This window comes from Photobacterium nomapromontoriensis, assembly GCF_050336815.1.
Classification (GTDB): domain Bacteria; phylum Pseudomonadota; class Gammaproteobacteria; order Enterobacterales; family Vibrionaceae; genus Photobacterium; species Photobacterium nomapromontoriensis.
On sequence record NZ_JAKJSL010000017.1, the window covers coordinates 115343 to 173013 of the forward strand.

Below are 57671 nucleotides of genomic sequence, written 5' to 3' on the forward strand. Positions count from 1 at the left end.
AAAACTATCCAATCAATCCAAAAATCACCTTCACCAATAATACCGGTCAAGCGTTACCTGGTGGCACGGAATTCCAGTTTGATATTCCAACATCAGCACCTGACAATGCGAAAGATCAATCAGGTGGTGGATTGAAAGTCATAGCTTCTGGACACTCAGCAGCGAACAACATTGGTGGTCTACAAGGCGTAATGCACCGCGTGGCATTTACTCTTCCAGCATGGAAAGAGCTACCCGCAGGCGGTACTTACGAGCTAGATATGGTTTACTATCTACCGATCTCTGGCCCTGCTAACTACAGCGTAACGATTAATGGTAAAGAGTATGCGTTTAAATTCGAGCAACCAGATCTACCAATAGGTACTCCAGGTGAAGGCGGCGGCGGTAACCCTGATCCAGGCACCTGTGATACGACAGGTCTGGTTACATACCCAGATATGCCACAAACCGATTGGGCAGGTAACCCAAGCCATGCAAACCAAGGCGATAAAGTCATTCACAACGGCGTGATCTATCAGGCTAACTGGTGGACAGCTTCCTCACCGGGTAGCGATGGTAGCTGGGCGAAAGTGTGTAATATTTAAACATCATTTCTCTTAGTCAAAGCGCAGGTTAACGCCTGCGTTTTTTTATTGCGGATTTTTACGCAGTCACTGGACAATAATTAATCAAAATCCACTATTCAGTTATTCGCACAAGCTTTGTTTCGGGTAACCGAGAGGATCTGGCGCAAAATAGTACAACTTAGCGGTCAAAAAATAACCATCAAGTAAAAACATGAATATTTCATTGTTTTCAAAATGTGTCACTTTTTTTGCTCATTATAAACAATAAATTAGTCAATTATAAGATAGATAATTTTTCAATTTAGCTTACTCAATTAAAATAACCATTAAGCCGTATATAAAAATATCATTAGTGTTTAATCTTCTGTATTAACACTATTTTTACTAGTAAAGTATCTATTAAACTCGCCTCTCCTATCTATTTGACTATTCACTATAAAAGAATAGTCTACTAATATTATGTGTTTTTTATGATAAAGTCCGCGCACTACTAATAAGCTACATAATTTGAATTTTTACACGGACAATGAAAAAAGTACTAATACTCCTTGTTTTGGCATTGATGTCGATGCCATTTCAAGCTTCTGCGAGTGGAATCAATAGCCAAGCGTATAGCAAAACACCTAATTCAGATATCCTGATAAAGGACATATATAATAAAGCAAAGCTACAAGGTATCGTTAGTTATCAGGTATTTAAAGAAGGCTACAAAGCTTATTACAATACCAAAGGGCGTAAAAAACAACTTCTGACTATTATTGATTACGGTAAACCATCCACCGAAAAAAGATTTTATGTCATTGATCTTAAAAACAATAAGCTAATGTACAATACATATGTTTCCCATGGTGTTAACAGTGGTGGAAAAACGGCAACTAGATTCTCCAATATTGTTAATTCACGGAAAACATCATTAGGTACATTTCTTACAGATACAACATACTACGGGGGTAATGGTTACTCGCTAAAATTAGACGGATTAACACGTGGTATCAATGACAATGCAAGACGCCGTTACATTGTTATTCATGGTGCAAAATATGCAACTGAATCATTTATCCGTCGTAATGGCTATCTAGGTAGAAGTTGGGGATGTCCAGCATTGCCAACAAACCTATCTAGAAAAATCATTGACGATATAAAGGGTGGCAGTGTTATCTACGCTCGTGCATAAACATAACTTTTTGTCAATTTTAAAAAAGCCGTAATATATACATTTATATTACGGCTTTATTTGATCTTTTTTAATATCAGAAAATATAACGAATATTAATATTCTAATATCATTTTTGATCACGGATACAACCTTTGACTAAGCAGAGATTATAACGAGTGAAACGAAAAATCTCTTATTCGCCAATCGCTTGCGCTGGCGAAACATAAGATAAATTCAGTGCTTCAGCGACCTCTTCACACGTTATCTGGCCACGGTAAACGTTTAACCCATGCATCAGGTGCTGATCGTCCTGCAATGCAACCTTATAGCCTTTATCAGCCAACTTGAGGATATAGGGTAATGTTGCATTATTCAGCGCAAAGGTTGATGTACGCGCAACCGCACCTGGCATGTTCGCCACACAATAATGCACCACATCATCGACAATATAGGTAGGATCGCTGTGTGTCGTCGCATGTGATGTTTCAACACATCCCCCCTGATCAATGGCGACATCGACAATCGCTGACCCTGGCTTCATTCGTTTGACCATCTCCGCCGTCACCAGTTTCGGTGCAGCAGCTCCTGCCACTAATACACCACCGATAACAAGATCTGCATCTAACACATGCTTCTCTATTGCATCTTTTGTTGAGTATAGACACTGGACGGCGCCTGCAAACTGAACATCGAGGTGACGCAGCACATCAGTATTACGATCAAGAATAACAACATTGGCACGCATGCCAACCGCCATTTGAGCCGCATTTGCACCGACGACTCCCCCCCCGATAATGACGACTTTTGCTGGCTCAACACCCGGTACACCCGCGAGTAACATTCCACTACCGCCTCTAGACTTTTCAAGTGCAAAGGCTCCAGCTTGAATGGACATTCTTCCCGCGACTTCCGACATAGGAGCCAGTAGAGGCAAGCGCCCTTTATCATCCGTCACCGTCTCATACGCAATACAGATGGCTTTACTCTTAATCAAATCATGAGTCTGCTCTGGGTCTGGCGCAAGATGCAGGTAAGTAAACAAGATCTGCCCTTCACGTAACATTGCACGCTCAACGGCCTGAGGCTCTTTAACCTTTACAATCATATCAGATTCTTCAAACACAGCGGCTGCTGTTGATAAAATCTGACCACCAGCATCAATGTAATCTTGATCAGTAAAACCAATACCGGCTCCTGCGTTGGTCTCGACATACACCTTATGGCCATGAGCTACGGCCTCACAGACCGAAGCAGGAACCATACCCACACGATATTCGTGAACTTTTATTTCCTTAGGTACGCCAATAATCATTTGCTGTATCCTTGCTGCATTGTTGGTAGTCATGTATAGAATAATGAAAGAAACACGGGATGTGCAACCGCATTTTAACCAAATCACAACAAATGAATCTAAATTATCGGACAAGACCAGCGTAATAACCCATAAGCGCCACATAAAAGTTAACATATGCTAGCATGATACGAATTAGCAGACTAAAAAACCATTACAGCATACTTAAGTCAGTCAATTACAACCTATAATACCACCATAACCAACAACAAAACCACAACAACTAGACAACAAAAAGACCGCGCTAAGCGGCCTTTTTTATCTCAGTAGAGATCGTTAATCCTCAAAGTCCCAAGGCATATCAGGCAATGCATTCAGATTTTCGGTGTAACGTTTCAAATCAAAATTTCCACCATTTTTGGCCACATCAAAGACCTCAATAGATAATGCGCATGCAATCATCTGCACTGCTTCATCTCTTGGTGTGCCTGTCATCATCAGACGCATCAACGTTTCTTTCACTTTGATCGGATCACCGTCGGTTAATTGATTTTCAACGGCTTCAACTAACATATCGCCAGTCATTAATTCTTCGTCTTGCATAATCATGCCTATTTCTTTTATTAATCAGTGATTGCTTTGTGATTCAATATAGTGGCTTCAAGCCACCAGCCAGCATGCTTGTTGTGCTTGCGCTTCTAATAATGTTTGGTACCGATATGGGGTTAAATCCAATCCGACCGGATGTATGTCATTAACCACGACAACCCGGAGACCTGCCGTACTGGCTGACTGTACACCCGTTTGACTATCTTCAACCGCGACAACCTCATTAACAGAGTATCCCAAAGTCTGACAAGCCAGTTGATAAATATCAGGAGCGGGCTTATTGGTTGCTACATCTTCACCACAGAATATATGCTCAAAATAGGCAAGCCAGCCTAAGTGCGCAAGAATACCTTCAACATATTCTCTCGGCGCCCCGGTTACAACCGCTAATGGTAAAGTACCATGCAGTTGCTGGAGCATCTCTGCGGCCCCTTCTTTAGCGGGTATACCCGATTCAAGTAGCGTTTTGTGCGTCAGCTGCTCCATCTGCATCACCGTCGTTAACGGGCAATGGGCAAAGTCAAACATCTGATGAAACGTATCCGCGACAGTACTCCATGGCACCCCTGCGTATTCTCGCAAAAAAGCGTCAGCAGATACCTCTACCCCGCAACTTGCCAGATACTGACTCCAGTTATTAGCATGAAACACTTCAGAATCGACCAGCGTCCCATCAAAATCGAAACAAACAGCCTGCATAAGTAAACTCCCACTACATGAAGGTCGCTATATTACGCGTGACACTCCGTTAAAACCAACCCTACACACTAAAATCATGCCTCAGTGACGTTTTTACTGTTCAGCTAACATTGCCATACACCGATCAAATGGCACTGCGGGGCTAAAATAAAATCCTTGCACAAACTGGCAATTGAGTTCACGTAAGATATCGAGCTGAATACGCGTCTCAACCCCTTCTGCAACAACTTGAATACCTAATTTATGGCTGAGATCAATGATAAGGGAGACCAAGGTCCGGCTATCCATGCTCTGCTCTATCTCTCGGATGAAACTGCGATCAATTTTAATGATATCAGGTCGTAATTCCACAACCGCACTCAGCGATGAATACCCGGTACCAAAATCATCCAGTGCAACTTTGATCTCTCGCTGCTTAAAACTATTAAGTAGCTCTTGGATATATTTACTCTCTTTTGAGGCCGTAGACTCAGTGATTTCAATAATAATCGACTGAACAGGAAGGCCATACTGTTCAATTTTCTCCCAGACCTTTGGCAAGTCATTATGATGGATAAATTCTTTCACTGAACGGTTTATGGCAAAAACGACATCGGGATAACCGGCATCATGAATCGCTTTCAGATCGTGGCAGGCCTGTTGAAGTACATACGCACCGAGTGATCGAATTAGACCATACTGCTCCGCGATAGGGATAAAATCTGCTGGTGAAACAAAGCCGTATTTGTCATCAAACCACCTTACCAGCGCTTCAAAACGCCTCACCTCACCACTGTGAGCATCCACAATAGGCTGGTAATAAACAGTCAGTACGTTATCAATAATTGCTTTCTTTAACCGATCACGCAATTTCAACTTTTCGATGTACTTTGATTGCAGCTCTCCATCATATTCACAGATCCCATTGCGGCCCCGCCCTTTCATGTTATACATCGCATAATCGGCATTTTTCAATAATTCAGTGTGTGTCACACCACAATCAGGGTAAGCAGAGATACCGATACTCACCGTACAGTTGACTTCAACATCCTCAATCATAAATGCCGTAGAAACCCGCTCTACAACTTGTCTAGCCCAATGTCGTGCTACTGTTGCCGTGGTGTTGGGCATTAAAATACAAAACTCATCACCGCCATAACGGCAAATGTCATCCTGAACGGGAAAAACATCACGCAGACAACTCGCAATATGAACCAATACTTTATCGCCAAAGTCATGGCCATACAGATCATTAATTGTTTTGAAATCATCCGTATCAATAAACAAAAGTGAAAATGCTTGTGCCCTGCGATCACTGATGGTTTCAATGTGTTTACTCACCCGATGAATAAAACTACGTCGATTCACCAACCCGGTTAGCGGATCATTATAAGCATAAAAAGTCAGTTGCTCTTCCGCTTGTTTCCAGTGACTAATATCTCTAAAAACAGCAACATAGTTAATCACAGCGTCGTTATCATCACGGATCACATTAATGGAAATCTCTTCCGGGAAGATTTCGCCATTTTTACGTCGGTTCCAAACTTCACCTTTCCAATGTTCATGCTGCTGGAGATGAGCCCAAAGAGACTGGTAATAAGTATGATCATGAATGCCTGACGAAAGCGTATTGGGGGACTTGCCTAACAATTCACTTTCACGATAACCGGTTGTTTCTTCAAAAGCGCGATTAACAGAGATAATTTTGTTGTTACGGTCAGTAATCAATATACATTCTGACGTATTATCAAACACAACCTGAGCACGATTAAGCTGTCGTCGGGCTTCAACGCTACTGGTAATATCTCGCTGAATACCGGCAATTCTAATTGGCTGCCCGTCATCGTCTTTAGCGACAATGCTGCCTTTTACTTTTAACCAACATTCTTTGCTGGTAGGGTTCACCTGTAAGTCTGGCTTAAGCCTAAATTCAAATTGGAAGACGGACGAAAATTTCTGCTTTAAAAAACGATTGAAGAAAGCCAAGCCATCCTTACGATCTTGATCAACAATGCAATCAAGCCATTGTTCGAAATCGTTACCCGAAACAGGTTGCGGCTTACCGAGAATATCCCAGAATTTGGGAGAGGTCGATAATTCCTGCTTTTGCAAGTCAAATTCCCAAACCCCTTCTTCAACAGCATTAACCGTCGTCTTTAGCTGACGTGACGTTTTGGTTAATTTCGCTGAGATTTGATAGACATCGGTAACATCATGGACAGTACCTCGCATCGAAACAGCATTACCATCCTCATCACGAATAACTTCAGCACGTTTACGGAGGTATTTTATGGACCCATCTAATAATAAGGTCCGATGCACAAGATTATAATTGCTTAAGTCCGATTCAACAGCGCTGTATAATGTTTTCAGCACCCATTCACGGTCTTCGGGATGGATCAAGCTCGATAGCATGCTAATGGTGGGCGATATCGAATCATCTTGGATTCCATAGATCCGGTACACTTCCCGGCTCCATTCGAATTGATTATTAGATAAATTCCAAAACCAACTTCCAACTTTCGCAACGCGTTGTCCTTCTTCCAACTCCCACAGCAATTTATCCTGCCGTTGTAGTAAAGTCGAATATTTCAGCTCAACCCCAAGATAATAACTAAGCTCCTGACAAAGGTGCAATAGCTGTTCGGATAATAAAAACGGCTGCCTAAACAAGCATACGATAATCCCTTCAGGTTGTGCATCTTGCGCAAAAACAGGAACCCCAATATAGGATTCAACCTGCTTGGCTTTCAATGCTTCATCATCAGGATAATGCTGCTGAACCTGATCGTGATAACAAATTTGCCCCGTTTGTCTCACGTTCTCACAAGGCGTATCAATGAGCGAATAGGTGAAATTATCACTTAAATTCCCCCGCAGGCGATACGATAACGTATGAACGGACTGATTATTTTCAGAAAAATAGCCAATAAAAACATGCTCAGCATTAAATACTTCGTAGAGCAATCGGGTGATTGCTTCAAATAACTTGCTTCCGCTTAACCGCTTCAGGTCAGCCAATCCTGTATTTTCCATTACAGAACTAGTCTTACTCCCTAAGCCAATAAGTTGAGACATCCTTATATACTCTAGCCATCTTCAAAACTCATCGACTTTACCCCATGAGGTATAGAGATAAAAGGCTCATGCACTATTCAACGCCCCCATTTCAATAAATATTGATAAACATCACTGTTACACAGGCTAATGATATGCTTCGAAAATTCTCTTTAAACCCTCAAGCCAAAGCAAAACACCAATCCCACAAATAAAAGTAGATATAAATTCCAAATATTGAATAATTATACAACTTAATGAACTGACAGCGTCGGTAATCGCAAAGAAATCAGCGTAGTGATTAATAAAAATACACACGATACCCATAAGCACGCAGCCAAACCAAGTTCTTGATATACCAAGCCAGACAGGATTGTCCCAATTAATCGCCCCATCGCATTGGCCATATAATAAAAGCCCACATCCAATGACACACCATCGCCTTTGGCATAACTGACGATTAAATAAGAATGCAATGAGGAGTTAACCGCAAACACGGCACCGAAAAGAAGCAGTCCGACAACAATGGTCAGCTCGGGCTGCCAACCTTGCTGGACAGCAAAGGCAATACCCGCCGTAATCAGCGACAACAAGCCAGCCCAACCCATTGCTGCTTTCCCATCTGGCACTCTCCCTTTTTTCTTTCCTGTAATACGAGGTGCCATACTCTGAACAATGCCATAACCCATCACCCAAAGTGCAAGAAATCCACCGACTAATGTATGATCCCAATTAAACACTTGGCTCAGGTACAACGGCAAAGCGACAACAAACCAGACATCACGAGCACCAAATAAGAACATTCGCGCCGCAGAAAGAATATTAATACTGTGGCTTTTTGAAAAAATCTGTGAAAATTTAACGGATTGCTTGGCTTTGCCCATGCCTTTTTCCAGCCACAACAAACTCATCATCAATACCACGACTAACACAGCAGCCATCGCAATCACTGCCCCCTTAAAGCCAATGGCCGTCAACAATAAGCCGCCAAGAAAGAATCCCGCCCCTTTTAGCGCATTTTTAGAACCGGTTAACAGGGCAATCCACTTATAGAGCGCACCCTGCTGATCATTGGGGACCAGTGTTTTGATCGCACTTTTTGCACTCATCTTATTTAAGTCTTTTGCAATACCAGACAGTGCCTGGGCAAACATCACCCAAAAGACCGTCAGCATTGGCGTCGGCACCGCTAACATCAGTAAAGCTACAATCTGCATCCCCAAACCGATGTTCATAGTCCGGTTCAAACCCAATTTTGCACCTAACCAGCCACCAATCAGATTCGTCACCACACCAAAGAATTCATAGAACAAAAAGAGTGAGGCGATTTGTAGCGACGAATAACCCAATTGATAGAAATAAAGGATCACTAACATCCGCAGTGCGCCGTCAGTAATGGTGAAATTCCAATAATTAAATGTCACCAGCATATACTGGCGCACGTCTTTAGACAGATTTGCAACTGCCGCAATCATGTTATGACTCACTTACTCTTTTATACAATGCACTATCAATATCAGGTTAGTCGTAGCACCAACCTGATATTCTGAGTATTTACCGTTTTTAGGCTAATCCAACTTTACGGATCAATTCCGCAGTACGGGTGGCATACCCCATCTCATTATCATACCAAGCATAAATTTTAACCATGCGGTCATTCACCACCATCGTTGACAATGCATCAACCACCGTCGAACGCTGATCACCTTTGTAGTCAATAGAAACCAGTGGACGATCTTCGAAACCAAGAATACCTTGCAACTCACCAACCGATGCCTCTTTTAGCAAAGCATTTACTTCCTCTGCAGTGGTATCACGACTGACATCAAAAATAATATCGGTCAATGACGCATTGGCTAAAGGAACTCGTACCGCATGGCCATTGATCTTACCCTCCAGTTCAGGGAAAATTTCCACAATAGCCGTTGCCGATCCCGTCGTCGTCGGAATTAAGCTCATACCACATGCTCGGGCGCGGCGTAAATCCTTATGCGGCGCATCTAAAATCGTCTGAGTATTGGTTAGGTCATGAATGGTCGTAAAGGATGATTGCTCGATACCCAGCTTTTCATGGATAACTTTAACAATCGGTGCAATACAGTTAGTGGTACAAGACGCTGCCGTCACAATACGGTGTTGGTCTGGATCAAACAGGTAGTCATTTACGCCAACCACCACGTTTAACACCCCTTGCTCTTTAACGGGTGCCGATACCACAACACGATTCACACCTTGCGCTAAATATTTGTTCAGAAATTCGGTTTTACGATGTACCCCCGTCGCTTCCAGCACAACATCACAACCAGCCCAATCCACGGCCTCAATATCACGCTCTTGCGTACACTGAATAACCATCTCATTAATGATCATGGTGTCATCTTTAGTTGTGACTTCATGCTTCCAGCGTCCTTGTACAGAATCAAACGCCAATAAATGCGCCAGTGTCTTCGTATCGCCAGCAACATCATTGATCTGCACAATCTCTACGTCTGCCCAATCAAATGCGGCACGCAACGCTAAACGACCAATACGACCAAAACCATTTATCCCAACCTTCACGGCCATTACTTGATCTCCTTAATTTACTGTATACGAAAAAACATATATATGAATTTTCACATATACTAGCCTGCCTTTACTCAGGTTGCCAGCCTTTTTACCCTTTGTTCCGATCTGGATAAGTAAGTCGTCAGATAGGTACGCTAATGATCAATGACTTATTTAGATGGGTATGATGGAATCCATGGCCGTATCTCTCTGTATCTGGTATAAAAAAACCCTGCTAAAGCAGGGTCTTATCTATTGTAGATATAGGGCATTAATGCACTAGGTACCATACACTAAGTATCAATGCGTCTGAAAACTACTTATATACCTGAATGTAATCAATATGTGGCTGACGGGTAAATGCACCTGGTCGCAATGCCTGAATTTTTTCAACGGTTTCGTCCAGCTCACTACCACGAGCAAGCAATATACGTGCGGCAATCAAACCCGTCCGTCCAGATCCGCCCATACAGTGAATTACGAGGCCATTACCCCGATCAAGGATCGCTTGCGCCGCCTTATTGGCTTCAGCCCAATTTGCATCAAAGAGTGCACCTGGCGCACAGTCGTCTTCAATCGGTAAGTGGTACCATTTTAACCCCAGTTCTAAACACTTTGCTGACAGCGCTTCTAAACCACCATCAGGTAAGTCAGTGGGCTCCAAGGCTGTAAACACTGCAGTTGCTCCAGCGTCTTTCAACTGCAACAACGCATCATTTAAACTGACTTCTTTTGTACCTGGGCAAGGTGTAAGAAGTAATTTACCCCCATCTTCCACAGGAAGCGTCCAAAATGGATGTATATTTGACATCTACGTACCTATTCTCTATATAAAATTTCTACACGTTACACATTAATAAAAGAGGGCTTTTTTCTATCTCTCAGTAAACTGAGCCTAATCTTTTCCTGCTTAATCATTGCAGCATTACCATTTCGAACCGTGGCAAAGATATGGCGTACCCAGATAGGTAACTGCGCCGAAAAATGATAAAAAATCCATAGCCCTTCACGCTGGGTTTCCAGCACACCACCATCACGCAGCAGTGCTAAATGACGTGAAACCTTTGGCTGACTAACATCCAATACCTCAACCAGATCACTCACCGACAAGGCTTGTTCATCTTCAATCAGCATTAAGATTTTTAGTCGCAACGGATCACTCATAATTTTGAACAGCTCGACAGGGCCCATAACGTTGGCTTGACCGGCCCCATTTAACATCAGAAAAAGGGCAATACGCTGTTCCAGCCCATCAAGGGTGTCGCGAAATGGCTGCTTACCCGATTGCGATTTCGGATCTTTAAAATCCCAATGTAAAAGCGCATCAGAATCAGCAAATAATGCACATTCGTTACTGGCTTTATCACACAGCGTGATCACAACATCAAAATGCTGGTCTTGCAGCACTTGCGCCGATACGCTGTGAAGATGCTCGCTGTTGATCCCGCGCTCCGATAATACCTGATAAACGCGCGGATCCACCGCCTCTGGTTTCATCCCAGCACTCAACACTTCATATCTGCCGCCAGCCATATGGCGCATTAATGCCTCAGCCAGCTGTGAGCGAGCTGAGTTACCTGTACATAAAAAGAGAACACGCTTTACGTTCATCACGATAATCCATAAACAACTGACCATTACTATATATGGATTATGTTATATATAAAAGGCAGGAGGCAGAAACGCGATCAACCTATACCGTATGTTGTAAGACCCATTGCTTCACTTTCGCGCTGACTTGTGGATCAGACAATAAATCAAGGTGGTTAATACCTGCACCAATCCACTTATGGCTCTCTTTATAATTCAGCGCCATATAGCCCTTTTTACTTTCCCCCAATGCACTATTGACCGGGACAAGCCCATCACCTAAACGACGGTTATTCGCCTCTTGCAGGTTTTTCCCCAAGCAGGTTGCCACTGCATAGCACTCAGTTCCAATCGGCAACCGAGGACGTTGATGAAATTGGACGTCGTATGGTGCCGGCTCCTTGCCTGTCTCGGGGTGTAACTGACTATCATGCTGCTGCCAATCTTGATGCAGCACAAAGCCTAAACTGAGGTCCTTGGTGCCGCTACTTCGAATTTCGCCTATTTTTTGCAAAAATTTCAGTTGCGGTGTCACCAAAACTTGATCATCAAACCAACTCGCAAAACGAGCCAGTGGCGCACCATTATGAGGCGTTCCAAGGGTAATAAACGTGCGCAATGTACTGAGCCAGCTCAACTGATTAACATCGGCATAATGACAGGCACTTCGGGTTACTAATCCGCCCATGCTATGGCCAATAATGACCAGTTCCTTTATCTCACACGGCCAGGCCTGAAATAATTTTTCCAATCTGAAGGCAAATTCTTCCCCATTAAGCGAAATATGATTACCCGTGTTATAACGTAAATATATTGGGGTATAACCTGCACTGACTAGCTGTTGTCCGTGATCATTCCCTTTCCGGTGCCAACCTTTATCGGCCATACACCAACCGTGCACACACAATACAATACGCGGTGTTGCTTGAGGTAGCTGCTGTTTCAGTTTTTCTGTCTGATCACTCAGTGTCTGATGCTGATCGGTCAATACCATGGGTATAGCAAAGCGACTATTCTTCTTGAGTAGGTAGTCTCCCACCATGCCATTCAATGTGGCTAATAGAAGATCGCCTTGAGATGGAGGTAAACCGTGTTCTAAAAAATCGATCACTCGCCATTTTGCAAGCACCGAATTCTCATGCACCTTTGAAGAGAAATCGTCCTTAAGGCTTTTAATTTTTTGACTCAGATTATTCCTAGAAATCATTTTCAAGCCCACCGTCAATGCAATATGCTTTGATATTAATCATAATAGCGGTAATAAACAATGTTTTAAATGTCACTTAAACAATAGAGAATAATGAAGTCATATTTAAATTTATATGTATGCATTACAATGTTAGGTGATAATTTTAGAAAAAACACTCTAATTTTTATTTTAATATTATGACGGTATAAATTTCTCATACCGTCATATAAATTAAAGCAAGGTTAAGCAACACAACCATTAAAATGAATCACAGAGGATGGCTCCTCTTTCATATCATGCAAGATCATTTCTGCTGCTTTTTCTCCAATCATCATTGTTGGTGCATTCGTATTACCGCCAATCAATGTCGGCATAATTGACGCATCAACCACTCTTAACCCTGCTACACCATATACGCGAAGGCGCTCATCAACCACTGATAACTTGTCTGTACCCATTTTACAAGTACCGACCGGATGATAAATTGATTCTGCTTTACGGCGAATAAAATCAGCAAGCGCTTCATCCGTTTGAATCGCTTGCCCAGGGAACACCTCTTTACTGCGGTAATGATTAAACGCTGGTTGCTTCAGTATCTCGCGGGAGAGTTTAATCGCTTTGATCATCACCTCTATGTCTTCTGGATGATCCAAGTAGTTAGCGGTTATTTTAGGCGGGTGCTCCGGGTCATGACTCTGCAACGTCAACTGACCGCGACTTTTGGGCCGTAAATTACACGCATGCAACGAATACCCGTGGCGTACCGTTTGCCATAAATTCAAACCGTGATTATCTAAAAAACAGGGGGAAAAGTGGAACTGAACATCGGGCTTGTCCAGGGCCGGATCGGTTTTGGCGAACCCACCAGCCTCGGCAATATTCGTGGTAAAATTTCCCTTTCTAAACAATAAGTAATCAACGATACCTTTCATCGAACGTAGCAAGGCTACGGGTGAGAAACCCACAGAGTGAAACGTACGCTCACGAGTAACCGCCAATACATCTAGGTGATCCTGAAGATTTTTCCCGACACCCGGTAAGTGGCGCTTCACTTCAATACCCTGTTTTTCTAACTCAGTACGTGCCCCCACTCCCGATAGCATCAACAACTGCGGGCTGTTTATCGCCCCCCCACAGAGCAAGACTTCATGCTTGGCATACACGGCGTCAGCCTGGCCCCCCTGACGGTATTCGACCCCAATTGCTTTTCCATCTTTTATCAATACTTTAGTTGTCAACGCATCAGTGATAACAGTCAGATTTTGGCGTGACTCGGCGGGCCTCAAATAAGCGACTGCACTACTGCATCGCTGACCATTCCGCTGTGTAACTTGGTAATAACCCACCCCTTCTTGCTGATCGCCATTAAAGTCAGTCGTGATATGGTGTCCAGCTTGTTTTGCGGCTTCTAAAAATGCTTCAGATAAGGGATTTCGAATCCGCAGATCTGAGACGGATAAAGGACCATCAACGCCATGATAAGCATCCCCGCCGCGTTCTTGGGATTCCGACAACTTAAAATATGGCAACACATCCGTATAACTCCACCCCTTGTTTCCCAGCGCTTCCCACTCATCATAATCTGTAGCATGACCGCGTATATAACACATGGCATTTGATGATGAGCTTCCGCCCAAGGTTTTACCTCGTGGCCAAAATAACTTCCGTCCGCCCAACTCTCCCTCCTGCTCGGTATAGTATCGCCAGTTCATCTTCTTTGAGTGCATCATCCCAATGAGCCCTAATGGCACATGAATAACTGGGTTAGTATCTTTAGGCCCAGCTTCAAGTAAACAAACGCTAATGGCCGGATCTGCAGATAATCGATTGGCAAGAACACATCCTGCGGATCCTGCACCTACAATAATAAAGTCATACATAATATTCCCTCAAAAATATCTAACACATACCAGCCAAATAAACGTCCCAGTCACGCTATAAATTCAACATCACATAATAATCATAGCGTAAATCATTTATTTATTGGTAAACACAGCATCAATCATTTATTTATTCACCGATAGTAAAATAAATAGTGATCTGTATTAAACTTCTTTCAACAACGCTAGAATAAGAACTCAGACCAGTGTAGATTTGTATTTGCTAAAGGAATAGGCCAATCATCAAAAAACTATCAATTTTTTGATATAGCACTCCTAACAAATCACTCTCAGGTCATTGTCGTTATTTCACTTTGAGAGTCTTTCGCTAATAAGCCGCATATTTTAGTGCTGGCTAGATGACAGTAAAGGAACACATCATGGCAGATTTAAAATCACTCTTTGAACAAGCTCAGGTAGACGTAAAATCACTCACTAAACGTCCGACTAATGATGAGCTGCTGGCGCTATACTCACTTTTCAAGCAGGCAACCGAAGGTGATGTACACGGCAAGCGCCCTGGCATGTTTGATTTCAAAGGGGCGGCTAAATATGGTGCTTGGGAAGAACTGAAAGGCATGGACTCAGAAACAGCCATGCAACAGTATATTGATAAAGTCACAGCGTTAAGTGCTGCTTACGCATAAGTAAATCAGTATTACATACCGATACAGAAAAGGCCGCAAACAACATTGCGGCCTTTGTCATTTAAGATACTTAATCAATATCGCTTATAGTGAACCAATGTGATTTTTCTGTATGGCTGAGTTATCCTCAAAACCCAAATCATCTTGATTCTTAGCAGGCACCTCTGGATCAAGCTCAACGGTTGCTGACAGCATTTTTGTCAACCGAGCTAATTGCTTTTCTAACTCTTCAACTTTGCGCTGTTTCTTCTGATACAGGACTTCAAATGCGTCATCATCCGGTGTTAGTGAGTCTTGCGCAGCCTCAACTGCTAGTTCTACCGCTAAGGATCCATCATGTTGAAACTCAAGCCGTTCAGCAACGGCTGATGCTGCCATATCCATGACTTCTTGTTCAATTTCTGCAAATGCATCACACATGTATTCGGTGATCACTTCAAATCCAGGTAGCGATTGATTGCATGCCACTAACGAAAAGTACATCGAACCCGCATTGCTAAAAAAGGTGATATTGAGCGTTTGGCCTGGCATTAACAACGATACCGGATACTGCTCTAACACTCGCGCGCCCATAAAGAAGAGCTCTTCCTGAGTTCCCGGAACATTGGAAATTAACAAGTTGCTCACAGGTGGTATGTAGTTGTTCAATCCTAGCTTGCCACTGATCAAGGACACGCCATTAATGAGTAATGAATAATTAACATACGCATCAGGGGAGATATTCAATGCTTCTTTTTTAAGATCAACCGTTGCGTGCTGGATGGACTCCAAACGATCTAAAGCCGATAAATTTGGACGACCAAGTTCGACATGACCAATCGACATTTTGTTGCCTTTGGTTTCTACATCGCCCTTCGCTCTTAGGTTCATTGGCATCATTGCCACCAGCGGCTTACGCAGCGGAATAGCGCGATCATTCAAATAACGATTGAGGGCAATGTCACTGATAGTAAACAAAATGTCATTCATTGATGCGCCAGTAATACGGCTTACATGTTTTAACTGTGCAATGGAAAAATGCCCAAGGCTGACCGCACGACTACGCTTGGGACTCAAGTTGAACGGTGTTTTCGGCGCTGTAAAGGGAACTTTAAGATCACAATCGGCCAAATTCACCGCTTTTAATGCTAACTTGCTTCCCAATCGAAACATTGAGGGGATCAATGACAGCTGTTTCGTGGTCGCCATGACTGTTTTTAGTACCATATCAGTCAACTGTGTTTCTTCCTGCCTCTGCCGACTGCTTTTCCGTAAGTCTGTTTGCCAGATAGGGCGCATCGTAAACGACTCATCAAAGGAGTTTGAGCAGGCACGGGTAAACAACTGACTCACCTTCACGCCATCAGCTAAAGAATGATGAATCTTCATCACTAATGCTACTCGGTTATTTTCTAACCCACCAATCACCCAAACTTCCCACATTGGTCGGCTACGATCGAGCACTTGGCTATGCAAGCGGCCGACAACCTGCTGTAACTGCTGTTCACTTCCCGGAGAAGGAAGCATTGTGATCCGTAGGTGATCCTCTAGGTTAACATCACGCACCGTTGACCAACTTGGTTTGCCAAGCAGTGACCAATTCAATGTCCAATTAAATGGCGGTATGATGTCTGTCTGTTGAAGAAAGCTGGCATACAAATCCTGAGCATAAGTCGAGGCATGTTGTTCCTGTGGTTCTAAAATCACCAGCCCAGTGACATGCATGGGGGTTTTTGCCGTTTCAAAGGCAATAAAGCTAAAGTCAAGCAGAGACAAACTCGGCATAACATGTTCCTTTTATGTGTCTGGCTCAAACTCGCAACGGTCACCGACCCTAGCCTGCCCTATTGCCATTCCTGATAACGAGTGATAGAAAAGTGACGTGGTTACTTACGGCCTAATTTTTCGATGGCTGACTGTAAACGATCAACCTTCGATTCAATATTAGCTAGGCGATTACGGTCGATCCCACAGCTATTATTTATCAAGCGGTTAATCTGAGATTCACTCTGACCAAGCAGAGCCTGGCGCGTATCACGTAAACGTTCCACCATTTCCTCTTCAACTTCTTCACCCTCGGCAATCCATGCATTAACTCGCTTACTGACCAAGTGCTGAGCCATACCAACTTGCTCTGACCCCACACGACAGGCACCCAGTCCAGCTAATACGACCCTATGGACGGACTCTTCACCAATACGGGTTACGGTTTTAACATTACTTAACATTTTCATAGGGTTAATCATCACTTTATCCTCAATAAATCAAAGAGATGTAAATATTCAAATATAACTAATGTCACCCTAACAACAATAATTAGATCATTCTTTCTAATTCGTAAAGGGAATTGATAACAGGCTCACACATCTCAAAAGCCTGCAATTTACTAAAACAATTTAGCATTTGCATGCTGCTCAAAATCCCAGCCAAGCATAAAGCATTCTAGCTGTGACTAATGTCACCAAATGAAGATAAAGCCTCCACTCCATGCAATTAAACCCCAAAATAGAGTGAACGTTCTAAGTTACCTCGTAAAAATGACAAGACAAAAACTATAAGAACTCATTTGAATAATATCTAGAACAAGGAATGCGTTATGTCTGTATTAGAGTTAATTGATTCCAATTTATCGACGCCTCATCTTGTCACTGAAACTCAGCCCAAGCCGAGCGCCTATATTGTGGACAATGCAGAATCACTGGTTGATCAAGTCATTGCAACTGTTGGAAAAGAAGTCATCCTGGGGGCCCCTCTGGCCATTGGTAAACCCATTACTTTTATCAATGCGTTATATCAACGTGCCAAGCGCGATCCCTCTATCACTCTTAGAATTGAAACTGGGATCAGCTTAGAAAAACCTGTAGGCAAGAGCCAAATAGAAAAAAACTTTCTTGGTCCTTTTGTTGAGCGCGAATTTGAGAATGTGCCAGATCTGGATTACATCCTTGATTTGCGTGCCGGCACTGTACCAAGCAACATTGTGATCAGCGAATTTTTCTTCAAAGCTGGCAGCTTTATGAATTCACCGCAGCAACTCAATTACACCAGTACCAACTACACTCATGCCGTCCGGGATTTGCTGGACAAAGGCGTCAATGTTATTGGTCAAATCGTTGCGAAAAAAATCACAAACGGTATTACCACTTACAGTTTGTGCAGCAACTCTGATCTTGCTCTGGATATGATTCCTGAAATGGACATGCTCAAAGCATCGGGTAAGGGTATTGCTGTTGTAGGCGAAGTGAACAGCAACATGCCATTCATGGGCAACCATGCAGAAGTACCCGACAGTGAATTTGATTTCATTCTCGACAGCAACACCAAACCGGATCATAAAGATTACGCTCTCTTTGCGGCCCCCCATACGAGTATTTCCGCTGAGGACCATTTGATTGGTCTGTATTCTAGCTGTTTACTTAAAGATGGCGGAACACTCCAACTCGGCATCGGTTCTCTTAGCAGCGCATTAACCTATAGCACATTAGTTCGCCATAACAATAATCCAGCTTATCAAGAGATGCTGTCAGATCTTGATATCATTGATAAATTTCCACTTTGCAAAACTGTCGGCGATAGCCACATCTTCAACGAAGGATTATATGGCTGTAGCGAACTGATGGTTGACGGATTTGTTCATCTTTACAAAGCTGGCATCATAAAGCGCGCGGTATACGACGATGTAATCATTCAACGGCTGCTCAACAAAAAGCAAATTAGTCACGAAGTGAACATTTCAACGCTACTCTGCTTACTTGAGCAAGGTGCGATCCAAACCGTGTTAACACACGCTAATGTTAACTACCTAAAACGATACGGTATATTCAACGCTGACGTAGAGTGGGTAAATGGCCAGCTCATCGCTATCGGCAGTATGTCCAATGTAGATCTCAATGATGAAGAGACTCTCAAGTGGATAGAAAAATATGCTCTTGGAAAAGGCCTAAAAGGCGGGGTGGTCATGCACGGCGCCTTCTTTATCGGCCCTAAAGACTTCTATGAAGCATTGAACAATTTTACCGAGACTGATCACGAACTATTCTGCATGACCAGTGTGAACTACGTGAATGATCTCTATGACCATATGCTTGGCAGCCAACAATTAAAACAAGCCCAACGTAGCCATGCCCGGTTTGTTAACTCTGGCATGATGGTTACGCTTGATGGCTCTGTCATCTCCGATGCACTTGAGAACGGTCAAGTCGTCAGTGGTGTGGGTGGTCAGTACAATTTTGTTGCCCAATCACACCAAATGAAAGATTCTCGCTCGATCATCAAAGTCCGCAGCTGCTCATTCCGCAATGGTAAACTCAGATCCAATATTCTATTCAACTATGGCCATAACACCATACCTCGCCAGTTGCGTGATATTGTTGTGACTGAGTACGGTATTGCAGATCTTCGCGGTAAACCCGATCATGTTGTGTATACCGAATTAATCAAAATTGCAGACTCTCGCTTCCAGCAGCAGTTACTGAATGAAGCCAAAGCGGCAGGTAAAGTTGCCAAGGACTATCAGCTTCCACCCGCCTTTACCAACAATACACCTGAAACCATTCAGGCCTTCTACAAAAAATACACCGATCAGGGTCTATTTGGTCCCTTCCCATTCGGTTGCAGTTTTACGGAGCAAGAACTTAAGCTCGGTAAGGCATTAAAATCACTCAAGGCCAAAACCGCAACGCCGAAAGGCAAAATACAAACAATCATCAAAGCCATCTCTGGCCCTAAAGCCAACAATGATATCGATGAATTGCTGAAACGAATTGGGTTGAACCAGCCTAAAAACCTACAAGAAAAAATCACCCGAAAACTGTTAGTTGCTGAGCTAACACAAAAATAGTCACATACCGAAAACTGAATCCTTAGGGATTCAGTTTTCCTTACGACAACAACCACGAGGTGTTCAATGTCGAAGAAAAATAGAGAAATGGCGCTATGCCCTTATGCTGCTATCTGGGGCTGCCCTAAGTGCCCAGTAAAGCGGATCTGTCCGGGTAAAACGACAATTGGCGATCAACCCATTAAGACAAAACAACCACCACAACAGTAACAGACGCACCGTCATTCCGTGTGACAACACTCTACAGAAGGCTATCCCTTCAGGCCTTCTGTTCCCCCCAAATGCCCCTTTGTCTCACCTAAGCAACTATACACGTGTGGCACATCATTTCCTTTCCTGTCTATGCTTATACTCAAGCGATCTCAAGATGCGATACTGGTTTCACCATGAGTGTCGTGCCATTTGATCAAGACGCAACAGTGTTCATGGGGAGAATGGTAATGGAAGTCATGAAAGCTGTAGTATTCGGACTTATTTTATCGTTAACGGTAGGACCCGTTGCCATTTTAGTGCTCAATAATGGTATCCATCACGGCTATGCTTCTGCGATCAGAAGTGCAATTGGCGCCGCATTTGCAGACTATTGCTATGCCTTAATCTGTTTCAGTGCCGGTGCACTATTGATCGGTAAAATGATGAACTATCACTATCAGATCATCTTACTGTCTTCATGGGTACTTATTTTCATCGGCTTTTACATGATGTATAGCGCTCTCAAAAACACCCGATTACTGGCGAGAGCACATCAACCCTGTCAAAAGCTTAATTTTCGATCGGCCTTCACTCTCACTATAGCCAACCCTGTTGCCATCATTGCCCTTTCAGCTTTTATTGGTCACTCAGAAAAACCATTAAATATCCCTTTTGCCTTCCAGTTGGCAGGGGCTGTGTTTGTAGGCAGCTTAATCATTCAATGCATACTGGCGGTTACCGGTTCAGTGTTAAAAGATGACAACGACACCGTTACCTTTCCTTTTTATCTGCAACTTTGTGGGGGCTTGGCCATTTGCCTTTTCGGAGTCAATAATTTCGTAGAATTAGTCAGTTAACTCCCCGTTGAAACCTAGCATCGGTCACAAAATACACCCCGGTAGCATTTCATTTCAATTTCTGCCTCGAAATACCTCCAGAAATAAAACCATACCTAAGCAGTTAACTATCAAAATAAATTAATAAACACATAATCTACGCAGTTAATTAATCCATTCTAGACAAAGGAATGCCTGTGAAGATTGCCTATTTGTTACCGCTCTCGCTCGCTTTAACGTCCACTGCTTATGGACAAGAAGAGCAGCTAAGTGCGCAATATATCAATGCTGTTAATAAAGACCTTGCAGAGTTCAATCGTTCAAAAATCGCAAAATCCATGGATTTCAGCACGCTGAAACAAGTGGCCCTTAAAGAAATTGATAGCACTGCGTTCCCTGTAATTAGTGGCTTTTTTAGCGCCCGTGATGGCCGTGGTAATCATATTTCAGGACTCAATGAACGAGACGTCAAGCTCAGTATTAATCACCCTTCATTATCTAATACTCTGGATCCCGTTGATCTTCTTATTAATGAAATAGGCACAACCTCATCCAAAGCAGATATCGCTTTCGTCATTGATTCTACGGGCTCAATGTCCGGCGAGATCAGTACAGTCATCAATAACGTCATGACCTTTGTTGACGCACTAAAAGCTGCCGATATCGACTATCGACTCGCGGGTTTCTCATTTGGCGATGAAGTGCCTTATCGCGATAAAATTAATTTCACCGATGATGCTAACTCCTTTAAAAACTGGGTAAGTTCACTTTCCGCCGATGGCGGTCGTGACAAGCCAGAGAACCCACTTGATTCCCTTATTTCTGCAGGCACGGAGCTAAGCTGGCGAGCTGATTCTCAGCAAATTATTATGCTCATTACCGATGCACCAGCCCACGTTGCTAATGACGGCGGTAATAGTGACACAACGGCGACTTTCTCTCTCGCAGCACTCTCAACCCAAGATCAAACGGTCTTTTATTCTTCGCCTGAAACGCAATATGCCGCTCTTGGTGACAGTTTGAGCTGGCCCTTTGACCAAGATGTTTTATTATCACAGCTCAGTGAAGAAGTAAGCGATAACTATCAATTTAGCTATACCGATCCTGTTGGGCTTAGTGATGGGCTGACACGCCAGTTAACCATTCAGTCAGCAAGCGATATTACTGTCCGAGATCAAGCCCCCTACACACCCGATCTCAGCACGGCCCAGTTCACGCTGACCGTTAAAAATAACGACCCTGAACCAAGAAGTATCGCTGGTGCACAGATTACCACCACGGATGGTGAAGGCATCACAAAAACCTATATTACTGATACTAATGGCCATGCCGAACTTGAACTTGGCGCGAATAAAAGCTATAGCATTCAGGCCGTATTGACCGGGTTCTACGCCCCGCAGTATATCAATGTCACAACACTACAGGATGAAAGTGGCGAAATATCACTTAGTGGTGACCCCCTAACTTTCAACCTCTCTCTCATTACTGTGTCGGCATTAAAAGCCAGCGTTCAGAAAAAACTCAAGCAAATCAAAATATTTGATCCAGCAAGTATCAGTGATGCAGCTTTCGCCGATGAGGTCACACTGGCGCAAAATTGGATTGTCGAGATCCCTGACGAGGCAGCAGAAGACGGCAGCGGCCCTTCAGACGCACAGCAAGAAGGGCTCAAGCGTATGGATATCGCGACGGAAGCCCTGCACAAAACCAATCAGTATATTGAAAATGATATCAAAACTGTTGGTAGCAGCATTTCAAAAATTGTTGTGACATTCCTCGACCTCAATGGCACCTTCAGCAAGCTACAGGAACAACTGCGTACTATCGCCGCTAGACTTGACCCTGATGCTCCTGATTGGGCGGTGGTCCGCTGGACTTACAAGCAAACAAAAGCATTGCTAGAAAGTACGGCGACAGGACTTGGTGAACTCACCACTAACCTCAGTAATCTTCTGCTTGATGTGATAAAGATGAACCTCGAAGAGCAACACCATGGTTTACTTGTTCCGCTGAAGAATTTACTCGCGGTTGCTTCCGCCAATCCAAACTTGCCATTAATTGAAAATATGGCGCAGAAAATGGCCCTTGAAGTACTGCTGCCTATCTATACAGCCGACGTTGATACGACATTTGGCAAATCTGTTGCGGTGCATTCTGCTATCACTACGTCTCAAACAGCGGCGGTTCTAGCGACTCAGCTTAATGTGGCCAACAGCACCATGAATACTATGCTCCAACAGGCTGAAGTGGTTAAGTCAAGCTTAGCGAACAACAGTAAAATTGGTGATATTATCGGTGCGATTGGTGGTGTTGTCGGCTCAATCGATTCAACCCTTGATGTACTACCATCATCCATCAATAATACCATCCCCGCGTTAGCGGCAGTAAAACGTACGCTTGATGCCCTTGATAAAGGCCTTAAGGTGGGTGACATTGGTATTTCTGTCGCAAACTCGGCCATCGCATCATCACACTTCCTTGTACTTGATAGTCAAGTGGTCAATGTGATCCAAACCACCTCAGGTGGTGCAACGTCCCCTGTCAGTCCGTTTTCGCTATCAAGGTCAACACTGGATCAAGCCCAATACCATATCAACCGTCTAAATAGCGCTTCAAGACAATCATCTAACGATCTCAGTATTGTTTTTAATAGCGCCAATGGCTTACTTAAGGAAGGAAAAGTCAGCGAGTTCTTTGACTATTACCTAGCCACCTTACTGCCAACCATGGAAAGCTATACTCATGGGCTAGAACGGCAAGTAGCCATGATCACTGCTGCCGATCAAGAACGTACCTATAAACCTGTAAACTGGGATGCATTAAGAACCAATGCGCTGACCTCTGCCATTGAGTTCAAACTGCTTTCAGCCAGTACCCAAATCGGGATTAGCTCAGCACTGCTTGAGTTAAGCGTTGCATCCCCTGCACAAGAAACCAAAATTTCAGGAAAAATAACGCAATTATTGGCTAAGTGGGAAAACCAGAACATATTGCTCAGCGCTAACATTGCACAAGCCACACGCTCTGCAAACAGTTTTGTTTACTATACCGCCCTCGCAGGTATCCGTAATATCGTCGTACAGCCGATTGACGATGCTCGTGATACCTATTCTGTACAAGTGACCATTCAAAATATTGGCGAAGCCCCTATCGACTACCTCACGCCAGAGATAAACGTTGAAACGCTGACTGTCATTGATGAAATACCCGATAGCAGTGGCGGCGACTATGCGCCGGGTGAACAGTATACCCATACTTTCATTGTAGAAAGCACCACCGGGCACAATGATGACAAGCACACCATTGAAGTAACGCTAAACCAAGATGCAAATGGAGACACAATCACAGACAGTAACATTGCCTTTGCTTATATCAACGATAAAGATAGTGACAGTGATGGCATTCCCGATGCAGTCGAAATCAGTTTAAACCTCGACCCGAATGACGCTTCTGATGGTTATATTGACTCTGATAACGATGGCATCACTAACGCCACCGAATATAAACTCGGCTTAGATCCTCTCAATGCTGCGTCAACGGAATCGGGAAAAACTGACTTTGAAATTTATCAGAACCTCTTAATCCCAGGGTCTGGTTTACCAGGTGATGTCAATCAAGATGGTATTGTCAACAATCAAGATTACGACCTACTTATCACCCACTACGGCATTGAGATCCAACAGCAACCACAACTGAGTTACGGAGATTTCAACCGCAACAACAAAATTGACCTGTTCGATATTAATATATTGAAAAAATCACTGTAACCAAAGGAGTAAATCACAATGAAAAAGCAATGTATCTTATTCCTGGCGCTGGCTTTAACGGCTTGTGGTGGTGATAATTCAAGTGACGATAGTTCAGGCGGTAAACATAACGCATATACAAGCAAGCAGCTTGGGCCTGTTATGAACGACAACACAGCACGCGTTGCCATCATCGCCGATGCGGGAGCTGAAGACACAGCGGTTATCAGTGCTCGTCCTGAGGTTACTTTTAACCAATCAACCGGTGAACTCACTATCCGTAATGGTAATGGCATCCGTCATGCAGAAGCGACGTTCTTACTCAGTAACGGACAAGCCGTCACTGCAAAAAGCTGTGGTTTCCTTGAAACTAAAGAGCAAAACAGTACCGGATGTATGCTGGCAGTCAGTGGGGCGAATCTAAGCTCGATTTACCTCAGCGAAATTCAGCTGTTTGATCGAGATGGAAACCTAGTGAGCGCCTCCATTCTATAATGGAGCATGGATGAGAGGGGAAATCATGATTTCCCCTCCTTTTTTTACTCATGGACGCGCTACGCTATGAAACATCGCATTCTAATATTGGCTGTTACTGCTGTGAGTATCAGCCTGTATTTCGCCCTATCTCCCAAAACGATTCCCCTCGCATCATCATTACTGCCAGCCAGAATAGTTTTTTCAGCCCCAATGAAAGATCCATTAATTGTTGATAACGACATCATGGTGATACAAGATGGCCAAGATTATCTCACCCTGAATCAGCAGCAGGCAGATAACCTTCTGACACTCATCACTGAATTTGACCATTGGCTGACATCATGTAGTTCGACACCTCAACCGCCATCGAAGACATCACATACGGCACATTCTCTGAACATTGAAAATACACACCAAATTGTCAGTTATGATGTATCAACGGTCAGTGATGGCGTTGTGCACCTCACTACACGTAACCAAGTGAAAGCGACAACCCTAAGCAAGGTCACCAACAAATATTACACCTGTCCCGTCAATGGGGATCTGAACAAAACGCTTAGTGAGATAAAGTCACTCTTCGAGTTGGAGAGGGCTAGCTTGTAGATATGAAAAAAGCCTGACATTTCTGCCAGGCTTTCAAAGATGGAGGCGCGTCCCGGAGTCGAACCGAGGTACACGGATTTGCAATCCGCTGCATAGCCACTCTGCCAACGCGCCATTTAGCATTTTCTGCTAACACACCTGAGTATCAAGTATGGCTGTTTGATACTAACAACACTTCATTAAGAAATGGAGGCGCGTCCCGGAGTCGAACCGAGGTACACGGATTTGCAATCCGCTGCATAGCCACTCTGCCAACGCGCCATATCTTGGTGTGTATTTTGTTGCTTACCGTTTTCAGCAGGTCATCCCGCTGCGGTATGGGGTGTAATTTACCGATTTAAAAAAATCAGTCAACCATTAATCGTCACATTCAGTTTAACTGGTTACTTTGCAGCAAATCGTATCAAAAAGCCACCCAATACTGCTCAGTCAATCGCCAGATAAATATGCCGTCTTCAAGCAAAGGGCATAAAAAAGAGGAGCCAGTGCTCCCCTCTTACCATCATGGCTCTCTAATTTGTCGCTAAAAGACGAAACTTACGCGATTGACCAACGCGACAGAGAACGTTTAAAGTCTTCATAGCCAAATTCATTCAGCGTCTGGATCTCACCATTGATACGCTCACAATAAACAGATGGCATCTTCAGACCATTAAACCAGTTCAGCTTCACCATGGTGTAACCCGCACTGTCAAGAATGTGTAGACGCTGACCAATCTGTAACGGCTCATCAAACTGTGTCACGCAGAATTGATCACCCGCTAAGCATGAGCAGCTACCGATAATGTATTGGTGCGCCCCCGTTTCACTCGCTTCTGCGATTGCTGCGGGCTCATTGTAGATCAAAGTATCCAGACGGTGCGCTTCTGTAGCACTGTCAACGATAGCGGTCTTCATACCATTTTCAACAACATCCACCACGGTAACGACTAAATCTGCTGTTTTAGTAATGATCGCTTCGCCGGGTTCTAGGTAAAGCTGTACGCCGTGCTTCTCTGAAAACGCTTTCAAGGCCGCAGCCAGTTTTTCAATCTCGTAACCCGGCCAGGTAAAGAATACACCACCACCTAGGCTCACCCAGTCAAGCTTGTCTAAGTGTGTACCAAACTGCTCTGAAATTGCATTTAACAGGTTAATAAATGCATCTGCGTCTTTGTTCTCACAGTTCATGTGGAACATCGCACCATTGATAGAATCAAACACCTGCGGATCAATGTGATCAGCTTGCACACCTAGACGAGAAAACTGGCGCGCAGGGTTAGCCAGATCTTGGCCTGCGTAGCTCACACCGGGGTTAATACGAAGACCAATCGATGCTTTACCTTCAATTAGGTGACGATGAGCGGCTAGCTGAGATTGTGAGTTGAAGATCATCTTGTCGCAGATGTCAGCCACTTCCAGTACATCTTCTTCGCTGTAACCCACACTGTACGCATGCGTTTCACCACCAAAGGTTTCGTAACCCAGTTTTACTTCGAACGGACCACTACTGGTGGTGCCATCAAGGTATGGCTTGATGATGTCAAACACACCCCACGTTGAAAAGCATTTCAGCGCCAGTACCAGCTTCACACCAGACAGCTCTTTCAACTGCTTCGCTTTTTCCAAGTTCGCAATCAACTTATCTTCATTAATCATGAAGTAAGGGGTTTTCAATTGGTTTTTTTGCATTTCGTGCATCACTCTCAAATCGAACAAAGCCGACGCATCCGCATCGGCTAAAATACGTTTCTAATTTTGAATACCATTCGCAGGAATTTGAACCAAGAGCAAGAACAACGCGCGGAGTTTGCTGCTGCAAATGAGCACGATGGCCGCCGCTATTGGTTCAAATAGCCAGAATTATTTCAAAATTTTGATGTCTGGCTGCCCTACCGGTAGTTCCTGAACATGCCAATCCAAGCCAATTTCAGGCATCGTTTCAAGGAACGGATCGGGGTCTAGCTGTTCCATGTTAAACACACCGGCATCAGCCCATTTACCACGGAAATATTGTAGTGCGGCAGTAATTGCTGGCACACCCGTGGTATATGAGATAGCTTGGTGTTCGACATCTTCATACGCAACTTCATGGTCGGCATTGTTATAGATAAAGACACTTCGTTCTTTACCGTCTTTCTTACCTTGCACCCAAGTGCCGATACAGGTTTTACCTGTGTAGCCAGGCGCTAGCGAAGTAGGATCAGGAAGCAATGCTTTTAGTACGTGAAGAGGCTGAACAACGGTGCCATCGTGAAGGGTTAGCGGCTCTGGACTCAGCAGGCCAATATCACGCATGCAGTTAAAGTAGTTGAGGTAACGGTCACCGAACCCCATCCAGAATTCGATACGTTTTGCAGGAATGTATTCTTTCATTGAACGCACTTCATCGTGCGCCATTGAGTACACTTTGTGTGTACCGCATAGAGGGAAATCAAACTCAAGCATACGTGAATGACACGGTACTTGTTTCCACTCTTCATTTTCCCAGTAGAACGAGTCTCCCTGGATTTCCAGCATATTAGTTTCAGGGTCAAAGTTTGTCGCAAACTTTTTACCGTGATCGCCGGCGTTCACATCCATCACATCGATGGTATCAATTTCATCAAACAGGTGTTTTACAGCGTAAGCGGCAAATACGCTCACAACGCCTGGGTCAAAGCCCGCACCCAGAATACCGGTAATACCCGCATCCTTGAATTTTTCACGGTATCCCCACTGCCAGTCATAGGCTTGTGGTACCTGTTGGCCTTCAGAGCACAGATCTACTGCAACAGAAGTATCAAGGTATGACACTTTGGCTTGTAGACAGGCTTCCATGATAGGCATATTTACCCATGGAGGACCCGCATTAATAACCAGATCAGGTTGTACGTCTTTGATCAAGGCTACAAGTGCTTCAATATCGTCTGCATTGACGGCACGTGATTCTAGTTTCTTGGATGGATCCTTTAGGTTGTTCTTACCTTTGATAGAGTCGATGATTTTGTCACACTTATCAAGGGTACGCGATGCGATGGTAATATTTCCCAGTACATCGTTATTTTGAGCAGCTTTATGTGCTACTACCCAACCAACACCACCAGCACCAATCTGTAGAATTGCCATTTCGTCTGTATATTCCTTATATTTATGAGTAAATACCTATACCCAAATTCATCTAATGTTTCATTTGGGTGTAGAAACAGCCGAGCACGCCCGGCTGTTTCTGGTTTTCAATTAACCTTATGCACGCTCAATTTGAGCAGCCAGCTGGCTAATTTCTTGCAGTAGTGATTCAAAATCTGCCAATGTTAGACATGGGTTCAGAATAGTGAATTTCAGTGCAACGTTGCCATCAACCACGGTTTCGCCCATTACAGCGATACCTTTAACCAGCGCATCAAAACGCAGTTTCTTGTTGATTGCGTCCACTGCGGCTTCTTCGTTACTACCCACATAGCGGAATAGTACCGTTGAAAGCGCAGGGTCAGCCAATAGCTCAAAGTCTGAAGACTGGTTGATCATATCAGCAACTTGCTGAGTTTGGTTCAGCAGGTGGTCATACATCGCACCCAGAGCCTGAGGACCAACGCTCTGCATCGTCATCAGTACTTTCAACGCATCAAAACGCTTGGTTGTCGCGATAGACTTGTCAACTAGGTTTGGTAGCAGATCATCTTCACGGTTCAGGTAATCAGCATGATGTAGCAAGAACTTGAAGTTTGCCTTGTCTTTGATCAGCACTGCACCACAGCTAATTGTTTGGAAAAACAACTTGTGGAAATCAACACTGACAGAGTCCGCTTTCTCAATACCTTGCAGACGAGTCTTATGACGGCTAAGAATCAACGCACCGCCGTAGGCACCATCAACGTGGAACCATAGGTTATGCTGCTGAGCAACTTTAGCCAGGCCATTAAGATCATCAATCGCACCATGGTCAGTTGTACCTGCAGTACCCACTAGGGCAAACGGTAGCAAACCTTCCGCTTTCAGCGCGTCAACGGTTTCAATCAGTGAAGCCAGCTTGATAGTACCGTTCGGGTTCGTATCAACGGTCACCACTGCACTTTCACCCAGACCCATCAGCGATGCTGACTTCTGTACGGTGAAGTGTGATTTCTTAGAGCAAAGAATACGCATTTTACCTGCGTACTCAGGCAGACCTTGTTTCTGGATGTTATGGCCAGAAATAGACTCAGCCGCTTTATCACGAGCCAATAGCAAACCCATTAGGTTTGACTGCGTACCACCGCTGGTGAACACACCGTCCGCTTGCTCACCAAGCTGGTACTGCTCACAGACCCAATCAACCACTTTTTGCTCAACAAACGTTGCTGCACTTGACTGATCCCATGAGTCCATAGACTGGTTCAGTGCCGCAATGAATGCTTCTGCTGCAACAGAAGATAGCAATGGTGGTGTATGCAGGTGCGCAATACAACGTGGGTGCTGCACCATGATAGAGTTCTTGGCAATCAACTCACCAGTTTGCTCAATCACACGATCCAATGGCATTTGCTGGTTATCAAGATCAAGGTTATTGATCAATGTTTTCAGCACCTGTGGATCCAACGCTGAGTATGGCGAATCTGTGTTTTCAAACACCGCTTTCATCACACGTGTAGTGTGGTTCAGCGCTGCTTCAAACGTGTCTGCGCCACCTTTGCCAGTGTGAATAAAGTGCTCACGCCATACATCAGACGTGTCACTCGCTGACGACTTTTTTACAGTTGCAGCTCCCGCAGTGACAAGCATCGCTTTCTCTAGGGTTGCTAGCGCAAAGTCAAGTTGCTCAAAGCTAATAATCAACGGTGGAAGGAAGCGCAGAACAGAGCCCTGACGACCGCCTTTTTCAATGATCAGACCACGCTCAAGCGCTGCACGCTGAATAGCCATAGTCAGTGCTGGATCAGCTTCTGGCTCACCAAACTTGTTCTTAGAACCGTCTGGCTTACAGATTTCAATACCTAGCATCAAACCTTTACCGCGAACTTCAGCGATACAGTCAACTTTCTCAGCAATACGCTCTAAGCCTTCACGTAGGTACTGACCCGCATTACGTGCGTGCTCAACCAAGTTATCACGACGGATAATCTCTAGGGCTTTCGCACCCGTCGCCATCGCTAGCTGGTTACCACGGAACGTACCGGTGTGCTCACCTGGACGCCATGTGTCGAATGCTTTATCGAAGATCAACAACGACATTGGCAGACCACCACCAACGGCTTTAGACAGACATAGTACATCTGGTGTAATGCCTGCTTCTTCGAACGCAAAGTTGAAACCTGTTTTGCCAATGCCACACTGAATTTCATCAAAAATCAGTACGATACCGTGTTCTTTGGTGATACGACGCAGTTCACGTAGCCAGAACACAGGTGCAGGAATAACGCCGCCCTCACCTTGTACAGGCTCAACGATAATAGCAGCAGGTTTCTGCACACCACTTTCGTCATCGTTCAGCATACGCTCAATGTAACGGATGCTCTGCTTAGCGCCTTCTTCACCGTGAAGACCAAACGGACAGCGTAGGCTGTATGGGAACGGCAAGAATTGCACGTCAGCCATCAGACCAGTACGGCGCGCTTTAGTATTCAGGTTACCCATCATTGCCATCGTACCATTGGTCATACCGTGGTATGCACCGTGGAACGCAGCCATCGTATTACGGCCAGTACACTGCTTCGCAAGCTTAATCGCCGCTTCGACAGCATCTGCGCCTGATGGACCACAGAATTGAATTTTTGCATTTTTAGCAAATTCAGCAGGCAAGAAGTTCATCACTTCTTTGATGAATTTGTCTTTCACTGGCGTGGTGATATCAAGCGTCTGGTAAGGTAGACCCGCATTTAGCTGATCAATAATTGCTTGATTGATTTCAGGGTGGTTATAGCCCATCGCCAAGGTACCGGCGCCGGCTAGGCAGTCCAAAAATAACTGGCCACGGCTGTCTTCGACCAAAACACCTGACGCCTTAGCAATTGCTAGCGGCAGGCGACGCGGATACGAACGCACTTCTGACTCATAATGCTCTTGGCTAAGCAATAACTCATCAGGCGTTAGATCATACACACCCTGTACAACAGGGACATTCGAACCGAGTTTTAGCTCATCAAGGTCAAACACATTACTCATGTTTTATTCCATCTCATCACATCGCACCCACATAACATGCACGTTTCTTTCACCTAATGCTTGATGCATCAACGACATACGAAAACCACTACTCTCTGCCTACGGCGTGAGAAGTCTAATGTCTGGCTAGGGAAAATGTGTTCAGTACGGCGCAAATTGCATCTATCTTTCGATGCATTGACTATAAACTGCCGAAAACGCTAATTGCACTCGGCGTGACCGTTTAACAGACTGAAAGGCATCCTATTCATTGCCTGACGACAAGAAATAGCAACGTACAATCAGTGCGTTAACAAAACAAATTGTGATCAGAACGATCAAGGCTCAGTAATAATACTGCAGTTAGGTAAGACAAAGCTGATTAAATTTGATATTGCAAATGCTTTCACTGTTGGGTTCCTTCAATATGCCCTGCCCTATCGTTGGCAGACTAGCGCTATTAATGCCCTTCTACTGGTTCGTTGAACTTGCCAGTACCTACAGCGTACCAAGATGCAATCAGCCTGAAATACGTCTTGCTACAGTATGTCTCAGTCAAAATGACCCCCTGAGATTGCGCAGAAAAATAACACATCACTCAGGTGTCTGCCAGCATTTTTTGATGTAATTTTCACACTTAAATCGTGCCACATTTCATCACACAAACAAATCGTCGGACAGGTAGGATTAATCGAGGAACAATAAGAAACTAGTTTAATACATGGTCGTGAAGGAAATTATAGAAGATCGTATTACTAGCACCGGCAAATTTACGCATTTTGGAAAAATGTTTGTCCCCGTATGAGGCACAATCTTGAATCTATTAAAAAGCAAGAACACGGCCTGTAGAGGCAATGTCAGTGATCACATCACCATCATTCTTCTTCCTGATTAAATTTTTCTTCATAACCTTTCAGATGGCATATCCCATATATCCAATATGGTGAGCCACCTTTTTTCTCATTTTCAAAACTGTACGCATATTTAGCTTCATCTAAATCACATTCCAGACTTGCTAAATTTTCCACAATAAAAGGTTTAGGGGTAAGTGTACCAATATAAGATGCCCATAGTTGTTTCTCTATGCCATTAAGCTTTGTAAACAACCTAATTGCAACCAAATTAGTATTAAGTGCCCATGGTTTAGTCCAGCGATGAAGGGTCACCTCTTTAAAATGAAAATGACCATTTTTATCCGTTATAGCATCATAAGTAAAATGACTACCTTCATATGCAACATCTAGTATTATTTTTAGATTGGGATATGCCTCCCCGACCTGATGAACAACACCATTAATATCAGGACATATTTTATAAGAATGTGGCTTTAAAAAATTCAACATCTCGCTTTGACTATAAAATGATAAGAATAAAAAGCTTAAGTACACAAAACCTTTGAAAAATCTCAAAAAGATAAACACTTATTTAATCGGCAGCAATAATGATGATATACGTTAAAAAATCACAGATTAATCGTGATGTACTCACCTAACAATATCATCTATATATAATTAATCTAATGATGAAATCGCATTTCTCGCGGCAGTGTACAATTTATGCAGTGTAACATCAAAAATCCATCGTATATTCTTCGCCGTTAATTCAATCGTTCCTGAGACCACTTTCCCGGCAAAAATAAGCATATGGCCCAACAAACCCTTTGCTTGTTCTGCTAACTTCATTGAAGCTGCTGCTACTTTTTCAATACAACGGGCAAGCTGATCATAGAAAGATAAAGCACTCGTAAACCCGCTTTGAATAGCAACTAAACCGGAATATCCCGCATCTTTTAACAACGTCTCAAGAGCCGCACTGATTTTATCAGCCCAGTACTCCGTGAATGAGGCTTGATTTCTGTTTTCAAATTTAAGCCTAACGGGTTTATTTAAGAAATGATTCGAGCGAACTTTTAACGTCCCCCAATCTTCTGATCTCGCAGTATTGACATAGCCTGGTACCCCTTGAGGGCCCATACTATGAGTACCTGCATTGATTCCTGAACTGTTATCCAACCGATACTCCTTACCAGAATAGGGGGCATGCCGGAATGGCCAAAGTGGAATTAATGGAACAGGATCTGCGCCATGTGTGCAACGAAATATTTTGTCGTTTACATGCTCAGATTTACGTACATACCCCTCACATCCGATGCGAGGCGCCCCAAACGTATACAAATTCACACGCATTGAAAATTCATCCCTTAACCAGTCAGCACAGAGTGATGCTAAAGCGCCACCCAAGCTATGACCAACACAATGAATTCGCTTGGGTAATACTTTTTGAGATAACAAAAATTGCTTAATTTTAGGTCGCAACGTATGAAAAGTATTAATAAAACCGGCATGCCCTAAAGCACCATTCGGCGAACCCTTTAACCCAATATTGGCGTTGGTTACCCAGTCGTTAATTCGGTGGGTACCCCGAATTGACACTACAAGTTCTCCTTTATACTTACCCTTCCCAATTCCTACAATTGCAAAACCCGATGTACGAGCGCCAATACTCAGAAAACCCAGTGCTCCTCCGGTTTTCCCTTCAAAACTTCCAGTTACTCGATCAAAAGAAAAATGCTTATCTATTACAGGATTTTTAAGGAACGGACCACTATGCTCAATAAGTTGATAAGGCATAAATGCAATCTGTGAAGCCACTTTAGGTGATAACGTTGACATTAATTTTCTTCCCCATCAAATTTTTCTATATGCCCTTTTAAATTACATATCCCCATTACACTATATGGAATAGCTCCTTCTTGTTCATTCTCAAAATGGTAAAGGTATTCATTACCATCAATATCACACTCAAGGCCAGACAAATTGTCTACAATATACTTATCAGGAACCAGTGTTTCGCTATAGGATACCCACAAATTTTTATCTACTCCGTTAATTTTTGTATGTAACCAGATTCCCATCAAATTATTATTGAGCACACTAGGCCTAGTCCAACGGTGGAGAGTGACCTCTTTAAAATGAAAATGGCCATTTTTATCCGTTATAGCATCATAAGTAAAATGACTACCTTCATATGCAACATCTAGTGTTATTTTTAGATTGGGATATGCCTCCCCGACCTTATGAACAACACCATTAATATCAGGACATATTTTATAAGAATGTGGCTTTAAAAAATTCAACATATCGCTTTGACTATAAAATGATAAGAATAAAAAGCTTAAGTACACAAAACCTTTGAAGAGTTTCATAATCTTAACTCTGATTTTACTTAATGCGACTTTATCTCTTGATGAACACTATACAAGAATAGCATTCTACTTTTTCGGTAAACATCTAATTGTAATTAGGTTAACTAGGCGGTATTAAACATAAAAATGTGACATGAACAAGCACAATCTCGACATCAAGAGCACTCTCACCAGGCATAAAAAATCCAGCCTTAGCTGGTTATTTTATTTCTCGTCATTCATAAGCAATACAACCTAATAAGAAGAGAATGGAGGCGCGTCCCGGAGTCGAACCGAGGTACACGGATTTGCAATCCGCTGCATAGCCACTCTGCCAACGCGCCTTATTGGAGCGACACACGAGGTTCCCGATCTTCAAGGAGCTAGGCGTGACCTCAACCTTGGCATAAGATTGCTGCGCTCTACCAACTGAGCTAGTGTCGCATTTAATGGTGCCCCAAGCTGTACTTAAACCGACACAACGTGAATGTCGATTAAATACCAAGCAAACCTAAATTTCAGGCATAAAAAAACCAGCCTCAGCTGGTGATTTTATTTCTCATCATCAAAAGTAATAAAACTTAATATGAAGAGAATGGAGGCGCGTCCCGGAGTCGAACCGAGGTACACGGATTTGCAATCCGCTGCATAGCCACTCTGCCAACGCGCCTTAAATTTTAAATGGTGCCCCGGGCCGGACTTGAACCGGCACAACGCGAACGTCGAGGGATTTTAAATCCCTTGTGTCTACCAATTTCACCACCAGGGCACACATATTCTCAACAACCTTCGTCGTGAGAACGAGGCGTACTTTAACCGATTCTACATTTTCGTCAATACTAAAATTTAGTTTTTTGATTCAAGCGATTAAAAACCACACCAACTGAGCAATGGAGCAACTCACGGTGCGGAAATTAAGCATGTTTGACGCCCCTCTGACTCATCCATGTAAAAAAGTCAGTACCATAAAGAAAGTACAAAAGTGTTGATGTGCTGTTTGTTTGGCTTTATTTTGTATTCATACGCTCCATCACCAACTTTCCATCTTTTTCGATATATTTCACGCTACCAGCTGGGTAATTTTCAGGCATCCCGTCTTCATTCAATAATACTGTCGATGCATCAAACATAATTTCAAATCGATCATCTTGAACAATATGCAGATGAGGTAGCAATGAAGCACCATTGCTATCGGAGCCATCATCAACCATTAATGGTATATCACCGATAAATACAAGCTTGGCGCCTTTGCTCAACAAAGTATAAGCTCGAACTCCCCAAGGATATTCTGCTGCAGACTCAAATAATACCAACCAATTAGTATTCAATGAACTGTCTATATTTTCAGGGGCTAAGAAATATGGGTCAACCGTGTACGCATCCATGTAACCCGAACTCACAAACTGCCTTCCCCATTCTTCCTTTTCCTTTTGGAACAAGGTTATTCGCTAACCATAATCGTCTGCCGAATCCATTTCAGAAAACTTACAAATCCCTAATGCACTATTGTTTTCATAATGAACAATACTTGAACAGTGCTCGCTGTACTCAGGGATCGCCACCTCATCTAACGAAATCAATGAATAGGGTTGTGCCCCAGCAACTGCCATAAAGGGTATGAATGCAATAAACCAATAATATCTCATTCTTATCATCCGTTAGATAGTTATACTATTAAAAATATTTTGGGGTAACTGACTTTGCTGAAGTATTGGAGACTTTAAAGAACAAACATTATATATTCGTATTGGCGATATCCTTCCCACCAACCCTTTCCCAGGGTTAGCAACTATTCTAATTTCAAAATGCAAATGCTGCTCTTTGCTTAACATCCTACCAGCATTGCCAGAAGCACCACTATGCCCAATATGTTCACCAACAGTCACTGCGTCTCCTGTCTTAACATTGACAGATTTCAAATGTGCATAAAACGCAAAATATTTTGTCCCTTTATGTTCAAAGGAAATACAGATTTGTAAACCATAATCCTGCCAGTTTCGTACAAACTCTACTTTCCCATAACTTACTGCATATATTGGTGTGCCAGGTAAAGCATGTAAATACCACCCTTGATGAGGACGAGGACTTCCATCTCTATTTCTTCTAACCAATCCGAATGTATGATTGACTACTCCTTCTCAAATATAGTTTTTCTTAAGCGGCCACACTATTGCAGTTGGTGAATGACATATTATTGATGGCAACTTATTACTAACAAGATCTTTCTGCTTTGATAATTCTTGCATTTTTTTATGCGTTATCCCATTAACTGAAATAACTGAGTCTGGACTTTTTATTTTACAAAAATGCTTTTTGAAATAGGCAATTCTTAAAAGCGTCTTACACACACCTTGTTTACCGATTATGCCATTAATTTCTAAAGGAGCCATAGGGCTATTTCACTCAAAAATCTTATTTAATACAACCTGAACTTTTTTTACATCTGTCTCAAAATTCCGAACTCCTTTAGTTTTAATACCAACACTTCCTGCTAATGAAAAACCAGACATCCCTGTCTCCAATTAAAACTAAAATTAAGTAATATGTGTTCTACTTATTAATCACAAAAATGACCATACAAAAATCAAGATTTGCGCGATAGATCAGTTTTATTGATCAAGTAATGCAAGTAACTACAAGTGATTTGAGATCAGCTTCAATTAATAAAAATAACAATTCAATTACAAATGCTTTTTCGTACAATCAGATAGCAAAACAGACCAATATGACTTCAAGCCAGACATCCCACTACACAATCGATACGAGATACCTCTTCTCGAAATCAAGATTAATTAAGTTTATTACTTTGTTTCACAGCGGCTTTTTTCAACAATTCCATTAAATTCAATTATGTTTTTATGCTTCAACTTCCTTGTATATTTGAACCATGCAGACAACGGGTGATTTTTACAAGAATAGGGTAAGAAATAGTATGATTTATCATTAACAATGAACTTACATATGATCACGGTAAATAGTGAAATCTCGCGTATTTCGCTCACCATGATTAATGGAAACTTGTCTCCATTTATATCAATATAATCAGAGTGTATTGATACATTCGACAATCGACTCAACACCCTGAGCCAAGATACCATTATGCTATAATACATAGCAACGCCAAATATAAAAGTTAAAAAATCCTGCTCAATTATAAATTTAAATTGTTTGTCGTGGCCAAATATATAGATTAAAAGCAAAAGCACATTAAAAATAGTCAAGATACTTATACCTAGAATAACTGCAATTTTTATAACCCAATATGCAGTTTTAGACGATAATTTTTTCATGCTAATCATCACTATTCCATGTAATAATGCTTTGACTATTTTAGTCTACTACAGTACATCAAAACTTGTATACTCATACTCCATCATGTTTCTTCATTAATTATCAATCATTATCACCATCCAAAATCACAATATCCATTAGCAGCATTCAATGTGATTTTCATCATGCTCTCAAATGTTTCAAAAACAAGCACTACCAGAAACGCAAAGCAGACCGACATCACAAAATGATGGACGCTACCACCTTGCTAACGTATTGTGTTGCAATGCTTTTGATAAATTATGGAAAAAAGGATATTTCATGAAACTGCAAGTACCAGACAACTATCAACCACTCCTGGGACTGCGCGATACCGAAGTCGCCATCAAAAAGCTGAAAGACTACTTTGAAAATGCATTGGCTTACGAGTTGTACCTGACTCGCGTTTCAGCACCACTGTTCGTTAAACCGGAAACTGGCTTAAACGATAACCTTAATGGCACCGAGCGCCCGGTGAGCTTCGATCTACTGGATGACAATGGCGCCAATGTCGAAGTAGTACATTCATTGGCTAAATGGAAGCGTATGGCGCTGGGACGCTATGGTTTCCAAATCGACGAAGGCTTATACACTGATATGAACGCTATTCGTCGTGATGAAGAGTTCGACAATATCCACTCGATTTATGTCGACCAGTGGGATTGGGAAAAAGTACTCGATAAGTCTATGCGACATGAGGACTACCTACGCGCCACGGTTGAAAAAATCTATAATGCCTTTTTGAAAACAGAAAACTACATCTACCAAGAGTATCCTGTGCTGCAAAAACGTCTGCCTGCTCAGGTTACGTTTGTAACCTCACAGGAACTGCTGGACAAATACCCTGAACTGACGCCGAAAGAACGTGAGAACGCCATCTGTGAAGAGTACGGTGCAGTCTTTATTCGTAATATCGGCCATACCCTGTCAAACGGTGAAAAACACGATGGCCGAGCACCGGATTATGATGACTGGAACCTCAATGGTGACTTATTGTTCTGGAACCCAGTACTAGGCAGCGGCCTTGAGCTGTCTTCCATGGGTATTCGCGTCTGTGAAGAGAGCCTGAAAGCGCAGTTGAACATTGCTGGCTGTGAAGATCGTGCCTCTCTCCCCTTCCATAGCGCGGTACTGAATAAATCACTGCCTTATACCATTGGTGGGGGTATTGGTCAGTCTCGCATTTGTATGTTCTTCCTACAAAAGGCACACATTGGCGAAGTCCAATCTTCTATCTGGCCAGATCAAATGATTGAAGAATGTGAAGCCAACAATATCATCCTGCTGTAATATCGCAGTTTATTGATACTGAATTCAAAGCTCCTCGAATGATTAGAAATCAACTGATGAGGGGCTTTTTTATCTTAAGCTAAAAATAAGTTAACACGTATAAGTTAACTAATTATCCATAAAAGACGTAGTTATATCAGCATCAGCAAGATAGATATTAATATGCTCATGCCATTTCACTTCCATGTCTTTTAACCATTTTTCTGGATTTTCGATGAGACTAGGCTCCAATGAATATAATTTCAATTCAGATGGATTATTGCCCAATACATCGATAAAGATTTCACCTCTGATATTTTTATCAACATGATTAAAAGGTATATCTCGGCCAATTACATCGCAAACTGGTGGTAGGTTTGGCTCTTCATTTGCCCATTTAATTGTTGCGTTAATAATCTCTGACCAGTTAACCATATCAGCACATGATGAAGTGAACATAAAATCTTTATATTGCGGTTGATCATTACTTATTAATTCAGGGAACGCTTCATTGTAAGATGGAAACTCTCCTTTCACCAACCACAGCGGCATATATTCAGTATCAACGTCAGATTCTAAACCAAAAACATCATATGCATGTGCTGCAAGTGCTGTAATACCTAATGATAACCAGCCCCATATACTACAAACCTTATTTTCATCACCAGTAATCTCCGTGTAATAAGAACGATGAGACTCTAGCGCAAACAACAGTTTTTGTGGGTACTTTATCACACGATCATTAGAGTGGGTGTATACCAACATTTCAGCTAGCGGTAGGTAGAGATAATTAACAAAATCCTGCGCTTCGTCGTCACCCACAAACTCAGGTGCAGAAAACTCAATCACATCGCCAATGAGTGTTCTTAACTCTTTTTTGCCTTGGCCGAAAAAACCTTGGAAAAGACGGTATAAAACAAGATCAATATCATTCTCGCCAGCATTAACATTCACTACAAAACAACTTTCATCAATTGAGATTAGATATTTTAATTGATCAAAAGGATCACGTAATATTAGTGTAGTATAAAAAGCCTGAGCCCATGTTGAAAAATAGAGCTTATGTAATACGGTGGATTTATTCAACACTGTTTTGTCACGAAAAAACACAGCATCATTACTTCTTTTGTTAATATAAGGCTGCAATTCTATCATAATAGCTTGAAGATAATCATATAAGTGACGAATTATCTGCCGCTTTGGTTTGTTCAATAAACACCCCCTAACAAATAATTTATGCAATAATGATTTTTCAATAACTGTCGATAATCCTAAGTGAAACTTTTCAATATCTGATTTTGAAAATGTATGATGACGATCATAATCTTCCTCCATCCAAGCCATAGGTTCTGAAGGAACATCATGAATATGGTGTTTAAATTTAATCACGATTTACCTCGGTTTATATTGTATTTTTCTATAATGATTCTATCAGCAACTTGCCCAGTACTTTGTCTTACAGGTTGTCTAACTACTATGTAATCCAAATTATTACTATTTTTTGCAGTAAGTCTAGTGTCTGCATAAATTTTCGCATTCCCTCACTATCTTTTTTTTTGCGATTACGTAAATACCAATCTTCCATTGCATCAATAATACTATCTTTATACTCAGGTGTTCCTTGCTCGGCTCGCTTATTGATACTAGTTACCGTACGAGTTCCTAATGTAGCGGTACCACCTTTTGCTTCAACTATAATAAGCTTACCGTCTGCAGTTTGCCAGATCTGATCAAACTGATTTTTCTTCATGCCTGAATCAGGATAATCACTCTTTAAACGTGTCGCTCCAGGATACTGTTTTTTCATGTATCCTTCAGCAGCTAACTCACCTAACTGTTCTGAATATAGCGTCTGCTTTGCAATATAATACTTACGCTGATTATAAGTAAGCGATTGACTTTGTGATAATTTCTTGGCCTCCTGTCTGAAACTTGACATACACTCAAAATCACAGTCAATCTCATGTCCATCTAGATCATTTATCCTACGAGATATACCATTTAAATCTGCCGCCTCACCACGAACTAAAGACTTTGAACGACCTATTTTTTTCTGATATCTCAGGCGGCTTAGCTGATGATGACCCATCAATATTTTTTCCAATTCCCTTTTTCTTCAATGAATTTTTTTCGCATCTCAAGCCATTATCCAAAATTCAAACGACCTGATTTCTATATATTTAATCATTTAATTATACCAAAATCACAGTATTCATATAATTGCTCATCTGTTAACTCTCCGAAGACGTTTTTAATCGTATCACAAGCATTAGTAAGCAATTTGACAGGTTTTACGTTTGATCTTTCAACATTCGAATTCAAAGTAATCAGGCCATTATTACTTACTCTTACATAACTCGCATAAGTATTACCATTATATTTTCTCGTCATACCAAAAATAATATTTGATGCATTATATTTACTTTCGTCAATCAGTTTCCTCATAATTGGCTCTACCCCATAAAATCTAGCTGATCTAGGGTGAACGTTGCTAATAGAGGCCCCATAGTGTTATAAACATAATTTTCAATCGTCATTCCATTGAGGTTCTTATCAGTAACTTCAACCATAAAATTAAATATATATAAATTATACTTTAAATAAAACTCAGCCCATTCAAAAAAATTATTTTGCTGGTATTCTGACAATCAAACACCTCTAAGAGTTTTTCTTGTTTAAGAAACATACTTTCAGCATATGAATATGGGCACAACAAAAACAATGCTAATAGAATAATTTTCACCATTTTGATATTACACTTTGATATTTTGATGGAGGTGATATAAGCGCATTAATAACATTTGGCTTAAATCATAATTCACGTACGTTCATCTTCGTTCTATAACGTTCAAACGTAGTAGTATATGAGATTTTTCGGCCAGTTTTTACTATTTCTCCCATTCTGTAAGTCTCATTTGTTGAAGGAAAATATTTGGTTTTCTGACTATATACATCATATGTCCGAGTAATGGTTTTCACAACAGTCACATTGACAGTTTCTGTCGTTTTTATACCAGTTACAAATCCATAAACAAAATGTGGGTGTCAATTTATTATTTTTCCGCACTGCGCTTTCTGTCAACAATCTCCTTAAATTCAATTATGTTTTTATGCTTCAAGTTACAACTATATTTGAACCATGCAGACAACGGATGCCCTTTACAAGAGTAGGGTAAGAAATAATATGATTTATCATTAATACTGAACTTACATATGAACACGGTAGACAGTGAAATTTCGCGTATTTCACTCACCATGATTAATGGAAATTTGTCTCCATCTATATCAATATAATCAGAGTATATTGATACGCTTGATAAACGAGCCAACACCTTAAGCCAAAATACTATTAGGGTAAAATATAGAACGTCACCAAGTATAAATGTTAATAAATCCTTCTCAAACATTAACTTAAAATTCAAATCATCACTAAACATGTAACTTAAAAACCAAACAACATTAACAATAGCCACAGCACTTATACCCAAAAAAATTGCAATTTTTATTAACCAATATGCAGTTGTTGAGGATAATTTTTTAATTTTAATCATACAGATTATTACTCGTCCATGTAAATCTCGTGGAAGCGGTAAATGTATCAGCCATATGGAAACAGTGACATCCCACCTTCCATACCATACCATACAGATGATCACTAGGGCTCGTTAACATGTTATCGACTTGAGGGTTCGTCACGATTCCAGTGAGAAAATTATTTCCTAATGCGATCTCTGTCTCAGGGAAAAAAACAATTGAGATTTTGTAAATTATAAACTCCCACATCAGCACTGAAATCAAAATCAAAATCAAAATCAAAATAATTTTTAGAATATGATATATAAAAACCTTTTGTATACGTAAATTTACCATTTCCCCATACTGCTTGTTTAACATAACCAGCTTCACAATTAAACCCTAGCGAAAATAGATTAATATCAACCGAAAATCCAAAAGCTGATATCGGCAATTACTGTGGCGTTATCAAATAAAACAAAGCTTATCTCGACGAGGAAATTGTTGGAATAATGCACCCATGGAGTGCTTCTTTAGAAGTTTGAAGACAGAATGGATACCTCCGGTGGGTTATCGTAGTTTTGTCGAGGCTCAGCAACAGATCATTCGATATATTATTGGATACTACAGCCAACTCAGGCCGCATCAATATAACGGTGGCCTTACGCCCAATGAATCAGAGCGGTTGTACTGGGAAAACTCTAAAACCGTGGCCAATTTCAGTTGACCACTACAGGTAATTTTATTTTTCATTATCAATAAGTTATAAACCTAATGATAAAAGAATGGAGGCGCCTCGAGGAGCTAGGCGTAACCTCACAACCTTGGCATGATGGTATTTTCATGATTGTCGCGCTCTACCTACTGAGGCAGTGCCTCATTTAGGATATCCCAGTCTGAGCTTGAATCGCCATAACGCGACATCAACAATTCACGATCATCTCAAATTTCAGGCATAAAAAAACCAGCCGTAGCTGGTGATTTTATTTCTCATTATCAATAAGGCATAAAGCTAATGATAAGAGAATGGAGGCGCGTCCCGGAGTCGAACCGAGGTACACGGATTTGCAATCCGCTGCATAGCCACTCTGCCAACGCGCCTTTTTTGGAGCGACACACGAGGTTCGAACTCGTGACCTCAACCTTGGCAAGGTTGCGCTCTACCAACTGAGCTAGTGTCGCATTTTAAATGGTGCCCCGGGCCGGACTTGAACCGGCACAACGCGAACGTCGAGGGATTTTAAATCCCTTGTGTCTACCAATTTCACCACCAGGGCACACATATCCTCAACGACCTTTGCCGTGAGAACGAGATGTACTTTAACGGATTCTAAATTTTCGTCAATACTAAAATTTAGTTTTTTGATTCAACCGGTTAAAAACCAAACACCCTGATCAACACGCGTTCTTACCGGGCGATTATCACACATCACCTTCACTCAACCAGTGATAAAAAAAGCGGCGCATTTAAAATGCGCCGCTTTTTCTATCGAGCCAAGTTATCGCAATCTACATGTGATCAGCATGAAACAGGTCATCTTTCGCAGCACGCAGGTAGATATACATTGACCAATAGGTCAAGATCATCGCGACATAGAGCGCAATATAGCCAATAACAGTCACCCATTCCATCGGGTGCCACAATAACAGTAACAACGCTAGCATCTGAGCGGCCGTTTTCACTTTACCCACCCAAGAAACCCCGACACTGGAGCGTTTACCCAGCTCAGCCATCCACTCACGTAGCGCGGAAATAATAATTTCACGACCAATCATGGTAATAGCAGGAATCGTGATCCAAACCGAATGATAATGTTCAACAACCATTACCATGGCCGTTGCTACCAATACCTTGTCGGCAACGGGATCAATGAAGGCACCAAAACGGGTTGTCTGGTTAAGTTTTCGCGCAAGGTAACCATCGAACCAGTCGGTAGCACCTGCAATAAAGAAGATCAACGCGGCAGCAAAGGGTGACCAGCTATACGGCAAATAAAAGGCAATTACGAAGAATGGGATGAGCAATAGCCGTATGAAACTTAAGATATTCGGAATTGATAAACGCATAAATAATAATTCTTTGTTTGAATTTTTGTCTGGCTACACAGCTAGTGTTGCAGCGCGTCATAAATTTTATCAGCCAACGCCTTACTGATACCGGGCACTTTGGCGATTTCTTCTCTACTTGCTTTTTTCAGTTCTTGTAAACCACCCATAAATTTAAGCAACGCCTGTCGACGTTTCGGACCTACACCTTCGACATCTTCCAATGCACTGCGCTTTCTTACCTTTGCCCGCTGCGCACGATGGCCACTAATTGCGTGATTGTGGCTCTCATCCCGAATATGCTGGATCAAGTGCAAAGCGGGTGAGTCAGAAGGCATCGAAAATTCTTCACCAGTTGTCATTATCAGGGTTTCTAAACCAGGTTTGCGTGTCGTTCCTTTGGCAACCCCGATGAGTATCGACCGCTTTGGCCATTCAGCCATCAACGGATGTACTACATCATACGCTCTTGAGAGCTGACCTCTACCCCCATCAATAAAAATAATATCAGGAATTTTGTCTGGGTCGATTTGAGAACGGTATCTACGCTCAAGTACTTGCGCCATAGCAGCATAATCATCCCCTCCCGTAATACCGGTGATGTTATACCGCCGATATTCTTGCTTCAATGGTCCATCCTGATTGAACACCACACAAGATGCGACCGTTTTCTCCCCCATCGTGTGGCTAATATCAAAACACTCCATTCGAGTTAGGGTGTTCAAGTGTAGTGCTTCACGCAACGCAGTAAAACGCTGGTGTATCGTCATCTTGTGGTTTAGCTTACTGACCAATGCGGTGCGGGCATTGGTTTGTGCCAATCGCTGGAATTTAGCTTTGTTGCCCCGAGTATTCACTTTTATGCTGATCTTACGACCGGCTAGTTCTGACAGAGTTTCAGCAATCACGTCTTGCTCTTCGCCTAACGACTCCCCTAATACAATTTCAGAGGGGATCACCCGCCCTTCAGCTTGGTTAAGGTAGAACTGAGTCACAAAACTTGATAAGACTTCGGTTAAGTCAGCATCAACAGGCATTCGAGGGAAATAACTGCGGCTACCCAAGATCTTACCCTGACGAATATAGAGTGCATGAATACATGCCATGCCATTGTCGTGTGCAATACCAACCACATCCAAGTCATCATCACTGTCATGACTGACAAATTGTTGCTCTTGCACCCGTCGTAAGGCTTGGATCTGATCTCGATACGCTGCGGCTTTCTCAAAGGCCAATTGCTGGCTAGCCTGCTCCATCTTTTCGACCAGTGAACTGATCACGGCCCTGTCTTTGCCTTTTAAGAATAAACGGACATAGCTTACCTGCTCTTGGTAGTCGGCATCCGTCACCAGGCCTTTGACACAAGGACCAAGACAACGACCAATCTGGTACATCAGACACGGACGACTACGATTAGCATAGACAGAGTCTTCACACTGGCGAATAGGGAATATTTTCTGGAGTAAATGCAAGCTTTCTCTAACCGCGCCACCATCAGGATAAGGGCCAAAGTATTCGCCTTTCCGTTTTTTAGCACCACGATGAAGACTTAAACGAGGATGGTTAGCATTACTCAGGAATATATAAGGATAGGATTTATCATCACGCAACAACACATTGTACTTTGGCAGATACAACTTGATGTAGTTGTGTTCGAGGATGAGCGCTTCTGTTTCAGTGTGGGTAACTGTCACATCCACTTTGGCTATATTTTTCACCAAAGCTCGGGTTTTCTCACCAACGACATTCATGCGGAAATAGCTGGCAAGGCGTTTTTTAAGATCTTTCGCCTTACCAACATAGATAACCTCACCAGCCACGTCATACATCCGGTAGACGCCTGGCTGGTGAGTCACTGTTTTTAGAAAACTTTTTGCGTCAAACAACTCTGACACTACAACGTCTCTGCGTCTAACATTCCGTGGCGGATTGCAAGATGAGTCAGTTCGACATCACCACTGATATCTAACTTATTAAAAAGACGATAACGATAGCTGTTCACCGTTTTAGGACTCAGACTTAATTGCTCCGAAATATCGGTAACCTTCTGACCTTTAGTGATCATCATCATAATCTGTAATTCACGTTCAGAGAGATCTCTAAATGGGTTTTCAGAATTAGGTGCAAACTGGCTCAATGCCATCTGCTGTGCGATCTCAGGTGAAATATAGCGTTGTCCACTATGAACCATTCGAATAGCGTTCATCATTTCATCAGGCCCCGCACCTTTAGTTAAATAACCAGCAGCACCTGCTTGCATAACTTTTGTTGGGAACGGGTTTTCGGTATGAATGGTCAGAACAATAATCTTCACATCTGGACTAAAGCGTAGAATCTTACGTGTCGCTTCAAGGCCACCGATACCCGGCATATTCATGTCCATAAGGATGATGTCCGCATGTTCATTACGGCACCACTTTACGGCGTCTTCACCACTGTCGGCTTCCCCTACCACTTTTATACCACGGACATCTTCTAGAAGGCGTCGGATCCCTGTGCGAACCAGTTCGTGATCATCTACAAGGAATACATTAATCAAGCTGTATCTCCAATATGATTTGGCTCTGCACCCAGCCGATATGGCGGGATAGCTACTACTGATAGTACCCAATTTTACCCTAACTTCCTATCAGAACTCATGAAGATTCTGTGTATCAGCGCAAGTTTTCAATTCAAGTTAAGGCTTGACAAAATAGGGATGATTCATATTTTACATGCTTCGAAATAAAGCACCCACGAACAGCAGTATTTACTATAAATTCTAAAAAATAAAGCAGAGAGTGCAACATTTACAAATGGAATCACCTGTTAATAAACAAATCATCCAATTCGCTGTTTTTGTTAAAAAATCACTTTACTGACTATTCCGTGTAAACACCCTTAATCCTAAGGCCTTCTTACTCGTAACCAACCAGCAAAAAACCAAGGTTACGTTAGCTGACGTTAATCATCTGCTTCATTGCCATATCCTAAAATCAACATAAAACAAGTGTCTTACAACTAACTACCTTTACCTACATTATCACTCAACATTGCACAATTATAAAGACACAAGCAGCTATCTTTCTTACAGAACCATACATTCGCATTTTCATGCCAATGTTTCTCAATTGTTCTCTTACTTGAGTAAAAGAAACATGACGTGGTTAAGAGTTAGACGTCTAGAAGTAAAGGTTTCCTTTCTTTAATTGCTTCGTGTATTATTGCGCGCTCTGTGCCTACCGGCATAACTGTTCTTGCTCAAAATGGATATTTGCAACCAGAACAAAACCAATGATGTTCTGGGTTTACAATGGATTGTTGTAAAGCAAAACAGCCCGCGGTGGGCAGTAACACGCAAATACCCATAAGTGCTATATAAAGGTTATGTCATGAATCTCTCGGCTAAGACAGTTGTGCTCATCGCAATCGGTGCAGCCCTGTATGGAATAGGCGGTTTGCCTATGTTCGGTATTCCTGTCTTTGCAAATACCACGTTAAAACCTGCAATGGCTGTATTGGCCTTGTTCGGCGTTCTTTTTGGTCCACTTGTGGGCTTTCTTGTTGGCTTTATCGGTCACTGGGTTACCGACCTGTTTGCAGGATGGGGAGTCTGGATCACCTGGGTGATCGGCTCTGGCATCGTTGGCCTCGTTATTGGCCTATACCCCAAACTCACCAAACAGCGCATTGAAAAAGGCCAGTTCTCAACGTTTGATTTCTGCCTATTTGTCTTTCTTGCCTTCGTCGGCAATGTGGTTGGTTACGGCTGCTCGGCATTTCTTGATGCGATTCTCTACGCAGAACCCTTCACCAAAGTGCTAGTTCAGCTCACGATTATCGCCGCAGGTAATACCCTATTGATCGCGATTGTAGGTCATTTCATTCTCACTTCGGTTGCGAAGCGCAATCAACAAAGCTACAACCTGAAAGAGGCTTATTAAAGCATGACAATTACGTTTTCTAATTTCTCGTTCAAATACTGGGCGTTGGAACAACCCACCCTGAAGAACATCAATTTAACGATCGAGAAAGGCGAAAAGGTTGTCATCGTTGGCCCAAGTGGTAGTGGTAAGTCTACCCTTGGTCAATGTTTGAATGGACTCATCCCATTTGCTGTAAAAGGTGACATCACCGGGTCACTGACAATTAATGGTAATGACACCCAAAAAATGGATTTAAACCAATGTACTAACTTGGTTGGAACCGTACTGCAAGATACAGATGGTCAATTCGTCGGACTGAGCATTGGTGAAGACATTGCCTTCGCACTCGAAAACCAGATGATCCCACCCGGCGCAATGCACCGTGTCGTTGAAGAAACCGCCGCAATGCTTGATCTGGATGATATGCTGCACCTGTCACCGTTTGATCTCAGTGGCGGCCAGAAGCAGCGTGTTTCTCTGGCTGGCGTAATGGTCGACGATGTCGATATTTTACTGTTTGATGAACCGCTTGCTAGCTTGGATCCCAAGACCGGCAAATCAACGATCGAGATCATTGACCGTCTGCATCGCGAGACAGGCAAAACAGTAGTGATTATCGAGCACCGCCTTGAAGATGTTCTGCACTGCCATGTCGATCGAGTGATCATGATGGAGCGTGGTGAAATTGTGGCGAACATGACGCCGGACCAACTACTAGCCAGCCCACTGTTATCTCAGCACGGGATCCGTGAACCACTCTACCTTTCCGCGTTAAAAGCAGCAGGGTGCACCGTCACTGAAGCCGATCATCCTGCATACTTGTCACAAATGCACCTTGATACTTTCAAACCACAAATAATGGATTGGTATCAGCAGAAAGACGCTTATCCGCGTACGGTACATGCCGAGCCATTACTTGATGTAAATAACCTCAGTTATTCCTATGACGATCTGCGCATGACGTTGGATGACGTGAGCTTTACCGTTCACAAAGGTGAATTTGTTTCAATTTTAGGTAAAAACGGCTCAGGCAAATCCACTATCACCCGCTTGATTATGGGGGTGCTAGAACCAGATAGCGGCAGCATTCACTTCAACGGTGAAGACCTGACCCTGCATTCTATTTTTGAACGCAGCCAAAACATCGGTATCGTTTTACAAAATCCTAATCATATGATTTCTCACCATATGATTTTCGATGAAGTGGCATCAGGCCTGCGTAATCGTGGTGTACCAGAAGCAGAAGTTGAAACGAAAGTACTCGCGACACTAGAGCTATGTGGGCTTGGTCGTTACCGCCACTGGCCTATTGATGCCCTGAGCTATGGTCAGAAGAAACGCGTTACCATTGCAACAATGTTGATCTTAGAGCCACAGCTGTTGATTTTAGACGAGCCAACTGCGGGGCAGGATTACCATCATTACACCACAATGATGAGTTTCATTCGCGAACTCAATAAAACGCTAGGGATCACTATCCTGATCATCTCGCACGATATGCATTTGGTACTTGAGTACACCGACCGTGCCATTGTTATCGCTGACAGCAAACTATTGGCCGATGAGCCCGTCAATGCGGTATTCAGCCAACCAGCCCTGCTGGAGCAAGCAAATCTCACAGTAACCAGCCTTTATACACTGGCTCATAAGCTAGGCATTGAGCGTATTGACAACTTTATCCGTTGCTTCATCGACCATGAGGCAAGTGAACAATAATGAAAACAAATAAAATAAAATTCGGTATCAGTTATGTGAATACCGGTTCTCCGCTTCACGCGTTAAATGGTATCACCAAGTTTGTTCTTTTCATGGCTTGGGTAACAATGGTACTGATCACGTTTGATATTCGAGTGATTTGCGTTCTAATCTTGGTGGGGTTCGCGCTGCTACGCCTATCTAAAGTCCCGTTTGCACTCTATAAGCCGCTTATGGTGGGCACGGTCAGCGTGCTGACGTTAAATGCGCTGTTCATGTTCATGATCGCGCCACAGCAAGGCACTGAGTACATGGGCAGCGAAACCGTACTACTATCGCTTCCGGGAAATTACTCACTGACCAGTGAAACCCTGTTTTATCTGCTGACTGTGACGCTGAAATATTTCAGCATGTTCCCGATTGCGTTAGTGTTTGTGTTTACGACCCATCCAACAGAGTTTTCAGCCAGTCTGAACAAACTCGGGGTGCCCTACCGTATCGCTTACGCGGTTAGTCTGACGCTACGCTATCTTCCGGAAGTCACCAAAGATTTTATTAATATTATGCATGCTCAACAGGCTCGCGGCGTTGATATTTCTAAAAATGCTCCGGTTTTCACTCGGATCAAGAACGTTGCCAAAATTCTAGGCCCATTGATTTTCTCAAGTTTAGACCGAGCAGAAGTGATCTCTAATGCGATGACGCTACGCGGCTTTGGCCGCCATAAGCAGCGTACCTGGTACAGCTTAAAACCAATGACTAAAGCTGATTTTGCTGTATTAGCATTGATTGCCATCGTTCTCACTCTTGGTTTGGTCAACCGTTACCAATCGGAACAGCTGTTCTGGTACCCATTCGCCTAGTGCTAGGCTTAACCCAGTTCAAATCACTGTAAAGCCAGCTTCATAGAAGCTGGCTTTTTTGTCTTTTATTGATACCTGAAATCACCATTTCTTGTGCCATTCTTGATCAAATTGCCCCCTCTCTATTCGCACTGAGCGCATTACACTCAACACTCCGTATTTATGCGTTTTACGCATAGTATCTTTGAGTATTGCTCATTTGAGTCATGACCTTAGTTCCACTATTATCGCCCGCTCTTTTTATGCCTTGAGGTACTTATGTTCTCGCAATCTCTCCCTGCTCAACTGTTTCGTATGGGGATCTTACTAATGATCACTCTGGTTGGTGTCCATCACTGCCAACCCTTGCTTGACGCGTTAGCAGAGCATGCGATGAGCGGCGGTTGCCATCAGCAAAACTCAACAAGCCCTAATCATTCTGGACTTTAATCACCATGAGCATTTTTCGTTTTCCCCTTCTGGTATGGATGGGAATTGGAACATTAATTATCAGCCTAGGGATCAGGCAATCATTCGGCATTTTTATGATGCCAATTTCAACGCACTTTGATACTGGTCGTGAATTTTTTAGCCTTGCTATTGCCTTACAAAACCTCCTTTTTGGTCTATTCCAACCGTTTGTAGGCATGGCAGCTGATCGCTGGGGGGCCAGAAAAGTGATCTGGATGGGGGCTATCGCTTATGGCCTAGGTTTGTATCTCACCTCTATCTCAACACAAGCGGATTGGCTTTACTTGTCGCTCGGTGCTTTGATCGGTTTAGGCCTGAGTGCAACCAGTTATGTTATTGTCCTTGGTGCCGTTGCCCGTGTTGTTCCTGCTGAGCATACTGCCAAAGCATTCGGACTCACCACAGCTGCGGGATCATTTGGTATGTTTGCCGTGATTCCTGGCGCACAATACTTACTAAGCGAATTCAACTGGCAGGTAGCGCTACAAGTATTTGCTATGCTATGTGGCTTGATCTTAGCTTTCTCTTGTTTCATGAATGCCAACGCCAGTAAAGGACAAGTAAAAGCGACTGACGAAAACCAAACATTACGTGAGGCCCTTCATGAGGCCTTTCATAACCGTAGCTATTGGCTTATTCACCTTGGCTTCTTTGTTTGTGGTTTCCACGTCATGTTTATTGCCACTCACCTACCCAGTTATCTTGCTGATAAGGGGCTACCAGCAGCAACTGCCGCGATGGCATTGGCCTACGTCGGGATCTTTAATATTTTCGGCAGTTACTTCTGGGGGGTCATGGGAGACAAGTTCGATAAACGCTATGTCATGACATCGCTGTATCTGGTACGTACTGTTGTGATTGCAAGCTTTGTGTTGTTACCCGTCACAACTAACACTGCCGCAATATTTGGTGGTGCCATTGGTTTTTGCTGGTTGGGGACCGTTCCTCTCACATCCGGATTGGTTCGTCAGATCTTTGGTGCTCGCTACCTCTCAACCCTATATGGTTTAGTCTTCCTGACCCATCAGGTAGGCAGCTTTCTAGGCGCTTGGGTTGGCGGTCGTATCTACGACTATTATGGTAGCTATGAACCCATTTGGTGGTCAACTGTTGTGCTCGCTTTTCTGGCTGCGCTCATCCATCTGCCTATTGATGATCGTCCGATAAATCGTCAGCTTGCGGTTGCTTGAGTTTGCTTGAGTTTGCTAAACACTTAATCATCTCGTATAAAAAAAGCCCTCAGTCTAATGACTGAGGGCTTTATTTGGCATAAATAAGCGTGGGCTTACAAGTACTCACCTCGGCGGAGAGCATCAATACGCTTGTCTAGCGGCGGGTGAGTCATAAAGAGCTCTGATAGTGACTTCTTGCCGTTGATACCAAAAGCCAGCATCGACCCTTCAAGCTCTGATTCATGGCTCATTTTCAAACGCTCAAGTGCGGCAATCATTTTTTCTTTGCCGACCAAGTGAGCAGAACCGGCATCCGCGTTAAATTCACGATGGCGGCTATACCACATGGTGAGAATACTGGCGAGGAAACCAAACAGTATCTCCATGATTGAAGAAACAATGAAGTAGGTCATATAACTGCCACCTTCACCTTCTTCATCATTGTTATTCACCCCACTGATAACACCAGCAACCAAACGAGAGACAAAAATAACAAAAGTATTCACGACGCCTTGCATCAAGGTCATAGTGACCATATCACCGTTAGCGATATGGCTAATTTCATGAGCCAGTACGGCTTCAGCCTCATCACGCGTCATGCTCTGAAGTAGACCTGTCGACACGGCGACCAATGAATCATCGCGCTTTGCACCCGTCGCAAAGGCGTTCATATCACCCGAGTCATACACAGCAACTGTTGGCATGCCAATACCTGCCTGCTGTGCTTGACGGCTCACTGTGGCCATCAACCAATGCTCTGTTTCGTTACGAGGGTGCTCGATCACCATGCCGCCAACAGAACGCAATGCCATAGACTTCGACATGAACAGCGAAATCAATGAACCACCAAAACCAAACAATGCAGCCATCACCAATAAACCAGAAAGGCTGCCAGGTTGCATCCCTGTAACCGCATAGATCACATTCAGGACAACACTAAATACCAGCAATACCGCTAGGTTAGTGGCCAAAAACAATGCAATACGCTTCATATTTTATGCTTGCTCCAGAAAGAATAAAAGTTAACCCCAGTATCTCCGCAACCACTCTTGATACTTACCATGATGTCTCTATGCCTGCTTGGCATCCTTATTATAGCTACCTCAAATGATACCTATCAGCGAGCATAACTTGCTATGTACATGGTATAGCCTTGTATCAATAGTTTGAGTATACCTCGGGTAATAAGTATGGTCGTTGAAATTAAAATCAAGTGAAAGGGATAAATTGTTACGTTTCATGATGTATACCAAATAACCTCAGATGCTTGAGCCATTGCGCTCTCAGCGTATTCAAATCAGGGGAATACCGGACAGGAATCCCCCTGACTTGAAACCACTATGAGTGCACCCAAATGTGCACCTTGAGATCACAGGGTATATCCCTATTGGCGATATTTAGACTTTAGTCTTATTGCATATTGCTAAGAGTTCCATTATTGTCATTAGGAACGGAATGAGCAGTACCTGATTGAATTATCAAGGAGGAATGATGGCTGACCATGATAACTACCAAGTAGCGATTGATATTTTACGCTGTCATCTTGGTATGTCTGCCGAAGAGGCACGCAAAGAGCTTGGGCTAGATACAATGAACAAAGGCTTAACCGACACTCAGGAAGCACTTATTGGGCTGAGTGGGGATTAAGACCTATCGCTGATATTTAGTGAAAACCATTCAGCTGGAAAATGGTTTTGTTAAATCAGGAAAAATATTAAAACCGATGTTACTTTTAGTAATATCGGTTTTTTTAACATCTGATATCGAAATCATACTCGCCCCCCTTCTTACTACTCGATATTAAGACTATTTTAACCACGTCACAAATTCACCGCACCGATACAATAGTCCAGCTATCGTCACTTTTATCCACTCCTAATTAAACAAAATGCATACTACACTAAGTTCACATCAATACAATTAAACGGAATTAATCGTAGTCGTGATATTAACAGCCAATAATCGAAAACATATTTTTCGACATAAACATATAAAGTAATATTTTGAGCCGTAAAGCTTTTTTATTGTTCAACGATAATAAATCGTTGTATGTATGTTCATGGCTTCATGTTATTGATAGATGCGCGTTGTTATTTACTATAAATAACACGATAAATATCATCATTTAAACATTTAATTTTACGAAACTTAGCATTCCGTTATTGTAAAAACTGGCGACCAACTACAGGTAAGGAATAAAGATGAGTTTCAATACCAAACATCGTTTAGCATTGATTATTATGGCAGCCCTGTCATCTCAAGGTGTAATTGCTGCGGAAAGAAATCAGCTCACCATTGTCTCTGATTTTTATCCCACAATGATTCGTAACTTCAATCCCTATCTAGCCACAAACTTGCGAACGACTACTGATTTCGTCTATGAACCGCTTGTGATTTTTAATCAAATGCACGGTAATAAACCAGTGATGCGTTTGGCCAAGAATTACTATATGTCAGACGATCTAACCCAAGTCACCTTTGAGATCCGTGAAGGCGTCAAATGGTCTGATGGCAAACCGTTCACAGCGGCAGATGTGGTTTATTCATTTGATCTCATTAAAGCCAAACCCGAACTAGACCCACGCGGCATCAATCGCTGGTTAAAAGACGTCCGCCAAAAAGATAACACGGTCATTTTTGATCTCACTGAAGCCAATTCAAACCTCCCTTATGAGATCTCAACGGTACCAGTCGTACCCAAACATATCTGGCAACACATTGATAAACCAGAGAGCTTTGCTAATGACACACCAATCGGCTCAGGCCCTTTCACTGAAATAGATACATTCACTCCGCAGCTTTATATTCAATGCAGAAACCCACATTACTGGGATAATGATAATCTAGAGGTCGATTGTCTGCGTGTTCCGCAAATTGCCAATAATGATCAGCTTCTCAGCCGTATCATTAAGTCAGAACTTGACTGGTCTGCCGCATTTATTCCCGACATTGACAGTACCTATGCCGCGCGCAATCCAAACCATAAATACTGGTATCCTGCTGCCAGTGCTCAGGCATTTATGCTTAACTTTAAGTCGCCAAAACCTGGCAATAATGAAGCCATTAATAACCTTGATTTCCGTCGTGCACTCTCCATGTCGATCGACCGCCAGAAAATCATTGATATTGCATTCTATGGTAATGGCGTGGTCAATGATTATGCTTCTGGTCTTGGAAAAGTCTTTGAATTTTGGGCAGATAAAGATATCTACAACAAATACAAAGGCTTCAACACCTATAACGTTGATGGGTCAAAGGCTTTACTTGAAAAAGCAGGATTTAAAGATATTGACGGCGACGGTTTTGTCGAAACACCGACAGGCAAAAAAATCTTACTTGAAGTGCAATCCCCAAATGGCTGGACCGATTTCAACAACACGGTACAACTAGGGGTCGAACAATTGCATGCTGTGGGCATCAATGCCACCGCGCGAACGTCAGATTTTGCGGTATACAACAAAGCGATGGTATCGGGAACCTATGATGTCGCCTACACAAACTATTTTAATGGTGCGGATCCACACCGTTACTGGAACAGTGGCTATCATTCACGTAATCAGGAAGGTGGCAATATGCCGCGATTCGCGATGCATTTCTTCAAAAATGCCGAGCTTGATGCACTGCTGGACAGCTTCTATAAAACCGCCGACATTGACGAGCAAAAAGCGATTGCCCATAAAATTCAAAAAATCATTGCCGAAAACCAAGTGACCATTCCCGTCATGTCTGGTGTCGACGTCTACCAATTTAATGAAACCCGATTTACCGGTTGGTGGAATGAAAATAACCCGAAAGGTCGCCCACTCTCTTGGTCTGGCGTGCCAGAGCGGTTGCTTCACGTACTTGATTTAAAACCTAGAACATAACAACTGACCGTTATTAAATAATAACAATGCGGAGATAGCCCTATCTCCGCATTGTTAGGGGTTTGCTTTTTTCTTTTATTCTTTTCAGGTACACAACTATGGCTTTTTTTTCCCGCCGACTTCTGTTTTATTTTTTTGCCTTGCTCTTTGCAGCAACGCTTAACTTTATTTTACCACGTGCCATGCCAGGCGATCCGGTGACGATGATGTTTGCTAACGCAATGACGTATGTTAGCCCTGAACGCATAGATGCCATGAGAAAATTACTGGGCTTTGTCGATGCACCATTATATGAACAGTACTTTACTTATCTTGGTAATATATTCACTTTTAATTGGGGAACTTCAATTAAGTTCTATCCCATATCAGTCAATGAATTACTGGGTGGCGCTATTGGCTGGTCATTATTTTTAACTGGCACTGCGGTTATTCTTTCCT

General features: G+C 42.7%; 48 protein-coding genes, 9 tRNA genes and 1 pseudogene (2 of these 58 running past the window's edge). 19 read left to right on the top strand and 39 right to left on the bottom strand.

Annotation, left to right across the window (positions count from 1 at the left end; all coding sequences use genetic code 11):
* Together L4D12_RS03635 and L4D12_RS03640 are read left to right on the top strand one after the other, a co-directional pair.
* Nucleotides 1-584, top strand: partial view of a chitinase C-terminal domain-containing protein gene (locus L4D12_RS03635; protein ID WP_428446465.1) — the 3' end only. 2572 nt of this gene lie to the left of the window's left edge; only the last 584 of its 3156 coding nucleotides appear in the window; its start codon lies off the left edge, out of view; it ends in the stop codon at nt 582-584.
* Between the two features lie 508 nt (nt 585-1092).
* The gene (locus L4D12_RS03640) at nt 1093-1740 is read left to right on the top strand and encodes a murein L,D-transpeptidase catalytic domain family protein (RefSeq protein ID WP_428446466.1); all 648 of its coding nucleotides are present in this window, start codon (nt 1093-1095) and stop codon (nt 1738-1740) included.
* Between the two features lie 175 nt (nt 1741-1915).
* Here the strand turns inward: L4D12_RS03640 and ald are convergent, their stop codons facing one another.
* The 10 genes from ald to L4D12_RS03690 form a co-directional block, all read right to left on the bottom strand.
* Nucleotides 1916-3034 carry an alanine dehydrogenase gene (gene ald, locus L4D12_RS03645; RefSeq protein WP_428446467.1) on the bottom strand — a complete coding sequence of 373 codons (1119 nt, stop codon included), beginning with the start codon at nt 3032-3034 and terminating at the stop codon, nt 1916-1918.
* 315 nt (nt 3035-3349) lie between these two features.
* Nucleotides 3350-3616: a hypothetical protein gene (locus L4D12_RS03650; protein ID WP_428446468.1), complete on the bottom strand. Its 267-nt coding sequence runs from the start codon at nt 3614-3616 to the stop codon at nt 3350-3352.
* Nucleotides 3617-3673: 57 nt separating this feature from the next.
* Nucleotides 3674-4321 carry an HAD family hydrolase gene (locus L4D12_RS03655; RefSeq protein WP_428446469.1) on the bottom strand — a complete coding sequence of 216 codons (648 nt, stop codon included), beginning with the start codon at nt 4319-4321 and terminating at the stop codon, nt 3674-3676.
* 93 nt (nt 4322-4414) lie between these two features.
* Nucleotides 4415-7378, bottom strand: coding sequence for a bifunctional diguanylate cyclase/phosphodiesterase (locus L4D12_RS03660; protein ID WP_428446470.1), 2964 nt, complete (start codon nt 7376-7378; stop codon nt 4415-4417).
* A gap of 233 nt (nt 7379-7611) precedes the next feature.
* Complete coding sequence (gene arsJ, locus L4D12_RS03665) at nt 7612-8832, bottom strand: organoarsenical effux MFS transporter ArsJ (RefSeq protein ID WP_428446572.1); 1221 nt, start codon at nt 8830-8832, stop codon at nt 7612-7614.
* Nucleotides 8833-8920: 88 nt separating this feature from the next.
* A complete protein-coding gene (locus L4D12_RS03670; RefSeq protein ID WP_428446471.1) occupies nt 8921-9922 on the bottom strand; it encodes an ArsJ-associated glyceraldehyde-3-phosphate dehydrogenase in 1002 nt (333 codons plus the stop codon).
* Nucleotides 9923-10220: 298 nt separating this feature from the next.
* A complete protein-coding gene (locus L4D12_RS03675) occupies nt 10221-10715 on the bottom strand; it encodes a phosphatase domain-containing putative toxin (protein WP_428446472.1) in 495 nt (164 codons plus the stop codon).
* Between the two features lie 35 nt (nt 10716-10750).
* A complete protein-coding gene (locus L4D12_RS03680) occupies nt 10751-11515 on the bottom strand; it encodes a metalloregulator ArsR/SmtB family transcription factor (protein ID WP_428446473.1) in 765 nt (254 codons plus the stop codon).
* 82 nt (nt 11516-11597) lie between these two features.
* Complete coding sequence (locus tag L4D12_RS03685) at nt 11598-12623, bottom strand: PGAP1-like alpha/beta domain-containing protein (protein ID WP_428446474.1); 1026 nt, start codon at nt 12621-12623, stop codon at nt 11598-11600.
* 302 nt (nt 12624-12925) lie between these two features.
* A complete protein-coding gene (locus L4D12_RS03690) occupies nt 12926-14563 on the bottom strand; it encodes a GMC family oxidoreductase (protein ID WP_428446475.1) in 1638 nt (545 codons plus the stop codon).
* A 380-nt stretch (nt 14564-14943) separates the two neighbouring features.
* On the opposite strand from L4D12_RS03690, the gene L4D12_RS03695 reads away from it, so the two are divergent.
* Nucleotides 14944-15210, top strand: a complete 267-nt coding sequence (locus tag L4D12_RS03695; protein WP_428446476.1) for an acyl-CoA-binding protein — start codon at nt 14944-14946, stop codon at nt 15208-15210.
* Between the two features lie 84 nt (nt 15211-15294).
* Here L4D12_RS03695 and L4D12_RS03700 read toward each other — a convergent pair whose 3' ends face one another.
* Nucleotides 15295-16974, bottom strand: coding sequence for a wax ester/triacylglycerol synthase family O-acyltransferase (locus tag L4D12_RS03700; RefSeq protein WP_428446477.1), 1680 nt, complete (start codon nt 16972-16974; stop codon nt 15295-15297).
* Between the two features lie 101 nt (nt 16975-17075).
* On the bottom strand, nt 17076-17435 hold the full coding sequence (locus L4D12_RS03705) for a phasin-related domain-containing protein (RefSeq protein WP_428446478.1): 360 nt from the start codon (nt 17433-17435) through the stop codon (nt 17076-17078).
* A gap of 350 nt (nt 17436-17785) precedes the next feature.
* Between L4D12_RS03705 and L4D12_RS03710 the strand changes: the two genes are divergently transcribed.
* From L4D12_RS03710 to L4D12_RS03735, 6 genes are all read left to right on the top strand, one after another.
* On the top strand, nt 17786-20029 hold the full coding sequence (locus L4D12_RS03710) for an acetyl-CoA hydrolase/transferase C-terminal domain-containing protein (protein WP_428446479.1): 2244 nt from the start codon (nt 17786-17788) through the stop codon (nt 20027-20029).
* Nucleotides 20030-20095: 66 nt separating this feature from the next.
* Entirely contained in the window at nt 20096-20239 is a 144-nt protein-coding gene (locus L4D12_RS03715) for a hypothetical protein (RefSeq protein WP_428446480.1), read from the top strand.
* Between the two features lie 104 nt (nt 20240-20343).
* Nucleotides 20344-21078: a LysE family translocator gene (locus L4D12_RS03720; RefSeq protein WP_428446481.1), complete on the top strand. Its 735-nt coding sequence runs from the start codon at nt 20344-20346 to the stop codon at nt 21076-21078.
* Nucleotides 21079-21254: 176 nt separating this feature from the next.
* Complete coding sequence (locus L4D12_RS03725) at nt 21255-24824, top strand: VWA domain-containing protein (protein ID WP_428446482.1); 3570 nt, start codon at nt 21255-21257, stop codon at nt 24822-24824.
* A gap of 18 nt (nt 24825-24842) precedes the next feature.
* Entirely contained in the window at nt 24843-25298 is a 456-nt protein-coding gene (locus L4D12_RS03730; RefSeq protein WP_428446483.1) for a hypothetical protein, read from the top strand.
* 66 nt (nt 25299-25364) lie between these two features.
* Nucleotides 25365-25883: a hypothetical protein gene (locus tag L4D12_RS03735; protein WP_428446484.1), complete on the top strand. Its 519-nt coding sequence runs from the start codon at nt 25365-25367 to the stop codon at nt 25881-25883.
* 40 nt (nt 25884-25923) lie between these two features.
* On the opposite strand, the gene L4D12_RS03740 is transcribed toward L4D12_RS03735, so the two are convergent.
* The 16 genes from L4D12_RS03740 to L4D12_RS03815 all read right to left on the bottom strand — a co-directional run bounded on the left by L4D12_RS03740 (nt 25924) and on the right by L4D12_RS03815 (nt 37535).
* Nucleotides 25924-25997: transfer RNA gene (locus L4D12_RS03740), tRNA-Cys, on the bottom strand.
* Between the two features lie 73 nt (nt 25998-26070).
* Nucleotides 26071-26144 (bottom strand) — tRNA-Cys (locus tag L4D12_RS03745).
* Nucleotides 26145-26420: 276 nt separating this feature from the next.
* Nucleotides 26421-27554, bottom strand: coding sequence for a carboxynorspermidine decarboxylase (gene nspC, locus L4D12_RS03750; RefSeq protein ID WP_428446485.1), 1134 nt, complete (start codon nt 27552-27554; stop codon nt 26421-26423).
* 171 nt (nt 27555-27725) lie between these two features.
* Entirely contained in the window at nt 27726-28970 is a 1245-nt protein-coding gene (locus L4D12_RS03755; protein WP_428446486.1) for a carboxynorspermidine synthase, read from the bottom strand.
* A gap of 117 nt (nt 28971-29087) precedes the next feature.
* Nucleotides 29088-31982, bottom strand: coding sequence for a pyridoxal phosphate-dependent class III aminotransferase (locus L4D12_RS03760; protein ID WP_428446487.1), 2895 nt, complete (start codon nt 31980-31982; stop codon nt 29088-29090).
* Nucleotides 31983-32836: 854 nt separating this feature from the next.
* Complete coding sequence (locus L4D12_RS03765; protein WP_428446488.1) at nt 32837-33304, bottom strand: DUF6795 domain-containing protein; 468 nt, start codon at nt 33302-33304, stop codon at nt 32837-32839.
* A 168-nt stretch (nt 33305-33472) separates the two neighbouring features.
* Nucleotides 33473-34633 carry a lipase family protein gene (locus L4D12_RS03770; protein WP_428446489.1) on the bottom strand — a complete coding sequence of 387 codons (1161 nt, stop codon included), beginning with the start codon at nt 34631-34633 and terminating at the stop codon, nt 33473-33475.
* Nucleotides 34633-35166, bottom strand: a complete 534-nt coding sequence (locus L4D12_RS03775) for a DUF6795 domain-containing protein (protein ID WP_428446490.1) — start codon at nt 35164-35166, stop codon at nt 34633-34635. The genes L4D12_RS03770 and L4D12_RS03775 overlap by 1 nt, the downstream gene beginning before the upstream one ends.
* A 249-nt stretch (nt 35167-35415) precedes the next feature.
* Nucleotides 35416-35489 (bottom strand) — tRNA-Cys (locus tag L4D12_RS03780).
* A 4-nt stretch (nt 35490-35493) separates the two neighbouring features.
* Nucleotides 35494-35589, bottom strand: a tRNA-His gene (locus L4D12_RS03785).
* Between the two features lie 152 nt (nt 35590-35741).
* Nucleotides 35742-35815, bottom strand: a tRNA-Cys gene (locus tag L4D12_RS03790).
* A gap of 12 nt (nt 35816-35827) precedes the next feature.
* Nucleotides 35828-35914, bottom strand: a tRNA-Leu gene (locus L4D12_RS03795).
* A gap of 238 nt (nt 35915-36152) precedes the next feature.
* Entirely contained in the window at nt 36153-36584 is a 432-nt protein-coding gene (locus L4D12_RS03800) for a hypothetical protein (RefSeq protein ID WP_428446491.1), read from the bottom strand.
* Nucleotides 36585-36593: 9 nt separating this feature from the next.
* Complete coding sequence (locus tag L4D12_RS03805) at nt 36594-36791, bottom strand: hypothetical protein (protein ID WP_428446492.1); 198 nt, start codon at nt 36789-36791, stop codon at nt 36594-36596.
* A gap of 12 nt (nt 36792-36803) precedes the next feature.
* Complete coding sequence (locus tag L4D12_RS03810) at nt 36804-37256, bottom strand: M23 family metallopeptidase (RefSeq protein ID WP_428446493.1); 453 nt, start codon at nt 37254-37256, stop codon at nt 36804-36806.
* A 27-nt stretch (nt 37257-37283) separates the two neighbouring features.
* Nucleotides 37284-37535 carry a hypothetical protein gene (locus L4D12_RS03815; RefSeq protein ID WP_428446494.1) on the bottom strand — a complete coding sequence of 84 codons (252 nt, stop codon included), beginning with the start codon at nt 37533-37535 and terminating at the stop codon, nt 37284-37286.
* Between the two features lie 1201 nt (nt 37536-38736).
* On the opposite strand from L4D12_RS03815, the gene asnA reads away from it, so the two are divergent.
* Complete coding sequence (gene asnA, locus L4D12_RS03820; RefSeq protein ID WP_428446495.1) at nt 38737-39744, top strand: aspartate--ammonia ligase; 1008 nt, start codon at nt 38737-38739, stop codon at nt 39742-39744.
* A gap of 108 nt (nt 39745-39852) precedes the next feature.
* Here asnA and L4D12_RS03825 read toward each other — a convergent pair whose 3' ends face one another.
* From L4D12_RS03825 to L4D12_RS03840, 4 genes are all read right to left on the bottom strand, one after another.
* Entirely contained in the window at nt 39853-41112 is a 1260-nt protein-coding gene (locus tag L4D12_RS03825) for an Imm49 family immunity protein (protein WP_428446496.1), read from the bottom strand.
* 85 nt (nt 41113-41197) lie between these two features.
* The gene (locus L4D12_RS03830) at nt 41198-41812 is read right to left on the bottom strand and encodes a hypothetical protein (protein ID WP_428446497.1); all 615 of its coding nucleotides are present in this window, start codon (nt 41810-41812) and stop codon (nt 41198-41200) included.
* A 95-nt stretch (nt 41813-41907) separates the two neighbouring features.
* Nucleotides 41908-42168: a hypothetical protein gene (locus L4D12_RS03835; RefSeq protein WP_428446498.1), complete on the bottom strand. Its 261-nt coding sequence runs from the start codon at nt 42166-42168 to the stop codon at nt 41908-41910.
* A gap of 608 nt (nt 42169-42776) precedes the next feature.
* On the bottom strand, nt 42777-43274 hold the full coding sequence (locus L4D12_RS03840; protein ID WP_428446499.1) for a hypothetical protein: 498 nt from the start codon (nt 43272-43274) through the stop codon (nt 42777-42779).
* Nucleotides 43275-43681: 407 nt separating this feature from the next.
* Between L4D12_RS03840 and L4D12_RS03845 the strand changes: the two are divergent.
* A pseudogene (locus L4D12_RS03845) lies at nt 43682-43963 on the top strand (integrase core domain-containing protein); the annotation flags it as partial.
* A gap of 300 nt (nt 43964-44263) precedes the next feature.
* On the opposite strand, the gene L4D12_RS03850 reads toward L4D12_RS03845, so the two are convergent.
* From L4D12_RS03850 to uvrY, 6 genes are all read right to left on the bottom strand, one after another.
* Nucleotides 44264-44337 (bottom strand) — tRNA-Cys (locus L4D12_RS03850).
* 5 nt (nt 44338-44342) lie between these two features.
* Nucleotides 44343-44418 (bottom strand) — tRNA-Gly (locus L4D12_RS03855).
* A gap of 8 nt (nt 44419-44426) precedes the next feature.
* Nucleotides 44427-44513: transfer RNA gene (locus L4D12_RS03860), tRNA-Leu, on the bottom strand.
* Between the two features lie 232 nt (nt 44514-44745).
* The gene (gene pgsA / locus L4D12_RS03865; RefSeq protein ID WP_428446500.1) at nt 44746-45303 is read right to left on the bottom strand and encodes a CDP-diacylglycerol--glycerol-3-phosphate 3-phosphatidyltransferase; all 558 of its coding nucleotides are present in this window, start codon (nt 45301-45303) and stop codon (nt 44746-44748) included.
* 41 nt (nt 45304-45344) lie between these two features.
* Complete coding sequence (gene uvrC / locus L4D12_RS03870) at nt 45345-47177, bottom strand: excinuclease ABC subunit UvrC (protein ID WP_428446501.1); 1833 nt, start codon at nt 47175-47177, stop codon at nt 45345-45347.
* Nucleotides 47177-47821: a UvrY/SirA/GacA family response regulator transcription factor gene (uvrY, locus tag L4D12_RS03875; protein ID WP_428446502.1), complete on the bottom strand. Its 645-nt coding sequence runs from the start codon at nt 47819-47821 to the stop codon at nt 47177-47179. The genes uvrC and uvrY overlap by 1 nt, the downstream gene beginning before the upstream one ends.
* Nucleotides 47822-48653: 832 nt before the next feature.
* Between uvrY and L4D12_RS03880 the strand changes: the two genes are divergently transcribed.
* The 5 genes from L4D12_RS03880 (at nt 48654) to L4D12_RS03900 (ending at nt 53385) form a co-directional block, all read left to right on the top strand.
* Entirely contained in the window at nt 48654-49205 is a 552-nt protein-coding gene (locus L4D12_RS03880) for an ECF-type riboflavin transporter substrate-binding protein (protein ID WP_428446503.1), read from the top strand.
* Nucleotides 49206-49208: 3 nt separating this feature from the next.
* Nucleotides 49209-50903, top strand: coding sequence for an ABC transporter ATP-binding protein (locus tag L4D12_RS03885; RefSeq protein ID WP_428446504.1), 1695 nt, complete (start codon nt 49209-49211; stop codon nt 50901-50903).
* Nucleotides 50903-51745, top strand: a complete 843-nt coding sequence (locus tag L4D12_RS03890; protein ID WP_428446505.1) for an energy-coupling factor transporter transmembrane component T family protein — start codon at nt 50903-50905, stop codon at nt 51743-51745. Before L4D12_RS03885 ends, L4D12_RS03890 begins: the two co-directional genes overlap by 1 nt.
* 258 nt (nt 51746-52003) lie before the next feature.
* Complete coding sequence (locus tag L4D12_RS03895) at nt 52004-52174, top strand: hypothetical protein (protein ID WP_428446506.1); 171 nt, start codon at nt 52004-52006, stop codon at nt 52172-52174.
* A 5-nt stretch (nt 52175-52179) separates the two neighbouring features.
* Nucleotides 52180-53385: an MFS transporter gene (locus tag L4D12_RS03900; protein ID WP_428446507.1), complete on the top strand. Its 1206-nt coding sequence runs from the start codon at nt 52180-52182 to the stop codon at nt 53383-53385.
* Between the two features lie 95 nt (nt 53386-53480).
* Here the strand turns inward: L4D12_RS03900 and htpX are convergent, their stop codons facing one another.
* Nucleotides 53481-54359 (bottom strand): protease HtpX, encoded by an 879-nt coding sequence (gene htpX / locus L4D12_RS03905; RefSeq protein WP_428446508.1) that lies wholly within the window; start codon nt 54357-54359, stop codon nt 53481-53483.
* Nucleotides 54360-54855: 496 nt separating this feature from the next.
* Here htpX and L4D12_RS03910 point away from each other — a divergent pair, with 496 nt between their 5' ends.
* The 3 genes from L4D12_RS03910 to L4D12_RS03920 all read left to right on the top strand — a co-directional run.
* Complete coding sequence (locus L4D12_RS03910) at nt 54856-55014, top strand: hypothetical protein (RefSeq protein WP_428446509.1); 159 nt, start codon at nt 54856-54858, stop codon at nt 55012-55014.
* Between the two features lie 554 nt (nt 55015-55568).
* On the top strand, nt 55569-57233 hold the full coding sequence (locus tag L4D12_RS03915; protein ID WP_428446510.1) for an ABC transporter substrate-binding protein: 1665 nt from the start codon (nt 55569-55571) through the stop codon (nt 57231-57233).
* A gap of 98 nt (nt 57234-57331) precedes the next feature.
* Nucleotides 57332-57671 carry the beginning of an ABC transporter permease gene (locus tag L4D12_RS03920; protein WP_428446511.1) on the top strand. It continues 647 nt past the right edge of the window, so 340 of the gene's 987 nt are visible here — the first part of the coding sequence; the start codon lies at nt 57332-57334; the stop codon falls past the right edge of the window.

What these genes read in the sequence shown, in the direction of transcription:
- L4D12_RS03910 (WP_428446509.1), top strand. Translation starts at nt 54,856, where the DNA reads ATGATGGCTGACCATGATAACTACCAAGTAGCGATTGATATTTTACGC.
- L4D12_RS03830 (WP_428446497.1), bottom strand. Translation starts at nt 41,812, where the DNA reads ATGGGTCATCATCAGCTAAGCCGCCTGAGATATCAGAAAAAAATAGGT.
- L4D12_RS03775 (WP_428446490.1), bottom strand. Translation starts at nt 35,166, where the DNA reads ATGAAACTCTTCAAAGGTTTTGTGTACTTAAGCTTTTTATTCTTATCA.
- pgsA (WP_428446500.1), bottom strand. Translation starts at nt 45,303, where the DNA reads ATGCGTTTATCAATTCCGAATATCTTAAGTTTCATACGGCTATTGCTC.
- L4D12_RS03735 (WP_428446484.1), top strand. Translation starts at nt 25,365, where the DNA reads ATGAAACATCGCATTCTAATATTGGCTGTTACTGCTGTGAGTATCAGC.
- L4D12_RS03915 (WP_428446510.1), top strand. Translation starts at nt 55,569, where the DNA reads ATGAGTTTCAATACCAAACATCGTTTAGCATTGATTATTATGGCAGCC.
- L4D12_RS03700 (WP_428446477.1), bottom strand. Translation starts at nt 16,974, where the DNA reads ATGCCGAGTTTGTCTCTGCTTGACTTTAGCTTTATTGCCTTTGAAACG.
- L4D12_RS03680 (WP_428446473.1), bottom strand. Translation starts at nt 11,515, where the DNA reads ATGAACGTAAAGCGTGTTCTCTTTTTATGTACAGGTAACTCAGCTCGC.
- L4D12_RS03655 (WP_428446469.1), bottom strand. Translation starts at nt 4,321, where the DNA reads ATGCAGGCTGTTTGTTTCGATTTTGATGGGACGCTGGTCGATTCTGAA.
- L4D12_RS03710 (WP_428446479.1), top strand. Translation starts at nt 17,786, where the DNA reads ATGTCTGTATTAGAGTTAATTGATTCCAATTTATCGACGCCTCATCTT.
- L4D12_RS03890 (WP_428446505.1), top strand. Translation starts at nt 50,903, where the DNA reads ATGAAAACAAATAAAATAAAATTCGGTATCAGTTATGTGAATACCGGT.
- L4D12_RS03650 (WP_428446468.1), bottom strand. Translation starts at nt 3,616, where the DNA reads ATGCAAGACGAAGAATTAATGACTGGCGATATGTTAGTTGAAGCCGTT.
- L4D12_RS03805 (WP_428446492.1), bottom strand. Translation starts at nt 36,791, where the DNA reads ATGAGATATTATTGGTTTATTGCATTCATACCCTTTATGGCAGTTGCT.
- L4D12_RS03675 (WP_428446472.1), bottom strand. Translation starts at nt 10,715, where the DNA reads ATGTCAAATATACATCCATTTTGGACGCTTCCTGTGGAAGATGGGGGT.
- L4D12_RS03660 (WP_428446470.1), bottom strand. Translation starts at nt 7,378, where the DNA reads ATGTCTCAACTTATTGGCTTAGGGAGTAAGACTAGTTCTGTAATGGAA.
- L4D12_RS03760 (WP_428446487.1), bottom strand. Translation starts at nt 31,982, where the DNA reads ATGAGTAATGTGTTTGACCTTGATGAGCTAAAACTCGGTTCGAATGTC.
- L4D12_RS03770 (WP_428446489.1), bottom strand. Translation starts at nt 34,633, where the DNA reads ATGTCAACGTTATCACCTAAAGTGGCTTCACAGATTGCATTTATGCCT.
- L4D12_RS03885 (WP_428446504.1), top strand. Translation starts at nt 49,209, where the DNA reads ATGACAATTACGTTTTCTAATTTCTCGTTCAAATACTGGGCGTTGGAA.
- L4D12_RS03705 (WP_428446478.1), bottom strand. Translation starts at nt 17,435, where the DNA reads ATGATTAACCCTATGAAAATGTTAAGTAATGTTAAAACCGTAACCCGT.
- L4D12_RS03755 (WP_428446486.1), bottom strand. Translation starts at nt 28,970, where the DNA reads ATGGCAATTCTACAGATTGGTGCTGGTGGTGTTGGTTGGGTAGTAGCA.
- L4D12_RS03690 (WP_428446475.1), bottom strand. Translation starts at nt 14,563, where the DNA reads ATGTATGACTTTATTATTGTAGGTGCAGGATCCGCAGGATGTGTTCTT.
- asnA (WP_428446495.1), top strand. Translation starts at nt 38,737, where the DNA reads ATGAAACTGCAAGTACCAGACAACTATCAACCACTCCTGGGACTGCGC.
- L4D12_RS03880 (WP_428446503.1), top strand. Translation starts at nt 48,654, where the DNA reads ATGAATCTCTCGGCTAAGACAGTTGTGCTCATCGCAATCGGTGCAGCC.
- L4D12_RS03840 (WP_428446499.1), bottom strand. Translation starts at nt 43,274, where the DNA reads ATGATTAAAATTAAAAAATTATCCTCAACAACTGCATATTGGTTAATA.
- L4D12_RS03835 (WP_428446498.1), bottom strand. Translation starts at nt 42,168, where the DNA reads ATGAGGAAACTGATTGACGAAAGTAAATATAATGCATCAAATATTATT.
- L4D12_RS03715 (WP_428446480.1), top strand. Translation starts at nt 20,096, where the DNA reads ATGTCGAAGAAAAATAGAGAAATGGCGCTATGCCCTTATGCTGCTATC.
- ald (WP_428446467.1), bottom strand. Translation starts at nt 3,034, where the DNA reads ATGATTATTGGCGTACCTAAGGAAATAAAAGTTCACGAATATCGTGTG.
- htpX (WP_428446508.1), bottom strand. Translation starts at nt 54,359, where the DNA reads ATGAAGCGTATTGCATTGTTTTTGGCCACTAACCTAGCGGTATTGCTG.
- L4D12_RS03695 (WP_428446476.1), top strand. Translation starts at nt 14,944, where the DNA reads ATGGCAGATTTAAAATCACTCTTTGAACAAGCTCAGGTAGACGTAAAA.
- L4D12_RS03765 (WP_428446488.1), bottom strand. Translation starts at nt 33,304, where the DNA reads ATGTTGAATTTTTTAAAGCCACATTCTTATAAAATATGTCCTGATATT.
- L4D12_RS03815 (WP_428446494.1), bottom strand. Translation starts at nt 37,535, where the DNA reads ATGGCTCCTTTAGAAATTAATGGCATAATCGGTAAACAAGGTGTGTGT.
- arsJ (WP_428446572.1), bottom strand. Translation starts at nt 8,832, where the DNA reads ATGATTGCGGCAGTTGCAAATCTGTCTAAAGACGTGCGCCAGTATATG.
- L4D12_RS03670 (WP_428446471.1), bottom strand. Translation starts at nt 9,922, where the DNA reads ATGGCCGTGAAGGTTGGGATAAATGGTTTTGGTCGTATTGGTCGTTTA.
- L4D12_RS03640 (WP_428446466.1), top strand. Translation starts at nt 1,093, where the DNA reads ATGAAAAAAGTACTAATACTCCTTGTTTTGGCATTGATGTCGATGCCA.
- L4D12_RS03900 (WP_428446507.1), top strand. Translation starts at nt 52,180, where the DNA reads ATGAGCATTTTTCGTTTTCCCCTTCTGGTATGGATGGGAATTGGAACA.
- nspC (WP_428446485.1), bottom strand. Translation starts at nt 27,554, where the DNA reads ATGCAAAAAAACCAATTGAAAACCCCTTACTTCATGATTAATGAAGAT.
- L4D12_RS03895 (WP_428446506.1), top strand. Translation starts at nt 52,004, where the DNA reads ATGTTCTCGCAATCTCTCCCTGCTCAACTGTTTCGTATGGGGATCTTA.
- L4D12_RS03730 (WP_428446483.1), top strand. Translation starts at nt 24,843, where the DNA reads ATGAAAAAGCAATGTATCTTATTCCTGGCGCTGGCTTTAACGGCTTGT.